Here is a 56552-nt window from a genome sequence, read left to right as displayed (position 1 = left end):
GGCCGGCACAATTTTGGGTGGTGGGTAGAGCAGCGGCATGCTGTGCAAATTTTGTTTAACGTGCCTAATGAATTTTTTGTGGTTGAGGCTAAAACCACCGGCCAGCACCAAAGCTTCGGGGTTGACTAGGGTAATGATGTTGTAAAACCCCAGGGCTAGTTCGTGGGCAATTATCTCCCAGCTGGCAGTATCGTGATCGTGGATCTCGGCTGCAATCGCGCCAAAGCGCCTTACAACCGCCTGGCCGCTGCAAAGGCTCTCAAATGTGCCGATTCGCCCTTCAACCGCCTCCAGGCTTGGCTCTATAATCATACGGCCACCTTCGCTGTTGTGTGGTGTGGGCAGTGGCTGGCCTTTTACCATAATGGCCGTACCAATACCGCTCGAAATGGTTATGTACACAAAAACCTTGAACGGTTTGCCGGCACCATATTTGGCTTCGGCCATACCGCCACAATTAGCATCATTTTCTATAGCCACTGGGCACCCGAATGCCTTACGTAGTGGCTCAACTATCCTAAGATTGTGCCACGGTATGTGTGAGGGTGTCAGAACCATGCCGCGCCTTTTGTCTATAGGGCCGGGAGAGCTAATGCCAATGGCATCGATTGGGCTACGACCACAGACCTCCCTCACGGCCTTGATTAGGGTTGGGCCAACAGTTCTTTGGTTGGTAGGCGTGGGGAATATATGTTCACGCTCGATTTTTTTACCCAAGTGCGAACTAGCTACATGAATCTTGCTGCCACCAATGTCTATGCCAACTAGCATAAGAATATTATAAAACAACTGCTTAAACTTAGGAAACCAGCTAATTAATTGGCTGCTTATGCTTGTAGGCCTGTGTTGATTAGCCGTACAATTAATGCGTAAACAACTATGCACAAACCAACTTTAATTAAACTTGCTGTCGGTGTAGTTCTGATAGTTGCCGTAGTGGCAGCGACTTTTTGGTATGGTAATATGCAGCGGGTCAAGCAAACCAAAAGTAACCAGAGCAGCAACCAAAGCCAGTCAAATACTCAAAGCAAGCAAGAACTAACAGTGCCAGAAGACCAAAAGCCTAAAGATCAGGCCAGCCAGAGCGGTTCTGCCAATAAGCCTGCCCAAACACCAACACCAGACCAACCAACACCATTGCCAGCGCCATCTACCACGCCACCGGCTCAATCAAGCAATAACCCAGCTTCTATGCCGGCTACGGGTGGCGAAACCAGCGTAATACCGCTTACAATCTTGGCGACTCTAGCCTATATGTACTGGCGCTCGCGCAAACCTGTTAAACCATAACTAGCTCTGCACCTTTGTAACATTTGGCTGGGTGTATGCAGACTTATGCCTAGGTTTAATTTTTTCGCTGGGCTAGTACTCTAGCCAATCTTCTAGTAAGTAGTTAATATCTGCTGGCTTAAAAATGGCGCCCCCAAGCATTCATCTTGAACAGTTTTGTTAAGGCGTTCTAACTGAGCACTGTCGTTTTGGGGTCTTACCCGGGTGCGATTTTGTATGTGTCGTGAGGGCTGGCCTGTTCGTTTATTGGTCATTTTACAGGGTTAACAGGCGACCATTTTGGTTGCAAAAGCCACTGGCATTACGCTAAACTTTACAAATAACCCGATACAAGGTATAGTTAGTAAGACGTTTAGGCCAAAACCTGGTGCTATGAGCCGGTTAGTGTCTAACGCTAATATATTGGCCAAAAAGCCAATAAATCTATACCTAAGGAGCAAAGTTAAATATGCAAAATCAAGACAATGCTGTAATGGCAGAGCTTTTGAGTTCAAATACGGTTCGTGCTCTCGAAGCCGAAGACGTAGTAGAGGGAGCCGTACTGAGTGTTGATAAGCACGAAATCTGGCTAGATCTAGGCGTCTTTGGTACTGGATTGGTTGTTGGCAAAGAACTAGAACACTCTAGCGGTTCACTCCAGGTTGGTGATGTTATTAGTGCCTCGGTGGTTGTGCCAGAAACCCCCGAGGGCTATGCGATTTTGAGTCTTAAGCGGGTGGCTAAAGAGAAGGGTTGGGACGTTTTAGAAAAGCGATTTGCCGACAAAGAAACCTTTGGCATAGTACCATTCGATGCCAACAAGGGTGGCCTCTTGATTGAGGTTGAGGGTGTTCGCGGCTTTTTGCCGGTCAGCCAGCTTTCGGCCGAGAATTATCCCCGGGTAACGGGTGCCGACAAAGACGAAATCCTACATCGGCTAAATGGGCTGGTAAGTAGAACGCTTATGGTGCGAATTTTAGATCTTGATCGAAAGCAGAATAAATTGATTGTGTCCGAAAAAGAAGCTCAACGTGAATTTACCGAAGGCAAGATCTCATCGTTTAAAGTCGGTAATAAGGTGAAGGGCATAGTAACCGGTGTTGTTGACTTTGGTGTATTTGTAAATGTTGATGGCATCGAAGGCTTGGTTCACATTTCCGAAATTGCCTGGGACCGCGTCGATAATCCGGCTCACTATGTAAAAGTCGGCCAAGAAATCGAGGCCGTGATTATTGCTATCGACCAAGATAAGCTGTCGCTATCGATTAAGCAGTTAAGCAAGGATCCCTGGATGTCGGAGATCTCAAAATACAAAGTTGGCGACACCGTTGCAGGGAAAGTTACCCGCATAACACCGTTTGGTGCTTTTGTGCAGGTCAACCCAATAATCGAGGCTCTGGTACACATATCAGAACTTTCAGAAGACCACGTTAGCGATCCTTCTAAACTTGTTAAGGTGGGCGAAACACGTAGTTTCAAAGTTATTGCTATCGAGGCAGAACACCACAAACTATCATTAAGCCTCAAAGCCGACAGCGTAAAACCAGCCAAAAAAGCAGTCAAGACCGAAGCTGCCCAAGAGACACAGGCGAGCGGGTAGAAGATCTGGGGCAAAGATGGAGTTTAGCCAATGAGCAATGTAGACCTAGCCAACAATGAAGCCAAACAACTAAATCTGCCCCAGGTTATTAGGGTCAGTGATTTTGCTGATCGCATGGGAGTAAGTGTGGCCAAGGTGGTGGCCGAACTCATGAACAACGGCGTTATGGCCACAGTCAACGAGCAAATCGACTTTGACACAGCTTCGATTATTGGGGCTGAATTTGGGTTTGAGATAGTAGCCGAGCCAGAAGGAGAGGAGCAGCGCCCAAACACCGGTAGGGTCAATCGTGACTCTAACTTGGCTCAGACCCGGCCACCGATTGTAGCTGTCATGGGGCATGTTGACCATGGCAAAACCTCTTTGCTCGATTCCATAAGAGAAAGCAATGTGGCGGCTGGAGAGTCGGGCGGAATAACCCAACACATTGGCGCCTATCAGGTCACAAAGAATAAGCGCACTATTACTTTTTTGGACACCCCTGGCCACGAAGCCTTTTCGGCTCTACGCGCTCATGGTGCTAAGCGAGCCGACGTTGCAATTATTGTGGTTGCCGCCGACGATGGTGTCAAGCCGCAAACCAAGGAGGCCATAGAGCATGCCAAATCTGCCGGTGTAAGTATGGTGGTGGCTATCAATAAGATCGATAAAGATGGCGCTGATCAAGATAGGGTAAAACAAGAACTGTCTGAGGCCGGTCTGACCCCAGATGATTGGGGCGGCGATACTCCTTGTGTGCCGGTCTCTGCTAAAACAAAAGCGGGTCTAGATAAGCTCTTAGATGTGGTATTGCTGGTAGCCGATATTGTTGACCCCAAGGCAGATTTCGAGACATTAAGTACGGGCGTGGTTATAGAGTCGCATTTGGACACTGGCCGCGGGCCCGTGGCCAGTCTGTTGGTTCAGAATGGTACTCTGCGGCCTGGCGACTGGATTGTGGCTGGCAATACTTATGGCAAGTTGCGGAGCATGGATAATTTTTTGGGTCAAAAAATTAAGCAGGCTACACCGGCCATGCCAGCTGTTGTGGCTGGGTTGAAAGACCTGCCAGCCTTTGGTGACTGGTTTGAACAAGTCCAATCCGAAAAGATTGCCAAAGACTGGTTTATTGCCCAGCAACGCAAAAACAGCACCAAGTCGCTAAATACTGCCAAAACAATGACTTCAACAGACATCTCTAAGGCAGTAGTGGATGGCCGAGTTAAAGAGCTAGGAGTAATAGTAAAAGCCGATACTCAAGGATCATTAGAATCTCTGCTAAACTCGCTAGAGCTAGTTGGCAACGACGAAGTTCGGGTTAAAATAGTTAGCTCAGGGCTTGGGGATATAACCGAGAGCGACATTAACGCTGCAGTCGCAGCTCACGCCATCGTGCTTGGTTTTAATATCTCGATCAACGGACCGGTTAATCAGCTGTCTAAGCGCTCGGGCGTGGACTTTAAACTCTACAAGATTATTTATGAACTACTCGATGACGTTAGGGATTGGTTGAGCAGCCTGTTAGCGCCCGAAGAAATTGAAACTGAGCTGGCTCAACTAAAAGTGCTTGGCCTGTTTAAAACCACTAAGCAAAAAGTTGTAACCGGCGGCAAAGTCATAACCGGCAAAATCACGCCGGGCTTGGAGCTCAAAATATTGCATGCTGGCAAGCAAGTGGGCGAAGGCAAGCTTTTGAGCCTTCAAAAAGATAAGCAGGCTGCTAAGGAGGTTACCGAGGGCGAAGAATGTGGCTTAGAGGTGGCAACTGCCGCACCGATTGAGCTAAATGACACAATGGTATTTGTTAAGCGTGAATCTCGCGCCCGAAGTTTATGAGTGTACGAACCGAGAAAATTGCAGCTACTATAGAGCGCCTAGCCGCCACCTACTTTCTAGAGTTACAGCCAGAACTAGGAGCTACGATTTCGGTTGTACGGATCGAGGTTAGTGGCGATTTAAAGCATGCCGGCTTGTTTATAAGTGCTCTGGGCAAAAACGAAGAACAGGCTTATAAAGGTATTTTAGAGCACCAAAACCGACTTCAAAGCATAATCGCGGCCGGTCTGACTAGTAAATTTACTCCAAAGCTCAAGATTGTGCTCGACCGTGGTCTGGCCGACTCAGCTCGGGTAAGCCAACTGCTGCAAAAAGACCAGGCTTAAATAAAATTGACAGGCTGTCCGGCAGGCTCTATAGTTAGGTTATGAGTAAAGCAGTTTTGCTTGTTGAGGACAACGACTTTATCCGCAACATGTACCAGCTTAAACTAGCCAAAGCTGGCTTAAGTGTTACCGAGGCAGTCGATGGCCGCATGGCTCTAGATAAAGTCAAACAGGCCAAGCCAGACTTAATGTTGCTAGATCTAATGATGCCCAACATGAACGGTATTGAAGTTCTAACCGAGCTAAAAAAAGAGAAGCTGTTGCCAGACCTGCCAGTGATTGTGCTAACCAATGTTATGGATGCTCAAACTATCGAACAGGCCAAAAGCCTGGGCGCCCGCGACTACGTTGTGAAGACCGACCTTACACCAAGCCAGGTCGTAGATAAACTCAGGCCATACTTGAAATAGCTTAATGACAATCATTAGGAAAGAAGCTTGGTATTAGAAGCGTAGCCGACTCTAAGAATTAATAACAATGATCTCTTCAAAGAACGGGGTCTTTTTTGTTTGTAGCAATCCCAGAATTTGATTAAAGCCAGCAACCGCTTCTTCATCACTATATTCGTTAGGGTCGCCCCAAAAGGCTTTGCCGGTTAGCTCATCAGAGAAAAGTTCACCCTTTGTTCTGGTAACGCTAAAGACATGAGCCAGCATATGGTCGATAGCTTCATTATCTTCGTTGGTTTGAATATAGACATCACCGCGATATGCAAACTCTCCCTCAAGACCAGACTTATTTTTCAATTCTTCGGCGGCTGTCTCTTCGACTGATTTGCCAAAATGAGTTTTGCTAAATGGCAGGCTAATCAAGCCATAATAGGGCTGGCGTCGCCAACCAAACAGTAGCTGCTCGCCTTTCGCATTTTTGCAATCTAGCATTACTACGATTTTCGGTTGGATTCGGCGTTCACCAGCCTGCAGGCTCATGCTGCTTACAAATGTTTTGCCTTTAGTTGTCAGCTTATATCCTGATTTAGACTTTTCAATCAGCTTTTCTTTAACCAGCTGATCTAAATGGTACATAAACATGTTGCCCTCAACATCGAGTGGCCTTAAATCCTTATATCGCCGCGTGTCGTGTGTGGCTAGATCGCGCAGTACATGTTTTTGGATCCAGTGCATCATGCCCCTAGAATACAGTAAACTAGCCCAAATGTAATTCAAATTAATTTGAATCAAAACGTTTTGCTGTTTTTGTTTGTTGTGTAAATTCAAAGTAAAGTCAGGCACATTGAAAGGATTTGCCCAATGGACCACGAAGCAAAACTCAAGCAGATCAAAAGGACGGCCAAAGCGGTAACTCAGCACGAGGATTGCGGCGGCTGGGGCACGAAAGTTCGCATGGGACTAACCGAGACTCTTGAAGATCCCTACGCTGAGGCTAGTCCTTGCAGCTGCCTCAAGAACCTTTTTAAGACAATCGGTGTTAGCTACAAAGGAAGGTAATATGTCTAGTAAGGACTGGCTTGGTAAGCCACATCAGCTGTACATTCCTCAGCCAATAGAGTGCAAGTTGGCAGACATGTTGCAGGCTGAATGCATGATCATGATTGAGCAATTGGGCGGAGAAGCCGCTGCGCCTACATTGGGGCTAGCCCCGTGCGGAGTGGATCGTCTTTGTTGGGAGCCCAAGTGGGATCTACGGGTAGCAGTGCGTGCAGCTGAGGTGCTAGAGGTGCCTTTGCTCGAAGCTGTTAAGGCGCTTCTGGACGAGCGCAGCTCGGAATAGCAATGTGCTGAGCAGACTTGGAGCTTTTAGCTACAGGTCTGTTTGGCTACAGTATTTTTCTAAACTGTTCTAAATCTTGATCTTCGGTTTCAAATTCAACGCCACTTGGGCTAACCTTTCGAAATGAAACAGGATTGGTATTGGCTATTTTATAATATCGAGTTTTGTCACCAGCATCTTTTTTAATCTTAATCTCAGCCAAAACACCATCGCTAACTTCGCCAAACGACCATACCTCGCCACTAATGCGCACTATGCTATTGTTGGCGGTGTAAACTTTTTCGCGCGGTACGCTGTCACCCCAAAAATATCTAAAAAGCATAAAAGGGTTTAGCGGAATCATGTGATTGTCCAGGCAAAATTGACTAATGTGCATTTGCCAATAAAAGTTGCGTTTGGAGTAAGCCGGGTAAACAATCGGATAGCTTTTGTAAAATCGCAAGCGAGGATGCCAGCGCGACAGATTTTTACCAGCCAGGATCCAGTCCCACATCCAGGGCGAAACATCTTCGAGCGTAACATCATCTACCTCAACCTCTTTAAACTCTCTAGGCGAACGGCTCTTGTGAAAGTAGCGTACTTTTTTGTTGGCCTTTTGGGCTAGATAAATCTCTACCAACACACCATCACTAACTTCACCAAAAACCCAAAGCTCGTCGCAGACTTTTATGAGCGAGTTGTTGGCAATCCTCATCAAGTCCTTATCTACCAGCCCGGCCAGGTTGTAGTCGAAATTCATAAATGGGCTAATAGGCGTACAGTCTTGCAATAATGCAAAGCGTGAAATGTCGGAACGCAAATAGAAGCTGTGCTTAGAAAACGAAGTGAATACAACCTTACTATTTTGGACTAGCTTTAGCGGGCTGTGCTTATAGTCTTTGCTCATTAAGACTATATTAGTACACAAACTTGGACTCAGCACTGCATACACTTTTATCGTGAGTTGGACGACCCAGATGAACACGACAGTCGTGAACGCAAACGCTCCGAACATGAGCTGCGCATAGATTCCGGCCTTGTCGCTGGCCGATTTCCCAGAACTACCAGCGCTTCGCAAGAACCAGCTTGCGCAAAGGGTCATGAGCACCATGACGCTATTCATGAGTCCGATGGATCCGACCGACCGGTAGCCGAGCACGCTGGTCACCTTGCTCTTGTCGTCAGGATTGACGCCGAACTGCCACAGCTTGATCATCAGACTGTCCTCCTGGCCGGCGATGGCGTGACTCAGCTCTCGACAGGCTTCGAGATTGCCTGGGACTGGGGCGATTTCTCGGGCTGGTTCTGGATAGTTGTGTACGGGATTGCGGCCATCGTGGCGGCAAGCTTCGGTGGTTGGTTTGGCGACGTCGTTTGCGCACATCGCATTAGGGCGCTCACCATGCCGACCCTAATGACTGCCCCGAGAGGCGTCAGTCGACGAGCAAGGATCGATGGTTCGGCTTCGGGCGAGCTGCCAGAATAGGCTCATTGCTCTACGGTTGGACGCGATCCAGCTCGATAATGATGCCTTCTTGCGAGCCAGGCTCGAAGTTGCCATCCGGTTCGTCGGTCTCCGTGATGGAGGTCACCCGCCATCGCGATTCTTCAACGCCCAGATCTGGGGAGCCTTCAATCGCTAGAATGGAGCCTTCGCGAACCTTAACTCGAATGGAACTATCATTTCCGGACTTTCCAACTCTAATCTCAGCCTCAAGTAGGCCACCATCCAGCAACTCCGCATCTCGTGGGTACAGAGTGGTGTGCCCAAGACGATTTACTCGATTCCCCTTTAGCGTCATATGATCCTTCATGCTATGTCTCCATTACGATTCAATTCTAACACCATTGCACTCGCCAAAACAAACGGCGAAAGGTGTCGAAGGACATCATCTCTGGGTGATCCGTCCCGTGCGGATTGCGCAATGTGACAGTACCGTCCGTTGCCATTCCTGTAACGACATAGGCGTGAGAGTCTTTGACAATGACATTCTTCGCCCGAGCGACGACTCGCAGCGGATCAGCCTGACTGCTCCGCTTGGGAGCGCTGGCGATGATCGGTGCACCCGAGTCGACAATCGCACGAAACTCTTCGTACCTGAGGTGAGCAGTCGGAGTCTGGAGACCATGCCGGCCCCATGATGGCGGCCTCCCGGGTCAAGCCCACCAGCGTATTGCACCTGGGCTCGCGTTTCTCCGGGAGGTGGCCGTCTCAGGAAGGAACTGCTCCGGAGATCAGGCCGGCTGGGTTTGGTAGCGTCGGGCGTCAGACGGTGCGCTCACGCGCCATCGCGCTTGTCGTGCCGCTGTAGCGGACAAAGAAGGGTGCGAAAGCAGCGATGGCTCAGACGGATCAGCCGACCTACTACGATGTGCTGGGAGTCGACCGCGAGGCCAGCGACGAAGACATTCGCCGGGCGGCGACCGGCGCCCAGCACCGCCCCCGCATCGACCGACGCCAAGAACGCGTGCAACAACATCGCCCCCGCGTACCCAAGTTTAGTCTAAAAGACTTTTGTATCCGTTAATAAAATTTTTGGCATCCATAGACTTTTTACCGGCCGGCTGGATTTCGAGAATCTCCAAACTGCCGTCTTTGCAGCCTAAGTGGAGCTTGCCATTATTAATTTCTAGCTTGCCCGGATCTACACCGACTTCGGAAGCAGCTGATTTGGTGACAATAAGATTCTGTCCCTGCCACTCAAAATAGCTTTTGGGCCATGGCTGGTAAGACCTAACCTCTCGTTCTAGTTGCTCGGCTGATTTGGCGGGATCAAGCTTGCCGTCGGCTTTGGTTAGCAGGCGAGAGTAAGACACATTACTTTCTTTTTGAGCGGTTGGCTTAACGTCTCCGCTCAGGTATTTTGGAAGAACTCCAGCAAGCATTTTATTACTTAGCTTTACAAGCTTATGTGTTAAAGTTTCTGTTGTATCTTCTGGGCTTATTACCAACTTTTCTTGAGCCAAAAGCGGACCTTCGTCGAGCTTTTCAACTATCAACATTAAGCTCACGCCGGTTTGTTTTTGGCCAGAGAGGATTGCAAAAGTTATTGGGTCGGCACCACGCCACTGCGGCAAAAGCGAAAAGTGACTGTTTACGATTCCTTTGTCGAACTTATCGATTACGCTTTGGGGAATAATTATGCCATAGTCTACAACCACACCAACTGAGCTTTGGAACGATTGGGTGTCCAAAAGTTGAGCTAGTTCAGCTTTATTGGCGAACGCGTGAAGTGGAAGCTTTTGTGCTTGCGCGTAATCTAAAATCTCTGCCTTATGACTGCCAATGCGCGGCTTGGTAATAACCGCTTCAACATGAAAGCTGTCTTGCAAGGACTTAAGTGATGCTAGCGCGACAGGGCCAGCGCCAAAAAAAACAATCGAAGGCTTGCTCATGGCAGTTTTGGCTTGTCGCCTTTGAGTGGCCGCAGGTGACCGGCCTTGTCGATATGGAAAAGGTCTTTTGCATCAGTCACATGATCGAGAAAAATAACACCATCCATGTGGTCGATCTCATGCTGAATAACCCGGGCGGCAAAACCCTCGGCGCTTAAGCGGATTGGTTGATTGTTGGCATCCAAAGCCTTGACCTTGATTTTTAGGGCTCGTCGAACCCGGCCATAAACTCCTGGCACGCTCAAGCAGCCCTCTATGTCGACCACTGTTTCACGGCTGATTTTTATAACTTCAGGATTAATAAGGGTTGTAAATGTTTTGTCCTCACCAGTTTCAAAGCTGTTGCGCACTACCGTCAGCTTTAGGGGCTCGGCAATCTGAATGGCTGCCAAGGCGGCGCCAAACTCGCTGTCGTGGTCCCAGTTTAGAATTGTCTCTACCATGTCGTCGGCCAGCTTTTTAATTGAATCATCAACAAAGCCAATTCGCTTAGACTTGGAACGGAGTATGTGATTTGGAATTGTAACTATTTTTCGTACCATCTAGAGAAGATTTATGGGGTCTAAGTCGGCTGTCCAGCCAGACGGCAGATTGTGAGCTATCGCCACAAGCTTAGACCGGTTGCGAGCCTTTACCACCAGCTGCCAGCGGGACTTGCCAGCCAGACTTTTTTGGTAAGCTGGAGTGGGGCCGAGCACCACCAGCCCCGGAGAACTTATTTGATTCTTAAATATTGTGGCAGCCTGTTGAGCCGCAGCATCACCCTTACGGGTACAAGTTAATTTTAACAGATATACAAAGGGAGGGTAATTAAACTGTCTGCGTTTTTCAATTTCAGCGTTATAAAAGCCAGCATAGTCATGTTTGGCTGCAGCCGCTATAGCCGGGTTATCTGGTGAGAATGTTTGTATAACCACCTCGCCAATCTGTTTACGGCGGCCAGCTCTGCCGGCCGCTTGAGCGGTAAGCTGAAAAGTGCGCTCGCTGGCCGAAAAGTCGGCAATGCTTAAGCTAGTGTTGGCATTTATGATTCCCACCAGGTGTAAAAAGGGGATATCTAGCCCGCGACTAATCATCTGGGTGCCTATTAAGATATCAATTCTGCCATCGCGAAAATTGCGATAGGTTGTTTGTAAAAACTCAGGGTTGGCGCTATCTCGGTCAACCCTAACGATCTTGGCCAGTGGAAACATTGTGGCCAGATTTGTCTCTAACTGTTTGGTCCCAGCCCCTACAAAGCTTAGCTCGTGATGGCCACAGCTCGGGCACTTTGCTGGAGGGGTAACCGAATAACCGCAATAGTGACAAAGTAATTTAGCTTTGTCGGCATGAAAACTCAAGCTAATCTCGCAGCGCGGACACTTTATCGACTGGCCACAATCGGTACAGATTAGCGATCTTGCACTGCCGCGCAGATTCAGAAACAGCAGAGCCTGCTTTTTTTCGCCAAGTGTTTTTTGCAGGCCAGCCTTAAGCTCCGAGGTAATCAGTTGCTTAGAGCTATCAAGCTTAACCACAGCTGTCTGGGGCAAACCTGAGTGTCGCTGGTAGCGATCATTAAGTGTTAGCAATTTGAGCTTGCCAACCCGGGCTAAAAAATAACTACTAACCGAAGGGGTGGCACTGGCCAAAATAAGTTTGGCGCCAGTATCGTTAGCTATTTTCGCGGCCACTGCAGCTGTGTTGTAGCGCGGACTGGAATCCTGCTTATAGCTCGGCTCGTGCTCTTCGTCAATAATTATGAGCCCCAAATTGAACAGAGGGGCAAAAATTGCCGAGCGGGTGCCCAAAACAACTAATGGTTTATTGGGGGAGTTATCTAGCAAATATCGCCAGTTGGCTCGGCGCTGAGCAGGGCTTAAACCAGAATGGAGCACAACAACGCCCGAAAAATGCTGGCTCACGCGATCTATCATCTGGGTAGTCAACATAATTTCTGGCACCAGTAAAATGGCAGATTGACCGGCTCTGAGGCAATCATCTATTAAATGTAGAAAGACTTCGGTTTTGCCCGACCCCGTTACACCGTGAAGTAAGAACTTATGCTGCTTTGAGTTTGCAATGCAGCCCAAGACCTCATTTTGAGCAAGGCTTAAACGGTTGGGTTTGAAGTTACTAGTTTTTGTAGCTACAAACGGCTTGAGTCGGCTGTTTCGGTCAAGCTTACTTGGCAGCACTGTCTGCCAAGTGCTCTGCGCGCTAGCAGCGTAGTAAGCTTGCAGCCAATCAGCTACCTTTAACAGATGACTAGGCAGTGAGGGCAGATCTAGCACCTCTGACAGAGGCGAAACTTTAAAGCTTTGATTACGGCTGGCATCGGCACCATACACCACCCCCAAACTCACAGACCTTCCAAAGCCAACTTTTACAATCTTGCCAATGCCGAGGTCACAGATATCAGACGAATATGTGAACTTCTGGCCATCAGCTAATGGGTATTTGCAAACACTAATCTGCCAATATCTGGGGTCTGGTTTTAGCCTGGATATTTTGTCTCCCATACCAACATTATACGGCATCCGTTCGGTTTAGTACGCACTGGCACTATTGCCTTTTTCAGGTGTAAGATGTACTATCGTATGGTAACTAAGTGGAATTGAGCCAAGGTTAGAAAATGAAATTACGGACTCGCTTGCTGTTAATATTGGCCGTTATCCTGGTTGTAATAGTTATTGATATACCTCGCGAAGACAAAGTCTTTAGCGCTATTGGCTTAAAAGATACTAGTCTGAAGGTGCGTCAAGGATTAGACCTCCAAGGCGGTGCTAACTTACTTTATCAGACTGATCTGTCTAAAACATCGGCCGAAGACAAACAAAAAGCTGTTGGCGGCGTAATTAATGTCATCCAAAAACGCGTGAATCCGACCGGCACCTCAGAGGTAGTTGTTCAGACTAGTGGTAGCGATAAAGTGGCCATTTCGTTGCCCGGCATTAAAGATGTCAACCAGGCTATTGCTTTAATCGGCAAGACCGCCCAACTTAGCTTTTATGAGGTAGAGCAGAATGGCTTTCCGCAAGCCACCGACATCTCTGGTAAGGATCTAGACACGGCTACAACTGATATCGATCAGCAGTCGGGTAAACCAATTATTACTTTCACAATGAAGTCTGAATCAGTCCAGAAGTTTGCCAGCCTTACCACCAAGATAAATCAAAGTGGCGGCCGGCTTCTGATTTTGCTCGATGATCAGCCGCTCTTTAACGGCAGTGTTAGCTCGGCAATTACCGACGGCAAGGGACAAATGCAGGGCTTCAAAGATATTAAGGATGCTCAAGATACCACAGTGCTGTTAAATGCCGGTGCGCTACCAGTGCCAATTAATCTGGTTGAGCAACGAACGGTTGGAGCTAGCTTGGGGTCGGAGTCGATTCAAAAAAGTATTATTGCTGGTGCTATAGGCTTGTTGGCAGTGGTGTTCTTTATGATTGCTTACTACCGGTTGGCTGGCGTTGTGGCCAGTGTGGCGCTGGTTATCTATACGCTTATTAACTTGGCGATATTTAAGCTGAGCGGTTTAACACCCTTCCCAATCGTATTAACCCTGGCTGGCATAGCTGGTTTTATTTTGAGCATAGGCATGGCGGTCGATGCCAATATTTTGATATTTGAGCGCATGAAAGAAGAGGTGCGGGCTGGGTCAAGTTTACAAACTGGTTTGGAAGACGGTTTTAAGAGAGCCTGGACCAGTATTCGTGACTCCAACATATCTACGCTTATCACATGTTTTATTCTCTATGAATTCAGCTTTGGCAACTCGATTGTCAAAGGCTTCGCAGTTACCCTAGCGATTGGTGTTCTAGTAAGTATGTTTACCGCTATCACGGTATCCAAGACATTCATGATGCTGTTGTTACAGACCGAGTGGGCCAGTGACCCCAAAATGTATCGGTTCAACTCCAAGTCAAATAAAGCCAAGGTGGCCAAAGCATGAATATTGTTGGTCGCAGAAAACTCTGGTTTATTATTTCGTTAATTGTGATTATCCCAGGGACTATCTCGCTGATTTTGTGGGGGCTAAAGCCGGGCATCGATTTTACTGGTGGCCAAGAGATTGAAGTTAGTGGCAACACCAATCAGTCCGAAGTTAGAGCAATTGTGGCTAAATCAGAGGTGGCCGATATCACCGTTACCACAAGTGGCAACAACAGGCTACTAATTCGCTACAGCAATCAGGGTCGGGGCGATAGCGAGGCTATCCACCAGGCCATCAAGGCTAATCTAGCTGCCCAGAATATTCAGGAAACAGCCTTTAGCTCGGTTGGCCCGACCGTTAGCCGTGACATTACCCGTAACGCACTTTTGAGTGTGTTCATAGCGAGCTTAGCTATAATTTGCTATATTGCTTTTGCCTTTCGCAAAACCCCACCACCCTTGAGCTCCTGGAGCTTTGGGGTAACAGCCATAATCGCGGTGTTGCACGATGTATTGTTGGTGCTTGGCGTATTTTCGTTGCTTGGCCACTTTTTTGGTATTCAGGTCGATAGCTTGTTTGTAACTGCTATCTTGACAGTCATTGGCTTCTCGGTGCACGACACGATTGTGGTGTACGATAGGATACGTGAAAACCTACGGCGCTACAATAAACCATTTGAAGAGCTGGTTAATGATAGCATTTTGGAGACATTTGCTCGCTCCATCAATACCAGCCTGACCGTGATTATGGTCTTGTTGGCTTTCTTCTTGTTCGGCGGCGAGTCGATTAAATTCTTTATTTTGGCCTTGTTGATCGGAATTTTCTCGGGCACCTATTCATCTATATTTAACGCTGCTCCTCTTCTGGTTGTTTACAACAACTGGAAAATCAAGCGCTCCAAAAAGGGTGGTGCTAAGAATCTAAAGCCAACCAAAGCTTAGCGAGCTACTAAGTACACCAAAACCCCGGCTGCTATCAGTAAAACTGAGGCCAAAATAATCACTACTACATGAATTGCGGTTGTGGTAGGTGTGTCTTCTAGTTCAGCTTGAATCATCTGGCCGTGCTCAAGCTCAGCTTGGTCGAGAGTGCTGGTTGGGGCCAGGCTGTTTGTAGTAGCGGCGACAGTACTTGCAGTGATGGCTGTGTCCATTGAGTTAATATGTGGCGCGGGGCTAGGTTCGCTAACTTTCGATGGCGAGTCAGCTACCATGGCAATGCTGCTGCTATGTGCCTCGGTCGGTACGGCACTAAAGTGCGGCGCCGGCAGTTCTGGCACCAACAATCTTTTCATAATGGTTCTAACCGATTTTGGTTCGGCCTTGCTTGGGGTCTCAACTGTCTTAGTGGAGATTTCGTGTTTTTGCTCTGTCGGTATTGTTTCTGGTGGGGCAGTAAGATCAACAAATTCTTTCTCAGATCCGGCTGTATTAACAGGTTTTGGTGTCAGATCTGACAGAGTTGTTTTTTTAGCCTTAGATTTTGTTTTGGTCTGCTTAGCATGCTTAGAAGCGACAGACTTAGGTTTTTTGGCTTTTTTAGGTTTACTATCGATGTCGGTACCCAAGAATTCGTCCATTTTTATGGCCGACGGAACAGTGGTACTGGCCGTGCGTTCGAAGTGATTTAGTTGGCCGCAATTCGGACACAAATGACCAACCGCCGATGGCACGACGATTGCATTACAATTTGAGCAATAACGATCCATGTTTGGTTTTGCATTAATCCTTATGTTTATTATAGCAAATACAAAAAACTTGTAAATTAGGGTGTTGTAATGGCTACAGTTGTACGATATACTACATGTAATAATCTGAAAACAAGCAATAATCTAAAAACAAAGTTGAGAAAAATACAATGTTACAATATTTCATAACCTCCAAAACTAGGCGTAAGGTCATTACGCTTTTCAGTAAGTACCCCGATTATAAAGTCCACATTCGGGGATTAGCCAAGATTACCCACGAAGACCCTGGTAATATAGCCCGCGAATTGGCGCGATTAGAGAAGATTGGCTATGTTCGCTCGGCCAAAGATGGCAATACCAAGGTTTATTGGGCCAACCAAACGTTTTTATTGTTCAAAGAGCTGCAGGGCATGGTATTAAAGACCAGCAACAAAAAGTCCAAAAAAGTATAAAAAGCTAAAAAACAAAAGGAGTTGCGAGAGTGGTAAAAAAAATAAAAAGTCTATTGTTTGCGCATACTAAAGGCAGGGCCGGCATTGGTTCGGTTAAGAAAGCCAAACTACTCGAGACCGAGATATATCTAACGCGTCATCGCAATCTACAACCAAGCGAGCCGGCCGGGTTTAGATCGCGCTCAGGTGCCAGCTATTATAGCGCTGATCGATTCTAAGTGGTAACAGATTCGATAAGCTCAAATTCATAGTCTATACTAATAGCCATGGACAATTCTTCGATTTGGCAAAAGCCCAATGCCATTATTGCTAATCGCGACGACCTACTCCCAACCATCCTGCAAAAGCGGGGGCTGAAAGGCGACGAGCAAAAGCGCTTTTTATCGCCTGATTACCAGGCCGATTTAGGCGACCCTTTTTTAATGAAGGATATGCAGAAGGCTGTGGATAGAATTATTGCGGCCACAGCAGATAAGCAAAAGATCGTCATATATGGCGACTACGACATCGATGGGTTGACCGCCTCAACTTTGCTGTACGATGTTTTACACAAGCTTAATCCGCGAGTGGAAGTTTATATTCCGGATCGATTCGAAGAGGGATATGGGTTAAATAGCGCCGCACTAAAGAAGTTACACGCCGACAAGACAGACCTAGTGATCACGGTTGATTGTGGCATAACTTCGGCCGTCGAGGTATCAGAGGCAGCCAAGCTTGGCTTAGACATTATTATTACCGATCACCACACTTTGCCTGAAGAGCTTCCCGACAAAGCTATTGGTGTTATAAATCCCAAACAGCCAGACGACAAATATCCATATAAAGAATTGGCGGGTGTGGGTGTGGCTTTTAACTTAACTAGAGCCTTGCAGCGGCAACGGCCGGACTGGTTGCCTGTAGGGTACGAAAAATGGCTGCTCGATCTGGTGGCTCTCGGTACAGTCTGTGATGTTGTTGATCTAACGGGCGAAAATAGAGTGCTAGTGCATTATGGACTGATGGTGTTGCGCAAAAGCAAACGGGCTGGTATTAAGGCGCTATCTGAAGCCGCAGGTGTCGAACTATCACAAATCAAAACCGATGACCTTGGTTTCCGCTTAGGTCCCCGCCTGAATGCGGCCGGACGGCTAGAACATGCCAAAAAGTCTCTCAAACTGCTATTGTGCACAGACATTGTGCAGGCAAACCAGATTGCTCAATCACTCAATCAACTTAATTCAGAGCGCCAAACCCAAACGGCCCAAGCTTTTGAGCAGGCTAGTGAAGTGGCTAAAGAATATGTTGAGGATCAAGTATTAGTTTTAGCCAATCCCGACTGGTCGCACGGCATTGCTGGCCTGGTGGCCTCGCGAATTTCAGAAAGGTATCACAGGCCGACAATAATCTTGCAAATCCTGGGTGAGGAGGCCAAGGGCTCGGCGCGCAGTTTTGGCAAATGCAATATTATTGAGGCGATTGCGGCCTGCGGCAAAGATTTAATCAAATTTGGTGGCCACGCTTTTGCGGCCGGGCTCACGCTGCCAACCAGTAAAATAGATGAATTTAGGCAGCAAATTAACGATTTTGTACAAAAGCAGTACTCAAAAGACGACTTTTTGCACCAACTCGACATCGACTGTGTATTGAGCGGAGATTTATTGGTTTTGGAAAGCTTGAGCGAGCTAAAAAAACTTGAGCCACACGGCAATGCCAACCCCCCGCCGATGTTTGTAAGCCAGCTATATTTGGAGGAGGCTAAATTTATTGGTCAGGATAGAAATCACACCAAATTTCGGTTTCGCACAAACTCAAGAAGATTCTTAGATGGCATTAGTTTTAATAGCGCGCACCGCTGGCCTGATGGTATAAAACCTAGTCCAATAGAGGTTGTTTACAGATTGAGTGAGAATGTTTGGCAGAATGTTGCCCAATTGCAGCTAGAGGTTGTGGATATCTGCTCGCTTGACAGAAAATCATAAACGTAATACACTGTGTTGCAAATGAATATCCAAGCTACAATTTTGCGTTGGCATCGAGTCGGTTCACCCCGTTTGTGAAAGGCTTGGATTTTTAGCATTTGAACTCAACCCCTTCCCAAACGGGAAGGGCTTTTTGATTCCAAAGAGTCAAGTCGAGAGAAGGGAAGGTAACTGTGGTCACGATCACCCCGGTTCCCTGGGACACCCGCAACTGGTCGCATCGTTGAGCCCCGGCTCGCTCCGATCGCCTTTAGCCGCAAGGCCACATCGAGAGAAAGGAGAACCAGCCATGCGAACCCATCAGACCTGGAACACCTGGTCGCACCGCTGAGTCACTGACTCACACTCACGACAAATAGGTTGGGGGCCTAAAAAGCCCCCAACCTCATACCAAGACAACTATGCTTAAATTATGCTAATCTTCTCTCCCACGTTATCCCTTCCGCCAGCTGACGGATCGATCGGAGATCCAGACAGTAAGTTTTGATGAAATAGTTATTTACAAACAACTATGATAACCTAAAAAGGAAGGAATTATATGGCCAAAAATCAATTTCAAAAGGTACGTGGCATGCAAGATATTTTGCCTGCCGATCAGATAGCCTGGCAGCACATAGTGCAAACCTTTACCGAAATCTGCGAAGCTGCCGGTCTAAGCCGTATTTCGACTCCAATTCTCGAAGATGCTCAGCTATTCATTAGAGGAGTTGGTGAGGCCACCGAGGTGGTGCATAAAGAAATGTACACCTTAACTGATCGTGGTAAAGGTGTCTTGGCGCTTAAGCCCGAGGGCACTGCGGGCGTGGTAAGAACCTACCTAGAAAACGGCATGCCAAGCTGGCCCAAGCCCGTAGGTCTGTTCTATATAGAGCCGCTTTTCCGCTATGATCGTCCTCAAGAGGGTAGATATCGCCAGCACCACCAGTTGGGAGTGGAGATTTTTGGTGTTGATAGCCCTACTGCCGACGTGCACACCATTGCGCTGGCCAATAGGTTTTATACCCGTTTAGGACTGGCAACCTCATTGCAGGTGAATAGTATTGGTTCTCTCGAAGCTCGCAAGCGCTACCAAGAGGCTTTGCGCGACTACTTTAAGCCGCATGAGCCTAAGCTTACAGACTTGGCCAAAAAACAGCTGGGGAGCAATCCGTTGCGTCTTTTGGATAGCAAAGAGGCTAATATGCAAGAGCTGATCGAAAAAGCTCCGCAGATCTTAGATTATCTTGATAAATCTAGCAAAGAACACTTTGCAGCCGTTTTGGAGGCCTTAGATGATCTGGGAATTGGTTACGATGTAAATCCACGCTTAGTGCGAGGCTTGGATTACTATAATCAAACGGTGTTTGAATTCAAGGGTACGCGCCAGGGATCGCAAGATTCACTTGGCGGCGGCGGCCGCTATGATGGTTTGGTGGAGCTACTAGGCGGGCAGCCAACCCCAGCAGTTGGCTTTGGTTTGGGCCTGGAGCGTATCAAGCTAGAGCTCGAGGCAACCGGCCACAAGCTGGAGGCCCAAAAGCCCGATGTTTATGTGGTTTACTTGGGCAGCGAGGCTCAAAAGGCTGCACTAACCCTATCTGAAAAACTGCTCGATGACGGCCTGAGTGTCAGGATCGATCTAACGACCAAGACTATGAAAGATCAGCTGGCCCGGGCCAGCAAGTTCGAGGCCAAATACGCGCTGATTATTGGCGAAACCGAGCTTAAGGCCAAAAAAGCTATCTTAAAGGATCTCAAAACTGGCAATCAAGAGCCAGTAGATGTAGCCAAAGCTTCGGAAAAACTAGCAGTCCTGTTGTCATCCTGAATCTCTACATTTTGTCATCCTCGAGTCGACGCGAAGCATTCGACGTCGGGAATCCAGTCTAGATTCCCGCCTACGCGGGAATGACATAGAGGATGTGTCACTTCGAGCGTAGTCGAGAGATCTGTTTGTAAACAAAAAAGACACCTTTGTGTCTACAAAAAGAAGAGAGGCTGGGCGGGCGCTGTTGTGCGCCCACCCGAACCTCTTTGTGGAGGTCGCTCAGACCGAGTGGAGGCCGCCGAAGAGCTCGGCTGCTTGGTTGGCGTCCTCGAGCTGCAGGAGCAGCTGCTCGACCCAGATTTCAGCACGCCGAACGTCTTGTTCGAAGCTTGGATACCGGACATAGCTCTGTCGTGCCGACGACAGCGCCTTCTGGGCAACCTCGAGATCTGCACCGAGCGTGTTGACTCGGTTCAGCAGAGCTGTCGCGACCGTCTGACGGCTGTACTCGGCCAGGTTGGCCATGAGCTCGGGGTGCTCCACGAACTGGTCCATCAGAGCCAGCACCGCCTGAACCTGAACGTGGTGCCTGGTCGCGGCGTTGAGCTGCTCGATGGCCTCTTGGATCTCGAAGGCGATCCTTGGGCGCCGGACTCGACCCGCGTACACCTCGAACACGATGAACACGACGAGGCCGACGATGGCCAGAGCGATGATGACATAGGCCTGTGATCCGGTCACCAGCCTACCTCCTTGTTGTTTGGTGCGGACGTGAATTACGACCTAGCCAAAGGCTACCATAATTGCATCTTATAGTCAAGTATTAAATTGCTTCACAACCTTAAATCTCAATCCGTTGAGAGCTAAGGGCATGCCAGCTCCGGTGGTCCGGAGCTGGTGAATATGCCCGAGGAAGTGATCGGCTTCAGGCGACCTTCGTGGATCCCCAGCAGTTGAGAGGCTGAGGGTCGAAGGTCCACGAGACATGCTTGTCGCCGATGGGCAGGACTCGCCTGGTCTCGATGGCGATGGCCTTCATGCGCTCATCGATGTTGCGCATGCGATCTTCGAAGTCGAAGGCGCCCACCTCAAGAAGTGCGCCTGTGTCTCCCCAGTCGAGGTTCTCTTGGGGTACCTCGACGATGGTCACGTCGACCATCTCTGGCTCGATGATCATCACCTCGCCATCAGGCTTCTTGCAGGTCATCTCGGCGGCGGTGATGTAGCGGACTGCCGCTTTCAGTTCCTCCTTCTGGATTACGGAGAGGAGGTCCGCCGGGATCCACACTTTGTAATCGGGCATATTGAAAACTCCAGGTTCGTCCATGGGTCGTTGCTGCCATGGCAGATCGAGACGGAAACCCGAAACGATTTGCACATGTTACCACAAAAGCTCTCGTAAGTCAATATAGCCATAAGCTAAATAGCTTGTGTTTTTAGCTAAATTCAGATATAATTACACCAATCAATAAGATAACCACACCTTAGGAGGTGATTTGATTTGCTTCAAGTAAGCCGTAAAGATGACGAATCTGTAGAAAGCCTAATTCGGCGATTTAATAAAAAAGTCGCTCAATCTGGTGTTCTTACCGAAGCCCGTCGCAAAAAATACTTCGAAAAACCGCTGAGCAAAAAAGAACAGCGCGAGATTGCCATCCGCAAACGAGCCCGTAAAGAGGCTAAAACTCGCGAACTACTCGGTATTCGTTAACAATGAACTTACTCTCGACATTCTCACGTCTAAAATCTAACACTTTGGCCATCTGCGCATTTTTTGCTCCTCAGCATAGCTACGGCTATGCCTCGTTACAAGAAAATGACCATATGGCTCAAATTGATAGGATTTCGAATTTCGCAAGAAGTCAAAAGTAAGTCCATAGGAGATAAATTTGAACAATCTGCAGCAACTAGAATCAGATCTGGCCGAAGCGCTCAAAGAGCGTGACCAGGTTAGGCTAACCACGCTTCGTTTGCTTAAAACTGCCCTCAAAAACTACCAGATAGAGGTCGGTCACGACCTAAGCCCACAAGAGATGATCCAGGTGTTGCAAAAAGAGGCCAAAAAACACCGCGACTCAATCGAACAATACCAGAATGCCAACCGAGATGATCTAGTTAAAGAAGAGCAGGCCGAGCTTGATGTAATTGATGGCTATTTACCAGAAGCGATGGACGATTCTGAACTCGAAAAGATTGTCGATGAGGTTATCGCCCAACAGGGTGCAACCGATAAGGCTCAAATGGGTGCTGTAATTGGTGCCGTTATGGCTAAAACCGGCGGGGCAGCCGATGGTAAACGTGTAAGTGGCTTAGTAGCTAAAAAACTTAACTAACAATCTTGGCTAAATCTGTAAAATTGGAGATTTTAGGCGACTTGCCCAAAGTGGTGAGCGAGACAGATCTACAAAAAGCTCTTAAAGCCGTGGTTTTGGTGCTGAAAGTCGAGGTCCAAGGTGTAATTAACTGCATTTTTGTGTCGCCCAAAGCCATCCAGGTGCTCAATGAACAGTTTGCTGGTAATGACTATCCAACCGACGTACTAAGCTTTAACTATTTTGAAGATCAAGGTCTAGTGCACGAGCCAGATACAACACTGGCCGAGATTGCCATTTGTAGTGAGATCGCCGCTAGTCAAGCCAAAGAATACAAGAATTCTTATGCCGATGAGCTGGTTTTGTTGTTGGTGCACGGGCTTTTACATGTTTTTGGTCTCGATCACGCTAATGCCACAGATCGGTCTAGCTTTGAGGCCGCCCAAGGTGCTATCATGAAGAGACTAAAGCGGAATACACGAGAATTTAAATGGTTAGCTTAGATAGTTTTAAATACGCATTAAGAGGCGTTAAGGTTGTTTTAAGCAGTGAACGCAACGCCCGTATACACCTTGTTTTTGCGATTTTAGCCATAGCAGCCGGGATCGTACTACAAATAAGTCTTTATCAGGCTAGCTTGGTGGTTTTGGCAATTGTGCTGGTATTTTTTGCTGAGATTGTTAATAGCGCAATCGAAAAGACATTAGACATTACCAATACCGAATCAAACCAAATGGTTAAACTCGTAAAAGACATGACCGCGGCGGGTGTATTGGTAACTGCTGTTGGTGCAGTATTGGTGGGCATTTTAGTTTTTGGCCCACGTGTTTGGCAATTGATTTTTAAATAATAAGTTATGCCTTCGTTTAAAAGTTTTGACATATTCCTAGGCGGGCCGGGCAGCGGCAAAGACACCCAGGCTCAATTATTGGTGTCGCGCCATGGCTTCGAACTAATGCCAATTGGCGAACTTTTGCGCACCTATGCCAAAACGAATACAAAAGTTGAACAACAACTAGATAGTGGCATGCTGGTTGATGACGCTATTGTGAACGAAGCTGTGATGTTGCAATTACAGCAATACAATTCTACAGATAGAATAATTGCTGATGGCTTTCCACGCAACGTATCACAAGCCAAGTGGCTGAGTGAAGTTTTGATTGCAAATAATCAAACTATCTCGCACGTTTTTTGGCTTAAGATTGACCGCGATGAAGCCCAAAGACGCTTGGCTAAGCGCGGTCGCGACGACGATTTGAGTCATTTAGTTGATCGGCGCTTTAGCGTTTACGAAACCCAGACTTTGCCAGTTGTCGAATACTTTCGACAAAAAGAATTTGTTGTGGAGGTCGATGGACAGCAGTCGGTTGAGGACGTATACAAAGTCATTGAGCGAGAAATAAACCGATGATGCGGAATCAAATTAAGACCGAGGTCGAGATTGCCAATATTCGCCAAAGTGGCGAGATCTTGGCAACTATTTTAAAGAAAGCAGCCGCAGCCACAAAACCTGGTGTATCTGCTCTTGAAATAGACCAACTGTGTCGCAAAGAGCTCAAAAAACATGGCGCTACAGCTGCCTTTTTAAACTATGCGCCCGATTCGGCACCTTTCCCGGCCACCATCTGTATTTCAATTAACGATGAGATTGTGCACGGTATTCCAACGGCCGATAAAGTTATACAAAGTGGCGACCTGGTGGGTTTGGACTTCGGCGTAAACTACAGCGGCATGATAACTGATAGTGCTGTAACCATAGCAGTTGGCAAAGTACCAGATAATGCCAAGCGATTACTTAAGTACACTCAGCGGGCTCTCGACGCCGCTATAGACGTTATTAAGCCAGGGGTTCAGGTGGGTGACATTGGCTCAACTGTAGAAAAGGTCTTTGAGGCCGGTAACATCGCCGCTATTTATGCCATGTGCGGCCACGGCGTGGGGCACGAAGTGCACGAGGATCCAGTAATACCTAACTATGGCACTGCCGGCACCGGTGTGCACTTGCAAGAGGGTATGACTGTGGCCATAGAGCCCATAGCTAGCCTGGGCACTCACGACGGCTATGTGGCCGACGATGGCTGGACATTTGTAACCCAAGATGGCAGTTTGAGCGCTCAGTTTGAGCACACCATACTTATTACCAAAGGTGGTGCCGAAGTCTTGACTGCTTGGTAGCGACAGATTTAGCTTGGCCTGATTTTTTGTGTATAATAGCTAAATATGGCAAAACCCAAAGAAATTCCATACGTCGGGCTTGATATTGGCACTAGTAAAGTTGTGTGTGTGGTTGGCCTACAGCAAGAAGACTCGTCGACGCCGAGCATAATTGGCTTGGGTGTAAGCCCCACGGTTGGCCTGCGTCGCGGGGTGGTTATAGATATCGAGGAGACTGTCAGCTCGATTACAGCGGCTCTCGAAGAGGCTGAGCGTATGAGCGGCATAGCTATTGAGCGGGCGACTGTGAGTATCGACGGTGCGCACATTCAAAGCCTAAACTCGCGTGGGGTGATTGCTGTAGCCAGAGCCGATCACCAGATTACCCGCGAGGATCTGGGCCGAGCCGAAGAGGCCGCTACAGCCATTAACTTAGATGCCAATCGCCAGATCTTGCAAGTCATGCCCCGTAGTTACACGGTCGATGGCCAAGCTGGTATTGCTGACCCGGTGGGCATGAATGGGGTGCGATTGGAGGTTGACACCCATATAATTACTGGTACCACGCCGGCTATTAAAAATGTGGCCAATGCGGTGTTTCGCTCGGGCATTACCATAGACGATCAAGTAATTGCACCTATGGCGGCAGCCCGCGCGGTGCTCACCAAACGCCAGAAAGAGCTGGGCGTAATTGTAATCAATTTTGGGGCCGAAACCACTGGTGTAGTGATGTACGAAGAGGGCCATGTGGTGTTTACCACCATCTTGCCGGTCGGCAGCAACCATATTACCAAGGACCTCGTGTATGGCCTGCGCACCAACATAGATATTGCCGAAAAGGTGAAGATAGCAGCTGCCAGAGCCGAAAAAGGCAAGTCTGGTGCCAATACCAAGATCAACTTAGAAGAATTTGGTGGCAAAGGCGTAGTGCGCAGAAGTGAAATCGACAAGATTGTGCTTAGCCGACTTGACGAGATATTTGGCATGATTGCTGGCGAGATCAAAAAGGCCAGCAAGGGCTCTCTGCTGACCGCCGGAGTGGTTATAACTGGGGGCGGTGCCCATATGACAGGTTTAACAGATTATGCTAAGCGGGTACTTAAGCTACCGGCTACAGTTGGCAAACTATCTGGATTTAGTGGTATTTACGACAAGATTAACGACCCCATGTACTCAGCCGCAGTTGGCTTGATGCTAATTGATACCGATCAACCGACAGCTCACCACAAGATCCAGCTCGGCGGTTTTATGGGCGGTGTAACCAGCAAACTCAAGTCGATATTCAAAAGTTTGGCTCCGTAATCGACCCTCGTCATCCTCGAGTCGACGCGTAGCATTCGACATCGGGGATCCATGCTCTCTGGATTCCCGCCTGCGCGGGAATGACAACAAAAAAGACCCTTCGCTGGACAGCGAATTAAGGTTCTTTTTTAGATAATTTCTGGTGCTCTCCTGGGCAGAAGAGCTTAATTGTCGGCGAAGATGGGTTCCCACTTCTTAGACCCTCTTGCTAGGAGAGCCTCGATTCTGGTTCCGAATGTCTTCAGAATCATGTAGATGTCTGATTCGCGATCTACATAGTCACGACGCTCCATAAGCCTCCCGCTCAGGGTGGCTATATGGATGAGTACAGTTGGGTGCCACAACTGCTGCTCAATGCCGTTCACGAGGCAGACAATTTCGGCAGAAGTCTGCCATTCTGGCCTCCACTCATGCGTTGCTCTGTCAAGGTCGTACTCTTTGCTCAAAAGCTGCACCCCACCTCTGTCGACTCTGACACCGAGCGACTGAACCTCAGCCACGAGTGTTTTCCCACCAATCACACACTCGGTGTAAAGCCTGATGCTGACCACCCCCGCCCACTTCTGGAATCTAACCAGGACACGCCCCCTTCGGAGCGGCAGAGACAAGTTCTCTAACTGTACTTCATTCATGTTTCCTCCATATGCCTCGACCCGCAAGGGCCACTGGCGTCGGATTTTCGGATACTTTTGGTTGTCATTGGCCTCGAGCGTCGTTGCTCACTGGCACTGACTGTTCATGTGCTATCCTGCCCAGGATTGGCCCTAGCATATAACTTTTACCAAACTTAGTCAAAAATATGAACACAAAAATAGAACACTGCCATTTTGGCACGAACACATTAATTACTTCTTAAGCTTTTTCAAAAAAGTCGAGCAAAATTCTTGTATTAACAATCCAGCGACTGTATACTAATCTTAACTCTTGGCCAGTGTTTACCAGGAGTTGTGGCAAGGCAAAACACACCTGGTAGAGATTGCTCTACCACAGGAATTATCAAAGAGGGGGTGAAACATAAAACTATGGCCGAAATTTTACCAGAAATTGAAACATTCGCACGCATCAAAGTAGTCGGCATTGGCGGGGGCGGCAACAACGCGCTTAATAGAATGGTTCAATCCAAATTACACGGCATTGATTTTATTGCCATCAACACCGATGCCCAGGCCTTGCACTATTCACAGGCCAACAAAAAGGTTCATATTGGCAAAGAGGCCACCAAAGGCCTTGGGGCCGGTGCCAACCCAGACATAGGCAAGCAGGCCGCCGAAGAAAGCGAAGAAGAAATCTATAGCGCGCTCAAGCACTCCGAGATGGTGTTTTTGACCATCTGCGAAGGTGGCGGCACAGGTAGCGGTGCCGCTCCGGTAATTGCCCGCATTGCCAAAGAGGTCGGTGCGCTTACTGTAGCGATTGTAACCAAGCCCTTCACCTTCGAGGGTGATCGCCGACGCAAGATTGCCGATGCTGGCGTTGAGGAGCTGCGTGACAAGGTAGACACCCTAATAGTTATCCCAAACGATCGGATTTTGCAGATAATTGATCGCAAAACCAGCTTACTCGACGCTTTTGGCACGGTCGATGACGTGTTGCGTCAGGGTGTACAAGGCATAGCTGATCTGATAACTGTTAATGGCTTGGTGAATCTGGACTTTGCCGATGTTAAATCGATTATGCACGATGCCGGCTCAGCCCTAATGGGTATTGGCCAGGGTTCGGGCGATACTCGCGCGGTTGATGCTGTTAAGCAGGCTATGGAGTCGCCACTGCTCGAAGTTTCAATTCAAGGTGCCAAGGGTGTGCTAATTAACTTTACCGGCGGGCGCGACATGGGTATGCACGAGATAGAAGAAGCCGCCAAGCTGGTACACGACTCGGTCGACCAAGAGGCCAACATTATCTTCGGTACAGTAATCGATGAAAACATGGCTGGCGAAATCCGTGTAACCCTGGTGGCCACTGGTTTTGATGGCGAGCGCCGTAAAAAACAAAGCTACACCGATTTTAGCGGCTTGCAAGAAGAAACCGTGATCGAAGAAGTTGATATTGTTGAGGAGACACCATCTACGCCGTTTATAGAAGAAGAAAAAGAGCAGCCAATCTTTGATACTCGTGAACACGAGCCAATGGTAAAGGCTGAGCCCGATGTGCCGGCCCCAGAGGTACCAGATGAAGATCTAGCTAATTCTAAGGCCAAATCGCCTCAAGAAGAAGAGCTAATCGGCTTTGATATGGAAAAGGATCTGCTCGATGAAGAAAGCAAACGTGAACCAGTGCGCGAAAAACCAATTGTCGAGACAGTAGGCTCGCGCTTCGATGACAAAGAAGAGGACGACCTAGATAAACCAGCCTTCTTGCGCCAGAACGTGAAGGTTGAAGAGCCTTCGTTTGATGATGACGATGACATTCCAAGCTTTGTGAAGCGAAAGATGTAGGCATACATGCGTTGTCCAAATTGTGGCAGCAGCGATAGCAAGGTACTAGAGTCGCGTGAGCATGACCCCTCGGGCATTCGGCGTAGGCGGGAGTGCAACAAGTGCGGGCGCCGATTTACCACCTACGAGCGAATTGAAACGCCCCACTTAATGATTATTAAGAAAAATGGCGATCGGGAATCGTATGATCGCGACAAGCTAGCCAAAGGGCTTTATAAGGCCTGCGAAAAGCGCCCGATTCCGGTAGAAAAGATTGAGGCCATAATCTCGCGCATTGAGCAGGCGCTCTATGGCAAAGGTGAGCGCGAGCTTAAGAGCACGGTAATTGGTGGCTTGGTTATGAAAGAACTACTGGTGACCGACGAAGTAGCCTACGTGCGTTTTGCTAGTGTGTATCGCAGCTTTACGGGGATTGCCTCGTTTGAGCGGGAGCTTAACCAGCTCAAGAAGCGTAAGCCTGGAGATACAAAAAAATAACTCGGTCTGATACAATTAAGCTATGAAAGCGCTTATATTTACCGACAAACACTCAAGCTTCAATACTGAGCTGCAATCGCTGCTGCGTGAGCTTAGCCGCCGCCACATGGCACTGAATCAGGTCGATGTGAACAGCCGTGATGGTTCGAGCAAAGCCCAGTTATACGATATATTTAGCGCACCAGCGGTAGTGCTAACCCGCGACGATGGTGCGCCAGTGGCTAGCTGGCGGCATAATATTCCCCGAGCAGACGATGTTAGCTATCAGATGGGCATAATTTAAGCTTGTCAAAAGCTTGAATCAATCTTATAATATTAGTTAATAAATGCGCTTCGCTCTTAAGTGGCGAATGAGCGGCTATCCCCCGCGAAGCAGCGAGCAGAAATCTAAGCAAGAGAGTAGAACTCGCCGTATGATCACGTAAGTATCAAATTAAGTGCCCTAAATAATTTAGGGAAGTCAGATGGTACCGTTCGCAACTAGGCGAACTCTGACACCGCAAAAGCGGTGCTTTTTGTTTTTTAGGAAGAGATTTTATGAAAAAACTATCCCCATACAATACCAGAGAGGTTGAAGAAAAAATGTTAGAATTTTGGCAGCAGGAAGATATCTTTGCCAAAACTCTAAAGAAAACTGAATCGGGCAAGCGGTTTAGTTTTTATGATGGGCCGCCGTTTGCCAACGGCCTGCCGCACTTTGGGCATAGCTTGGTGACAAGTATAAAAGACTCTATCGGCCGCTACCAAACCATGCGCGGCCGATACGTGGAGCGTCGCAACGGTTGGGATTGCCATGGTTTGCCGGTCGAGTTTGAGATTGAAAAGAAATTTGGCGTATCAGGTAAAAAACAGATCATGGAGCTGGGCTTGGAGAAGTTCAATCAGGCCTGTCGCGACTCAGTTTTTACCTATAAAAAAGATTGGGAAGACTTTTTTGATCGGATTGGTCGCTGGACCGATAAGGAGAACGCTTACGCTACGATCGACAATAGTTATACAGAGTCGGTTTGGTGGGTGTTTTCAGAAATTTACAAAAAAGACCTCATTTATAAGGGTTACAAAAGTATGCCTTACTGCCCGCGTTGCGCTACACCTTTGAGCAACTTTGAGGTCAATGAGGGCTATAAAGACGGTGTAACCGACCCTAGTTTATTTGTTAAGTTTAAGCTTGTCGACGATAGCGCTTACTTTTTGGCTTGGACCACCACACCCTGGAGTTTACCTGGTAACGTTGCACTGGCGGTCGAGCCGAATGCCAAATATGTAAAGGTTAAGCTCTACGACGACGAAGGCAATAATGAAGAGTTAATCCTAGCCGAGAAGCGCTTGGAAGCACTTAATAGCGAAACTTACGAGGTCTTAGATCGTTACATGGGTAAAGACCTGGTCGGCAAGGGCTACGAGCCGGTATTTAACCTTGAGGAGCTTCCCAAGAACGATAACCTGTACAAAGTCTGGGCGGCGGAGTTTGTAAGCGTTGAAGACGGTACAGGCGTTTTGCATGTAGCGCCAGCTTTTGGTGAAGATGATCTTAACTTGGGTTTGGAGCACGGTCTACCCGTACTAACTACTGTTGATTCGGCAGGCCTGGTGAGCGAGTCTGTGGGTGACAAGGAGATTGGGGGCCTGTTCTTTAAAAAGGCCGACCCCGTTATTATTGAGCATTTAACAAAAAAAGGAATGGTGTATGCGGCCGAGGAGCAAGCTCACACTTATCCGTTTTGCTATCGTTGCGAAACCCCACTACTTTATTATGCAATTGACACTTGGTTTATTGCTGTGTCAAAGCTCAAAGAAGAGCTGCTAAAATCTTCTGAGTCGATAGAATGGGTGCCTGGCCACATTAAAGAAGGTCGCTTTGGCAAATGGCTGGAAGGCGCTCGTGATTGGGCGATATCGCGCAACCGCTACTGGGGCGCTCCTATGCCTGTATGGGTAAACGATGACGACAAAGAAGATTTTTTGGTGATTTCTAGCATCGATGAGCTTAAAAAGTTAGCCCTAGGAAATCCTGAATTTACGGATCTGCACCGTCCACATATTGATGATGTGGTGATACAAAAAGACGGCAAAACCTATCACCGGGTTGAAGAGGTGATTGACTGTTGGTTTGAGTCGGGCAGCATGCCGTATGCTCAGGTTCACTATCCATTTGAAAACAAAGACGAGTTTAAAGAGTCGTTCCCAGCAGATTATATCGGCGAGGGCTTAGATCAAACCAGGCTTTGGTTCTATGTGTTGCATGTGATAGCGACGATCTTGTTCAACAAGCCTGCCTACAAAAACGTGCTGGTGAACGGCATGGTAATGGCGGCTGATGGCCAAAAGCTTTCTAAACGGCTCAAAAACTACCCCCCACTCGACGAGGTGTTCTCAACTGAAGGTGCGGACAGTTTAAGATTTTATTTACTTTCGAGTACTCCGGCAGTAACCGGCGACTACATGCGCTTTGACCGCTCAGCTTTGAAGGATATCCACAGGAACTTGGTTATGACACTAGCTAACAGCGCTTCATTCTTCAGTATGTATGCCGAAATTGACGGTTGGAAGCCATCGAATTTAGATAGGCCAAGCAAATTAGATAACCCATTAGATAAATGGCTGGTGGCAAGAGTTCAACAAACTGTAGAATTGAGCACCAAAGCTGCCGATAACTTTGAACTAGCCAAAGCCAGCTGGCCAGTATATGGGCTAGTAGAAGATATGTCGAATTGGTATGTGCGCCGCAGCCGCAGACGTTTTTGGAAAAGCCAAAACGATGCCGATAAAAACCAGGCCTACCAGACGCTTTATTGGTCGCTGGTTAAGATTTGCCAGCTGCTGGCTCCATGGACACCTTTTGCTAGCGATTACTTTTACAGACATCTGGTGAGTGATTTGAGTGACGCTCCAGAGTCGGTTCATTTATGTGACTGGCCAGAGTCTGGAACTGTGGACAATAAAATGCTGGAAGAAATGAAGCTAGTTCGGCAGACCGTGAATGATGGCTTGAGCGTGCGGGCCGAAGCCGGCATAAAAGTTCGCCAGCCCCTCTCAAATGCCACAATCAATAGCCCACAAGATATTTCCGCTCAACTGCAAGCGCTAATTGGTGAGGAGCTTAATGTTAAAGACGTGATAGTTAAGAAGGCCACTGAGCTTAAAGTTGAATTGGATACAAATATTACTCGAGAACTCAAAAACGAAGGTCTTGCGCGCGACATAATTCGTAACATTCAACAAGCTCGTAAAGAGGCTGGACTGGATGTCGATAACCGAATAAAGCTCAACTTAGCTACTCAATCGGAGCCATTGCTAGCGGCAATTAAACAATGTGCTCAGTTGATTTCGGCTGAGACCCTTGCCAACGAGCTTACGACCGATCCGGCAATTGATCTAGAATTCTCAAAAACTGCTACAATAGACTCTGGCGAAATTCAGATTCGCCTGAGTCAAGATGAAAAAATCCAGTAAATTATCGTTTTTTGCCCATTACGACCTGGTGTTACTGGTTTGCACTTTGTTGCTAACCGCACTAGGGCTAACAGTATTGTATTCCTCGGGTCTACGCAGCGAGGTTACACCAACTCAGCTCGATACTAGTCGCCAGATTATATATGTATTGGTGGGCCTGGGGTTGCTTTTTGGTGTGAGCCGGCTTGATTACAGGGTATTGCGAGATTATGCACCTATGCTGTATGGGTTGATGCTTGTTACGCTACTTTTTGTGGCTGTATTTGGGGCTAATAGGCTCGGGGCAACTCGTTGGATCAACCTTGGTTTCTTTCAGTTCCAGCCATCTGAATTTGCTAAGCTTTTTTTGATTATTTTCTTTGCCTGGTTTTTTTCGAAGTACTATGTCAGTTTGCGGCAGGTGCGCTATCTAATGTTTTCGGTGGCGCTACTTTTGATTCCGCTGGCTCTGGTTTTAGCGCAGCCGGATTTGGGCACAGCACTGGTGTTTGTAGCAATTTGGCTAAGTATGGTTCTAGCCAGTAAAGTGCCCAAGCGCTATGTCATTGCCTTAGTTGCAGCGGCCTTAATTGTACTGCCCTTTGCTTATCAGTATCTAGCTCCGTATCAGAAGCAACGGCTCGAGACATTCATTAACCCGACTGCTAACCCCGCTACAACTGGTTATAATGTGAATCAAGCTATAATTGCGGTTGGCTCAGGCGGTGTGTGGGGGCAGGGCTTAACGGCTGGGTCACAAAGTGAGGGTAACTTTTTACCCAGCCAACAAACTGATTTTATATTTGCTGTTCTGAGTGAAAAGCTTGGTTTTGTGGGGGCAGGCCTGGCGATTCTGATTTTTGTAGTTTTGATTTTTCGAGCCCTTATGATTGCTAGGGCTGCACCAGATTATTTTGGCAGCTTCTTTGCAGTTGGGGTGGCTGCCATGCTGCTGTTCCATGTGCTTATAAATATTGGCATGAACATGGGTATAATGCCGGTTACTGGCATTCCGTTGCCATTCATATCGGCTGGTGGTAGCAGCATGTTGGTGATGTTGGTTAGTATTGGTGTTTTAGAAAGCATCTATTTGCGCCGCCGTCCCAATCTGCTATATTCAGATCCAGAACGTGTTAGCTTTAGTAAGGTTTAGGAGAAGATTTGAAAAAGATAGTAAAAGCTTTGGGTCTTGTGGTGGTGGGTACTTTATTGATATATGGAGCTTATGTTCAGTTTCGGGTCAATACCAGCAAAACATCAGGACAGGCCAACACCTACCAAGTAAAAAAAGTAGTCGATGGCGACACCATTGAGGTGGTAATAAATGGCAAAACCGAGACCGTTCGTTTGATTGGCATGGACACACCAGAGGTGGTTGACCCGCGCAAGCCTGTGCAGTGCTTTGGCCGCGAGGCCAGCGCCAAAGGCCATGAACTCATGGATGGCAAAAGTGTGCGTCTTGAGTCTGACACCTTGGCTGGTGAAGTCGACAAATACAATCGGCGCCTAGCTTATGTCTGGTTGCCAGATGGTAGCCTGTATAATCAATATATGATAGCCGAAGGCTTTGCCCACGAATATACCTACCAGAGCCAACCCTACAAATATCAGGCTCAGTTTAAAGCTGCTCAAGCGCTGGCTAAATCTGAACAAAAAGGCTTTTGGAGTCCCAACACCTGCGACGGCGATACCAAAAAGGCTGCTAGCTAGCCATGTAGCTACTAACCTTGCGGGTAAACATGAGTAGCCAGGCGAAGGTAATACCAAAAGCTAGCATTTCGAAAGCTGTTAGGTTGAGATAACCAACTCTACTAAATAATATGTAGCTGATCAAGATGGCTCCAAGTGCAAAATAAGAGTTGGTTAGAAAAGCCGCGTCTATAAAAGGCAGTATCTTCTTTAAGCCAAGCACAATCACGCCAAAGCCAAGCACCATCGAGTAGGCCGAAAGGTTATGCAGGAGGGGCGCACGATCGTAGGGAAAGAACCCCACGCCGGCCATGCAAAGGCCCACAAATATAAACAAAATCTTTAATAGCTTAATATTCGGCTTGTTTTTAGGCCCGTGCTTTATTAGCTTAACATCTTCGAGCATATGCGAGCTGAGGGTGATCAAAATAAAGCCTGATAGAATGAGCGTAAAGTTGAAGGCAAGAGCGCTCAGGCCACTTTGAGTGCCGAGTGAGCTGAAGTTCTCTTGCCACCAGAGTGGGTTACCAGCCGTGATCATGCTTAGCATTACGCCAGAGATCATTACCACCGAGAACATACTAACTATCCGCTTGGTATTCATGGCAATTGCGGCTGGCACCAGCACATACACCAGGCCGGCCGAATAAGTGCCGACAATTATCGAAGAGGTGTATTTGTCGAGCCCTAGGTCTTGAAAGGCGGCGTTAAACAGCCACACGCCAATGGCAGTTACCATGGCGATCATGATGGCTGAGGCAATGGTAAGGGTGATCACATTAAATATCAGCTGTTTATTGCTGAGTCGCTCTTGGCCGTGGTTTACGCCATATATATAAACCGGCGGAAAAACTAACAAACAGATTACAATTCCAGCTACCAGCATTGCCAAGCCAATCGAATCCGGGCCAACTATTTTGATGGTAGATTTGTGCCAGAATGCCAACAGGCTAAGCAGTGAGGCAAGTACAATTGTGGGGACAAAGATTGTTTCGGCAATTTTTTCGTTGCTGCGGCGCGAGCGATCGAAGATCTTTAGCATGATTTTATTTTACAACCAAGACGCTACAAACGGCAATTTGTTATACTAATATGTATGAGCAAAGCCCTATTAGCAGAGAATGATAAGCAAACCTTTTCGACCCGACGACTTGAGGCCCTAACCGACGGCGTGTTTGCCATTGCTATGACCCTTTTGGTGCTCGACTTGAAAGTGCCAGAGATTGTTGGGCAAGTCACAAATACAGGATTAATGCAGGCATTAAGAGGCATGCAAAGTAATGTTGTTAGCTTTGTGGTTAGTTTTTTGCTGCTTGGCAGCATGTGGGCGGTGCACGTACGGCAATTTGAGCACTTTCATGTTGCCGATCGCCACTTTACTATGATCAACACCCTGCGTTTGCTGGCCGTGGTGTTTATACCTTTTACCACCAGCCTGGCTGGAGCCTATCCAAATCTACTAATAGCTCGCGTGTTGTTCCCACTAAACTTTTTCTTTCTTGCCCTCATTAGCTGGTGGCAGTGGAGCTACGCCACCAAACTTGATAAGCAGCTTAAGGCAAACCTCGACAAGCCAGAGATAGTGAATGGTGAGCAGCGCAACGTAGTTTTTCTACTTATATCGGCTGCAACCGTGGTGCTTTCGATCTTTGTGGGCACCTGGGCATTTTTGCTATTTGCCCTGGCGCCAGTTTTTATGCGACTGTTTACCGCTCCCGTGAAAGTGGACTAATCAAAAAACACAGCCTTGTAATAAAAGCTGTGTTTTTTGATTGTTTTGCCTAAGAGTTGTGATGGTGCGCGATGGCCATGCCAATAATGATTGGACCAGAAATTAACGCGTACAAGCCCAAGACCCAGGTAAAAGCTACGCCGGCAGCGACCGGCTGGCGTAAGATTACAAAACCAGCCAATACGCTGATTATACCCACGATTGCGAGCAGAGCTCGAGTGGAACCTTCGATTGCGCGGTTAAAAGCGAACACGACCTCGAGCACGCCGCGAAAGATCAACACAAAACCAACCACAAACAGGAAGGTTGAGAGTTGCACCACACTATCAGCTCGCAGCAAGTATACGCCCACGCCAATGCTTAGCGCACCCATTAGGAGCTTGAGCCACCAAAAGTCTTGTTTGCCGGCATAGATTATGCCGCTTACTAGCTCAACTACCCCGATTACTAATATATATAGGGCAAACACCCAGGCCAAGTTCACCAGCGTAATTGCCGGCCAAGCCAGAGCGGTTAGCCCAAACAGTACAAACACCACGCCTTTGACTACCGAAACCCAAGTTGGTTCTTGGAGGCCTGGTGTCATGTCGACAGCGACTGCTTTTGCCATTGTTAGTTACTCCTCATTATTTTATACACCCATGCTATACCTGTTGGTCTGGCGGAGTCAATCATGATCAGTAATGTCACAGACCAGCGGTTAGCTAGTTATTATGACCACACAGCTTAACGGGGAGCTTAATTATGAAGTCTAAACTCAAAAAATCAGCCAAAGTCACTGCCGTGGCTATAGCTGCTAGTGTAATGTTGCTAGCCGGAGCAGTGCCGGCCATGGCGGCCAACAGCTCTGAGCACAAGCCCAACCTAGTAGATAAAATTGCTTCGGCTTTTCACCTCAATCACGACGACGTGCAAAGCCGGGTTCAAGACTTTCGGGCCGAAAAGCAACAAGACCGCCGGGCCAAGCTCGAAGCGCGCCTAACTCAAGCCGTTAAAGATGGCAATCTTAGCGAGGCTCAAAAATCGGCTATTTTGCAAAAGGTCGATGAGCTCAAAAGCTTTGCCGATAGCCTTAAAGACAAGTCATCTCAAGACCGGCAAGCAGCTATTAAAGCTCAACACCTGGCGCTGGTGCAGTAAGCCCGCGACAACAACATTCCGGCGCCATTCGATCGCATGCTCATTATGGGGCCAAAGCCAATGCATAGACATACTAATCGATAAGCCTAATCTAGTTTAAATCAAGAAGCGACCCGCCAGAAAGCAAGGGTCGCTTCTTGGTAGATCGCATGTTGTGAGCTCAGGCAGGGCGCTCGTGTGGGCTCTGAGGCTTGATGGGTTGGGTGTCGGACTCGTCTGAGATGGTGATGAACCAGCAGATGGTTACGGCCGCAACGACTTCGTTGCACTTCTTGGCGAAGAAGTCGTTGGCATTCAGCCAATCACGCAGGCCGTCGATGCCCTCGACGGTGTCGAAGTGACTGGGTCGGAACCTGGGGGCACTGGGCGTGTAGTAGTCCAGGTAGTGCTCGCCGAACTCTCTCAATCGAGGGTCGCCAATACCTCTGAGCCGTACAGGCCGAACAAACCAAACGTCTAGCACCGGCTTGCCCTCTTCGCGCCAGTGGTAGATGTGCATTGTCCCCGGCAGGGGACCTAGCGGAGCTTCGTCCATGTGGCCTCCTTAGAGCCTCGGGTTGTTAAGGACAGCCTAAGCATACGCCTGCACAGCTTTTTGCGTCAACCCGATCTGGAATTTACCGATCAAAAAGCGTAGAATTAGACTAGCATGCCAGAAAATCAAATAGAAAGATACATTCAAGAAGTTAAGTCTGCATATCAGACTGGCCATGCTCGCGAGCATGCCTATAGACCAGCTCTAGAGCGGCTTATGTCGAGCTTCCCAGGTACGATTGGTGTTAATGACCCTAAACGCTCTGAATTTGGAAACCCGGACTTTATTTTCTTGAAAAGATCAAATAATAGTGTGGTCTTGGGTTATGCAGAAGCCAAAGATATCGACACAGACCTAGATAGGGTCGAGAAAACAAACCAACTACATCGCTACGCTGGTTACGACAACTTATTTCTTACAAACTCGCTTGAATTTAGGTTTTATAAAAACGGCGAAAAATATCAGACAATAGGAATTGGTGCTATTGATGATGGCCAAATTGAGCTCGATTCTTCGAACTTTTCTTATTTGGAAAACGAACTTAAGGCATTCTTGGAACAAGCACCAGAAAAAATAAAAAGTGGCAAGCGGTTAGCACTGATAATGGGTGCAAAGGCACGTCGTATTAGAGATAATGTCTCAGCCTATCTAGATAGTGAAGATGAAAAGAGTGCAGAGCTAGAAAAAATTTATAACATGATCAAGTCACTCTTGGTGCATGACTTAAGCCACGAAAAATTTGCCGACATGTACGCCCAGACATTAGTATATGGCTTGTTTGTGGCTCGTTATAATGATGACACACCAGCCAGCTTTACTCGACAGGAAGCTCGTGATTTGGTGCCAGACACCAATCCGTTTTTACGTGAGTTTTTTGACCATATTGTTGGGCCGCACTTTGACAAACGATTGGCCTATATCGTCGACGAGCTGTGTGAGGTTTTTTCTGTTAGTGACGTAAAAGATATTGTCCATAAGCATCTTAAGTTGACCGACCTTAATCATGACGGTAAAGACCCAATAATTCACTTCTACGAGGACTTCTTGAAGGAATATGATCCTGAAGAACGGAAAAAAATGGGAGCATATTATACTCCGATTCCAGTTGTGAGATTTATTGTTCGGCAAGTTGATAAAATTTTGAAAGAGGAGTTTGGCCTTGCTGGGGGGTTGGCCGACACGACTAAAAAGCGATTTTTGCTAAATACTAAGCCGAAGAGAACTTATAAAGATCTACATAGAGTCCAAATACTTGACCCCGCCGTTGGAACAGCAACTTTTTTGAATGAAATTATCAAATACATTTACGCAGGGCTTAAGGGCCAAGAGGGCCGATGGCTCAGCTATGCAGAACAAGAGCTTGTTCCTCGCCTTTATGGATTTGAACTAATGATGGCACCTTATACAATTGCACACCTTAAGCTAGGCATGACCTTGCAAGAAACTGGTGTAGAAAATTTGAATGAACGACTAGGCCTATACTTAACCAACACACTTGAAGAAGGCATTAAAAACCAGCTCGATATGTTTTCAAATTTTGGGTTAGCTGGTGAAGTCACCAAAGAAGCAGCATTGGCTGCAGAGGTCAAAGATGAGAAGCCAATTATGGTAATTGTGGGCAACCCTCCATATAGTGGTGAGAGTTCAAATAAAACAGACTTTGCATTAGATTTGGTAAATAAATACAAAGTAGAACCTGGTGGAAAATCTAAGCTACAAGAGCGCAATCCTAAATGGATTAATGATGATTATGTTAAGTTTATTGCGTTCGCAGAGGAAATGATCGAAAAAAATGGCGAGGGTATAGTTGCAATGATTACAAACCACGCATATCTAGATAACCCGACATTTCGGGGTATGAGATGGCACTTCTCAGAAACGTTTGACAAAATTTATATCTTAGATTTACATGGCAATGCAAAGAAGAAGGAAGTTTCGCCAGATGGCGGAATAGATGAAAATGTTTTTGACATAATGCAGGGAGTAGCAATATTGCTCGCAGTAAAGAGGGGCAGAAGCAAAGCGTCCGCACAGATTTATCTTTCTGACTTGTATGGCCCTAGAACTGATAAATTTGCTGAGATGAATGTCAACAAGATACCGTGGCAGCAAATTAAGCCCGATAATGAGATGTTTTATTTCAAAAAAGAAAAGGATTCAGAGATCGGACAATCATACCGCGAAGGCATACGGCTAAGCGATTTGTTTAGCATAAATAGTGTTGGGGTTGTAACGGGTGCCGATAAAGTATTAATAGCGTTTACAGAGCAGGAGCTTGTAAAAAACTTGGAGGCAGCAAAGTCTAACCAAGATAAACGTGGAGAATATCTAGCTACCAACGAGATTGTAGATTCAAATATTCTCCCGATTGATTATAGGCTATTCGACAGTAGACTTATTTACTTTGAATCCAATCTAATTGAGCGCACAAGACTAAAAGTTATGAAAAGCATGATCGGCAAGGACAACTATTGTTTAGTTACAATAAGGCGCTCTAGAGATAAAAATGCTGATTGGTCTTTTGTTTTTATTTCTGCATTAATGACCTCAGGCTCAACCTTTATAAGTTCTTTGGATATAAATTATGTTATGCCCCTCTACACTTATGACGATTCTGGAAATCGATATGATAACTTTAACAGGGACGAGTTAAAAAGACTCATGGTTAACATTGATTCAAAGACAGATGTTAGATTGGTGTTTGACTATATTTACGCAACACTTCACTCGACAAGTTATCGCGAAAAATATAAAGAATTTCTGAAGATGGACTTCCCAAGGGTACCCATTCCCAATAATGATCAGCAATTTAGGGCACTAGCTGAACTTGGCGGGCAACTTCGTGAGCTTCATTTAATGAATTCATCACTACTTGAAACGCTTGAAATCACCTATCCTGAGCAAGGATCAAACATAGTAGAAGATGTAAAATATTGGCCCGCCGACACCAGCACTTTTTGGAAAGGGCAAGAAAAAGAAGCAACCGTTTACAAGGCAAATACGGTAACAATTAATAAAGATCAATATTTTGGAAGTGTGCCAGAAGCTGCCTGGAACTTCTACATTGGCGGTTATCAACCAGCCCAAAAGTGGCTCAAGGATCGGAAAGGCAGAACTCTAACAAACGACGATATTGTACACTATCAAAAAATCATTAAAGCTCTAATAGAAACAGATAGAATTATGAAAGAAATTGATAAGGTCTGGAAGATTTAACCTATCTATCCCCACAGGGCGGGTCAAAGTAGGCTCGCAACTCCTTTTCTAGAGCCATCCGTTTGTTTTCATCGCAATAGCAAGCTGAATAATATAATCCGTTGTTAATGCATGCCCGCCAATCGTCGGCCCTATCATGCATTGATGCTCTATCCTGAACTGTGGATGATTCACCAATATCAATTACATCATGCCCCCCGGCATTGTTTAGTGTGCTGATTAGGTAGACGCCAGAATCATTTTTCAACGGCCGTATTTCATCGTACGGCCCTTCAAATTTATATTGATGTGTATTTGTGATCACAGTTAACATTTTTTATTATTTCCTTCTTGATAAATTGTTTGTTAAAATACAAAAAGAGCATTTGGTTAGACCCAAACTGACTCTTTGGCCGTCGCATTGCACTGCGACGGCTATTTAGTTGGAATTTTCTTTTTCACTCACGCCTCCAATTTAATATTTCTACTAATCTACCACACTAGTTGCTAAAATACAAACCACAAGGCTTGCATATTATATAGACTATATGCTATATATAGTTTATGAAAGCTAACCAGATTAAGACAAGTTCGTATAGAAAAGAGCTTTACACAGAAGAGGCAAAGCGGGACAGGTTCGAGAGAATGGCGCAGAGTAGAACTAACAAAATTTTGAATGATCTTAGACTACTTGGAAATACTAGCAATAAAGGTTTATACAAATATACTGAATCAGATGTAGAGAAAATTTTTTCAACCATTGAGGGGCGAATGGCCGAAATAAAGTGGAAATTTAAGCCCAGTAAGCGAGATGACCAGTTTAGGTTGTGAACATCTATCTCGACATCGACGGAGTGTTGTTGGCGAATGATAGGTTTGCGGCGCATGGGGCCGATGAGTTTTTACTCTACGTATTACAAAACTATCCAGATACAACCTATTGGCTAAGCACACATTGCCACGGCAACGAAAACCGAACCATCGAGGCGATTGGTAGCTTTCTTAAACCCGAAACAATGGAGCTGGTTAAAACAATAAAACCAACCAATTGGGGCTTAGCTAAAACTGAGGCCATCGACTTTAACCAACCATTCTTGTGGTTCGACGACGATCTGTATAAGGAAGAACAACAAGCGCTCGAGCAACACGACTGCATGCCTAATTTTGTAGAGGTTGACTTGCGTAAAGATGAGAATGCACTGCAGAAGCTAATTAAGAATTTTTCAAAACCGGTCCAGCCAAAAGTCTAGCCAGTTAAAAAGCTAACGCTTTTAACTTATGCTTAAATAGGCTATGATTATAGTCGATATGCTCAAAAAACTGTTAGCTTACATAAAAAGCAAACTAGGTGGCAACCATGTCTCACAAGAACAAGTAGCCGCCCGGCTTATAGTTCAGGAATACGGGGAGACCCTCCGATTGCTCGCCAAAGAGTAGAATATTTAACTCTTGCAGAAGTAGAGCGCTTTGCTCACTTTTTGGCAAAAGAGATGATGGCTCACGACGAGCCAATGCCTGATTTTGCATCTCACGATCGCAACAAGCTAGAATCTAGTTTAGACACGATTAAGCAGGGCTTTAATGGCGAAGAGCTTTATCCTAGCTTAACCCACAAAGCTGCCATGGTGTTTTATTTGATTACCAAAAACCATGCATTCGAAAACGGCAACAAACGTATGGCAGTGTGTATATTGCTGTTCTTCTTGCTTAAAAACCACAAATGGCTTCACGTTGATCCACGTAAACTTTATGATATTGCGGTATTGGTAGCGAGCAGTAAGGCTGCGGAAAAAGATATCGTATTTAAAACCGTAGAACGATTTATTACTACCAATATGGTTGATTCGCCAGACGAACTAAAGCATATATCTTTTTAGTGATAAGACTCAAGGTTGGTGATGGGGGCTATAATAGCGATTTGAACAAAACCGAAGTTTTTGTGGCTCTACTGCGCGGGATCAATGTGGGCGGGAATAATAAAGTTGAGATGGCAAAGCTCAAGGCTGTTTTTGAATCTCTAGGTTTTACAGAAGTTAAAACCTACATAAACTCTGGCAATGTGGTTTTTGCTGATTCTAAAGACAAACCCAACAAAGAGCAGCTGATCGAAAAAGCTATTAAGCAAGAATTTGGATATAGTGTGCCGGTGGTTATTCGTACTCAAGCGGCTATAGAAATGTTACTTAATAAGGTGCCAAACGAGTGGGCAAACGATGCTAACCAAAAAACCGATGTAATGTTTTTGTGGGACGAGGTCGATGACCCGGAGGTAGTTAAGGTTATAGATTATAATCCCGAGTTTGAGCATATACTGTATGTTCCTGGGTCTGTGGTTTGGAATGTCGACCGCGAGCACATTAAACAAGGCAGTGGCATTAAGCTAATTGGCACTAAGCCTTACCGTAAAATGACCGCCCGCAACATTAATACCGTGCGCAAACTCGCCGAGTTAATGAAATTCTAATTGAATATTGTCGCACCCGTATGTTACTGTGAAATTACTAGGCGGGCCAACAGGGCTCGCCCGTTCTTGAACAAGGGGGATAGCGATGCAAGCAAGCATGAGGGGTGCAGGCAAGAAAGACGAACTCGACGAACTGCAGGAGGATATCTTGGTCAGTCTGGCCGAAGAGGGGCCGATCGAAGGTGAGCTAAACGCAGCCGAAGCCCTGGCCAAAAGGATGGGTGTTCCAGTCTCGAGGCTTTCGGCCAAGATCCGACAGTTGGAACATGCTGGCCAAGTAGCAACTATCCACAATGGTGGCAACTTGGTTGCCAACGTCTATGTGACAGCCGATGGCTGTCGAGCTTGCGGGCTGAGCGCCAAAAAGGCCAATGTGCCTACCAACTTCGACGAACTGAAGGATGAGCTGGCGGCTCTCGAGCTGCCCAAAAGAAGGTCGGGCACATCGGTGAGCACATCGCTGCGCTCGGGGACTCTCGGGTGCGAGCCGAGCGGCCGTAACGGAAAGCCACCCAACAAGCGGCGCGCAAAAAAGCCGGTGCCAACACTGTCGCCGCCAGCTACTGCATCTGCCCCAGGGGTTAAGTTGCCCAGCAAGCGCGTGGTGCAGTTTGGTCTTGGTGATCTCACCGAAATGGATCGCAGGATCTTGTGCGAACTCGACAACAATGGCCAGGTTGAGTCGAACAATGCCCGGCTCGATTTGATTGGCCGCGCCGACAGAATAGCCTACGCCGAAAACGAAGAGGTGAGGCTACGACTCAAACGCTTAGCAGCCGCTGGCTACATTGAGCAGGTGCAGGTGATTCGAATCACCCCGATCGGACAGCTAGCTTTGGAGGCCGATGGCTGAGCCTTTGTAAGCGAGAAAAAGCCTTCGGGCAGAGAATAAAGAGCCTCTGCACGGAGGCTCTTATTCTTGCAGTCATGTTTTTATGCGCATAACGTTATAATAAGTGTATTAAGTAGCAGCCCATGAATTTGATCGACGTATTAATAATACTGGCAGTTATATACAGTATTTACCGCTGGAGCCAAATTGGCTTGGTGGCTGGTTTGAGTACTCTAGCCGGCACCCTGGGTGGCTTGGTGGCTGGGGTGCTGATTGCGCCATGGGCAATGAACCAGTTTACTGATCCCAACCTGCGATTTGTGGCGGCTATGGCTACGATTGGGCTTATGATGCTGGGCTTTGGCTACTGCTTTGCGTGGCTGGCCAATAAGCTAAACCAAAAGATTGAGCAAGCTAAACTCGATAAGGCCAACTCTATTTTGGGCGGGGTATTTAGCATTTTTGCGGTCTTAATTGGTGTTTGGCTGCTAGCCTCGGTTTTGGCTACCAGCCCATTTGATTGGCTAAACCGGCAAATTGGCCGCTCGGCCGTAGTTCAAACTCTTAATAAAAACCTGCCGCCAGCGCCGCCAGTGGTGGCTCGTGTGAGCAGCCTATTTAATAATCTTGAATTTCCGCAAGTCTTTGTGGGGCCAGCGCCAGCTCCGGCTACACCGGTCGATGCAGCTGGCCCAGCCGAAGTTAAGTCGGCCGTGGCTGCAGCTGGGCTTTCAACTGTTCGTATTGAGGGCAATGGCTGCGGTGGCCGCTTAGATGGCTCGGGCTTTGTAGTGGCTGAAGGCCTAGTTATGACCAATGCTCATGTGGTGGCCGGGATAAACGAGCCGTTTGTACAAGACTCAAACGGCAGTCATCGCTCGGCAGTGGTTTACTTTAATCCAGATCTCGACGTGGCAGTGTTACGAACAAGCAATCTGGCGGGCTCACCACTGGCGGTTAGTAACGTAGCAGTGACGCGTGGTACCAAAGCCGCGGTGCTGGGTTTTCCGGGCGGCGGCGGCTTCGACGCTAAGGCGGCAGGCGTAAATCGGCAAATTACAGCTCGGGGGCTAAACATTTATGGCAACTCCAGCTCTACTCGAAACATCTATGAACTCCAAACCCAGGTTGTGCCGGGCAATTCGGGCGGTCCCGTAGTGTTGCCCAACGGCACGGTTATTGGCATGGTATTTGCCCGGGCCGAAGACGGCTCAGGAGTGGGCTACGCCATAATCTCGCCCGATCTTGTTGGTATAATTAACCAAACCCAAGGGTTGTCTAGCCCGGTTAGCACCCAGACTTGTGTCGATCGAGTATAATAGCAATATGAAAACCATTACGCCAAAAGACGGTCGCAAGCTTGCCTACGAAGATGTCGGCAATAAAAACGGCCAACAAGCTAGTAGACAGTATAGCCGAAAGTGCATTGAGTGATGAGCCGACGCTGAATGATCCAAAATTGCGACCAATGTTATAAGTTTAAATGGCCGAAGCATTGGCCCAAAATGGCGAGAGCGCGCTCGAAGACATGAGGACTTTTCTGAATTGGATCTTTAAGCCCGAGCAAGTTGAATAACCGGCCGAAATATTTTTTTGGCGAAAGCGATAAGATTATAAACCCTAAGATAGGCCAGGTTTTACACTCTCGATTGCCAAACTCCAAGTTGCACATTTGGAAGAATAACGGGCACTAGGCAGTGTTTTCGCACTGGCCAGGTTTTTTAAAAGCCTAGGCTAACTGTTACAATAAACTGATGGCAATTCAGCTCACCAAATCAGATTATTTGCTTTACTTAAAGCACCCGGCTTGGCTATGGCTTAAAAAAAATAGGCCTAAATTCTTGCCGCCGATTACAGCCAACCAACAGGCCATATTTGATGATGGCAATCTTTTTGAAACCATAGTCGAGCAAAAGTTTACTGGACTTACACGACTAGGCTTTGAAAATTATGATGAATACAAGAGCTTAACAGCCCGAACCAAAAAACTGCTCGACGCAGGCGATAAGTTGATCTCTCAGGCTCGCTTTGAAGCCAACCAGCTAACCTGCATATGCGACATTGTGGAACAAGTTGGCGAACGCGAGCTAGAACTTTATGAGATCAAGGGCAGCACCCGGGTTAAGCCCGAGCACATCGATGATCTGGCCTTTCAAACAACAGTATTGATGGGCGCAGGCTACAAGGTTAGTAAAATTTCGGTAATTTTTTGTAACAATCGCTACGTGCGCAATGGCGAGGTTGATCCAAATAAGATCTGTGTAACCCAAGATGTTACGGCCTTGGTAGCGGCGCGAATCTCGCAAACTAGAAGAGAGATAAAAAAAGCGCTGCAAGTAGCAGCTCAAGCCGAAATGCCCAATCCCAGCCCGGCTCGAGCCCGACTCGGCAGCTTTAAGGAGTGGCGAGATATTTATTTGAAACTACGACCCCAAGCCGAGCCTTATAACATCTACACCTTGTGTCGTAGCAACGAGCATGTAATTGCCGAACTTGAGCATCGCGGCATAAGTCGACTGGTCGATATTCCAGAAGATGTTGAGCTCAAGCCGGCTCAGCGTTGGCAGGTCGATGCCACAAAAAGTGATGAGCCGATTGTGGACGGCGAAAAAATCGATAAGTTTTTGGGCGGGCTGGCATATCCTTTGTACTTCTTAGATTACGAAACGCTGGGCTCGGTAGTGCCGCCGTTCGATGGGCTAAGACCGTACCAGCAAATGCCTTTTCAATACAGCCTGCACGTTATCGATAATCCAGGCGGCGAGTTGCGCCATCGTGAATACCTGCATAGCTCGGGCGACAACCCGAGCCGACCGCTCCTGGAGCAATTAAAAGAAGACATCGGCGAACAGGGCACAGTATTAACTTGGAACGAAGGTTTTGAAAAGTCTTGTAATACTCTACTCGGCCAACAGTGTCCTGAATTTGCTAGCTTTACCAACCAATTGAACGATCGAATTAAAGACTTAATGCTGCCGTTTTTTAAGGGCTGGTACATCGATGCTGGCTTTTATGGCTCGGCTAGCATAAAGAATGTATTGCCAGTTCTGGTGCCCGAGCTCAATCACAAAGATATGGAAATTTCCGAGGGCATGACCGCTCAAAGACTGTGGATGCAAACGATCTTAGGAGGTGCCGAAGATGGCAAAGAAGAACTGCTAAAAAATCTTCGGGCCTATTGCGAACTCGATACCCTAGCCATGGTAAAGATCTATGAGTTTTTGCAGCAACGGCAAAGGCCAGCACCATTAGAGGCGACCCAACCAACTCTTTTTTAGAATTATTGACGTTTCTGCCAGGGCCAACGGCCGTTGATTTCCATTTCAAATGTAATGCTCAGGAACGAGCGAATAAGCACAATGACTGCAAGCACGATAACTGATTGAATGTTAAAACCCGTGGCAACAGATCGAATAATGTCACCAGCAACTAAAAATTCTAGACCTAGCAGAATACTGCGGGCCAGGTCCTTACGGTAATTTAGGTAGATCTCCTCGCCCGCCATGCGAGCGCTATAGTGGTTGATTAGCCAATAGGTTGAAATGATAATTCCAAAAACAATTACAGCAACACCTACAACATCAAGAATCTTGCCGACTGTTGAAAGATAGCTGTTAAGATCTGCCATAATTTTTATTATGGCCTTGGCGTTTCCTGTCGTCAATATGGCGTATAATTTTAACATAACACAGGAGTCACATATGCATATTCAAAATCTAAAGCAAAAAACACTCGACAACACAACCTTTCGCACAGTTTTGGCCAACGGCAAGAACACTCAGGTTGTAGTAATGGATGTTAAGCCTGGCGAGGACATCGGCAAAGAGGTTCACCCAGATAACGATCAAGTTTTGTATTTGGTTTCGGGTAAGGGCACGGTCTATTTAAGCGGCCAAGAGAGCGAATTTAATCCCGGTGACTGCGTGCTGGTGCCAGCAGGGACTGAACATAATTTCACAACTGTGGGCAACCAGCCAATGAAGATTATTACCACCTACAGTCCGCCACATCACCCCGAAGGAACAGTCCATACGACCAAGGCCGATGCCGAAGCCGCTGAGGCAGGCAAGCATTAGCTAAAAAAGCGAAACAACTCACCATCCGAGCCGATTTGTTGCTTGATAGAACTCTGTCAGAAGCCGACCGAAAGGGGTAGGGTAAGCCTCGAGCACAAGGTGCAATTTGTCTTCGTTCAAGGCTTATCCTTCCTGCGGGATGCGAATTGTGTGCCTATTGTAAACTGGTATGGGTGCAAAATCAACAAATCCTTGATAATCGACTTGAGAACTCCTATTATTCGGCTTAAGATAAAAACATAAACGAGGAATGTGTGTTGGCTGAAACTAAGGAAGCAAAAAAAGTAACCGGTGCAAGTTCGGATCTTACGGTCGGCAAAATTGTTGTATATGTAACCTATGGTGTTGTGGTCTTTGCTGAGATTGTACTGGGGTTTAGGATCTTCTTCCTACTCTTTAATGCCAACGCCAACACGCCGTTTGTTAGGTTTATTTATAACACCAGCAACGACTTCTTGGCACCGTTTCGCGGTATTTTTCTACCCCACGATAGTGTAACCGGGGGCTACCTAGATGTTAGTGCGCTATTCGCACTAATTGTATACGCAATAATTGCGGTTCTAATTCAATCGCTCATGCGCAAGTTAGATTCGAGAAGCTAGTGAGCCAAAACCATAAGCGCTAAATCCACCAAAGCTCGGCAGGTATTGAACATTATAGATCAGATTGTGGTGCTGAAGAAATTCAAGACGGGTTAGTAGACAACCAAACGAATCGTACGCTAAATGCCAACTTCCGCGGTCACATATATAAGCACGAGTGGATTGTGATATTTATCTTGTACACTGTGGCCATGTTCTTTGTGTTGCAGATAGACTTTGGCAAGACCCTACTACTGCGGCTAATTGCGGCTGTATTAGCAGCCGGGCTCACGCTGGTACTGTTCATACTTGGCAAGTTAAGCACACTAACTCACAAAAAAGCCAAGTACATTTACGAATCATATCAAAGGCTACTCGATAGCGACTTTCGTAGGGTCGATTAGCACTCCCGCTCTGTTAGTGCCAGAAGACTGTTTACTCTAAGGTGTGCAAGTTGTTACAATAAGGGTCTTATGAGTAAAGTTTACGACGTTATTATTATTGGTTCTGGCCCAGCCGGCTACACTGCGGCTATCTATGCTAGCCGTGCTAATTTGAGCACTCTCATGATTGCTGGTGATGCTCCTGGTGGGCAGTTGCTGTTGACTTCTGAGGTCGAGAACTTTCCTGGATTCCAAGAGGGTATTTTGGGCCCAGAGCTAATGGAAGAAATGAAAAAGCAGGCTCTGCGCTTTGGCACGGAGTTTAAGTCCGATCTAGTTACCAAGGTTGATTTAAGGTCAAATCCAAAAAAAGTTTGGGTAGGTAGCAAAGAATACGCCGCCAAAACCGTAATTGTTAGTACCGGGGCGAGTGCTAACTGGCTCGGGCTGGAAAATGAAACCAGACTTATGGGCAAGGGCATAAGTGCCTGTGCTACCTGCGATGGGTTCTTTTTTTCGGGCAAACATGTGGTTGTGGTGGGTGGTGGTGATAGCGCCATGGAGGAGGCCTTAACTTTAGCCAAATTTGCTAGTAAAGTCACAATTGTGCACCGGCGCGATGGCTTTCGGGCCAGTAAGATTATGCAGAGCCGGGTGTTCGATAATCCTAAGATCAAAGTAATTTGGAATAGCGAGGTTGTGGATGTTTTGGGTCGAGACTTTGTTGAAGGTGTAAGGCTTAGAGATACTATAACTAATAAAGAAAAAGACTTTGCCTGCGAAGGGCTGTTTGTGGCCATTGGCCACACGCCGGCTACCGAGCTATTCGAAGGCCAGCTCAAGCGTGACGCCAAGGGTTACCTGCAACCAAAAGCCAATACCAGTACCGAAATTCAAGGCGTATTCGCAGCTGGCGATGTAGCCGACGCACGGTATCGCCAGGCGGTGACGGCGGCAGGCGAAGGCTGCAAAGCGGCGCTAGAGGCGGAACATTACTTGCAAAGTCTTGCCAAAGGATAGCCCAGGCGCTATGGATCAAACAGTTCGAATTCGCACCATCCGGCCACATGAAAGTCAGAAAATGCGAGGAGTCTTTGAACAAGCTCTGATTACCGATTTTGGTTACTTTTCTAAAGACCGAGTAGATTCGGTGCTGCGCCAAAATTCTCTGCTACGACTGATCCGCAGCAGTCTTGATCCTCGGCGCATCTTGCTAGGGGCGTTTGTGCAACGCCAGCTGATTGGTTACTGTCTAGCCGCCATCGAAGCCGACCGCAGTGGCTTTGTTTTTTGGTTGTTTGTGGCGCCGGCTTATCGCGGTCAACATATTGGTCAATCCTTGCTCGAAGACACCGAGACTCGTCTGCGCCGCAAAGCCGTGACTGCGATCCGGCTGGTTACCCATAATCAGCAGGCTTTCTATGCTAATCATGGCTACCAATTAGGCGACACCATGCAGCTGACTGGCGAAACTACCTCGGTGTATCTAATGCAGAAAGAGTTGGCATGAAGGCCAAAAAAGTTCAGCGCCAAGTTAAGTTATCCTCGCCAAACGATCCGGCAACTCCTGAAGCATTGGGTCAACCCGATGAGTCGGAGTCAGAAGCGAGCAGTATGGCCAACCATAAATCAAGAAGATCAAGGTGGCACCGCTGGCTCAAAGTCTTATTGATTGTGCTACTTATCGGCTTGGTAGCAGCGGCCGCAGCTTGGAACTTGCTCAAAAAGGCTCCAGCCGATGGTATTGTGCAGCCGAGCCAGCCCAACCCAAGCTCGCCTTTTGTGCCGGCTACGGGCAAGGTTTTGCAGGCCGAAGCCCCCGCTCAATTTACGCCTGAGCAGGTTCGTGCTATGGTGCTACAAACCAATCCTCGGTTTGATTTACCAGTGCAGGGTGCAGTGACCAAGCAGGTATTTTCCTACACTAGCTCTGACGGCCAGAGCGATAAGGTTCCGGTTTATGCCCGAGTGTATGTGCCCAGCCCGACCAGTGCCAGTAATCAGTTGCCGGTCTTAGCTTTTGGTCCGGGTACTACCGGCCTGGGTGATCAATGTGCCGCCAGTTTAGAAAACCCTGCTAAACGCAACTGGGCAAACTATGATTCACTGATGATGAGCTATGCCTCCCAGGGCTATGTGGTGGTAATAACTGACTACGAGGGTATGCGCGATCCAGCCCGAATTCAACGCTACATGGTTGGAGATCTGGAAGGCCGAGCGGTCTTAGATAGTGTACGGGCGCTGCGTAACCTCGAACTGAGTCGAGACAAACTCGACAACTCTCGAATTTTTGCTGGCGGCTACTCCCAGGGCGGCCACGCTGCCTATTGGGCCGACAAAATCCAAGCTACCTATGCCCCCGACATCTCGCTGCGCGGAGCCATTGGCTTTGGCCCGGTTACCAGCGTTGAGCAAACCTGGGCCGACACCGCCGGCACAGCCAACATTAACTGGTTTGGGCCGTTTATCTTGGTGGCCTATGGTGATTGGTATCGTCAGATTTACCCAATAAGCGACATCTTGCAGGCTCGTTGGGTGGGTGCGCTCAAAAACGATGCCTTGCGAGAATGCATTGATACGGTCAACAATTATTGGCCTAGCAATGTGGGTTTAAACCGCTCCAATACGCTCTATACCCCGCAATTTTTGCAGTCTTTGCGCAGCGGAGATCTCAAGAGTAACCCCAAGTATCGTTCCTTGGCTTGGGATTTGTATCAAAATATTGTTGGCAACAGCAAGTCTGCTACTCCCAAACTGATCAATCAAGGTCGGTACGACAATGTGATTCTGCCATCACAATCCACCACCGCGCTGCGCCGTTACTGCACCAGCGGCAACAATACCTACTATCGTAGTTACGATCAGAGTCCGGCTGCCGTCAATGCCTTCAACCCAAAGGGCTTAGTTGATCACTATACAATCATGGCGGCTAGCTTTCGAGACACTCTAGCTTGGATGGAACTTGCAGCTAAAGATCAATTGGGTAAGAATAGTTGTTAGTAAGCTAATCGTGTTAAACGGAGAAACCCATGTCACAGGTAATAAATGATACGAATTCCAAAGCGCTACAAGTACACTTTCTGGCAGAACAAGCTGTCAAGAATCATGCCAACAAAGCTTTATTCAGACAGCTTAAGTTTGCTGGTCAATATAAACAAGCAGCTTTGGTGCTCGAGCAGAACAGCCTATTTATTGGCCTAAGCTTTAAGCCAGTGGCTAAGAATGCCGACCCGTTTTGCAAAGTTCAGTGGTACGAGGTTGGCGCTAAAATAGCCAATACCCTGGAAGGCACTAAGATCAAAACTATTGAATTAACCAAACCAGCTGGCAGCTTTGGTGCCGAGGATCTACAGCGCTTAGCATTAGGCATAATGCAGGCGGGCTGGCACTACGATAAGTATTTAGACAACAAAAAGGCCAAAACCAAACACTACACAATCTACTTAGACTCTTTTATGCAAAAACTTGCGAAAGATAGTCTAATTAAAGAGATCGAAGCCCTTGATGATGCAATGCGGTTAACTCGCACAATTGTAAATGAACCGCCCGAGGATCTTAACCCGCACACCGTAGCTAAACTAGTCGAGGCCGAGTTTAAGCCGTTCAAAAACGTCATCGTTAAAATATTGGGCGAGCAACAGCTAGAATCTTTAGGCATGCAGGGCGTTATGTTTGTTGGCCGAGCAAGTCGTTATCAGCCGCGCTTGGTGCACGTTACGCTTAAGCCCAGCGGCAAAGTTAAAAACCGGATTTGCTTAATTGGTAAGGGCATCACCTACGACTCCGGTGGGCTAGATATTAAAACTGATCAGCACATGAAGACCATGAAGATGGATATGGCCGGTGGGGCTACCATGTTTGGTGTCGCCAAGGCTTTGGCGCAACTAGGTCTCAAAAATACCGAGCTACACTGGCTGAGTGCATTCGCCGAAAATATGATTGGCCCCGACAGCTACAAGGCCGACGACGTTATTACTACCTACTCTGGTCAAACGGTGGAGGTTTACAATACCGATGCCGAGGGTAGACTTACTCTGGCTGACGTATTGAGCTACGCGACCACTTTTAAACCGGACTATATAGTTGATGCAGCCACACTTACGGGTGCCGCAATTGGCGCGGTTAGTGAGCGGTTCACCGCCCTAATGGGTAATGACGCTAAGTTGATTGATAGTTTGCTCGATACATTTAGAGCCGAGGGCGAGTACACACTATACACACCCATGCCAGAGTCCTTGCGCGAAGAGGTAGCTGGCGACATAAGCGACCTAATTAACACTAGCAAACTAGACCGTATGGCTGGGCACATTACGGCCGGACTATTTTTGAGCCATTTTGTAAATCAAAACAATTTTCGCAATCCCGATATTAGGCTTGGCAAACCGCAGGATTACCCGTGGGTACACCTAGATATTGCCGGCAGCGCCTTTAACAATAGCAAGAATGGCCTAGAGACCAACGGCGCAACTGGGCAGAGTGTGCGCTCATTGGCGGCCTGGGTTCAACAGATAGATCAAGACTAGTCAGTTTTGTGCTAATATAGGGTATGCAGCCCGAAAACACCGAAACAGTTGTTATTCTTGATTTTGGCTCTCAATATACCCAGCTAATTGCTCGCAAAGTTCGCGAGCTGAAGTGCTTTTGTGTAGTATTGCCTTTTAGCGCAAATTTGGACGAAGTTAAAACTCATAATCCCAGGGCGCTGATTTTTTCGGGCGGCCCAAATTCAGTTTACGATCGCAAAGCACCCAAGTTGAATCCAGCATTTTTAGAGCTTGGTGTGCCCGTGTTGGCGATTTGTTATGGCATGCAAGCGATTGCCCAGGTCTTGGCTGGCAAGGTGGAACGCGGCGATACCCGCGAGTATGGTCAGGCAGAGATTAAGTGCTTAATAACTTCACCACTGTTCAAGGGCTTACCCAAAAAATCAACTGTCTGGATGAGTCATGGCGATTATGTCGCCAAACTACCCCGCGGCTTTAAGCTGCTGGCTACTAGCCAAGGCTTGCGCGCTGCTATTGCCGACCATAAACGTCGGTTTTTTGGTTTGCAGTTTCACCCTGAGGTTACTCACACTGAGTTTGGCAAGCAAATCTTACATAACTTTTTGTTTGGAGTGGTGGGCTTGCGCGGTGATTGGACACCGGTCCAGTTTATTAAGACCGAGCTTACCAAAATTCGTGAACTGGTAGGTGATCGTAGGGTTATCTGTGCTCTCTCGGGCGGCGTTGATAGCTCTGTGGCTGCCACCTTGGTGAGTAGGGCGGTTGGTGATCAGCTAACCTGCGTGTTTGTAGACAATGGCCTATTGCGCGAAGGTGAGTATCGGCAAGTGTTGGCAGCTTACAAGAAGATAGGCTTGAAGGTTAAACCGGTAAATGCCAGCCAGCAATTCTTAGGCAAACTCAAGGGTGTAACCGACCCTGAGCGCAAACGTAAAATTATTGGTGCTGAATTTATTAATGTTTTCGACGCGGCCGCTCACACGATTAAAAATGTAGATTTCTTGGTGCAGGGCACACTTTACCCCGATGTCATCGAATCGGTTTCGGTACATGGCCCATCAGCCGTGATTAAATCACACCACAATGTTGGTGGCTTACCCAAGAAAATGAAGCTCAAGCTGATTGAGCCATTACGCGAGCTATTTAAAGACGAGGTGCGGGTAATTGGCAAAAAGCTGGGCTTACCGAGCTACATTACGCAGCGCCAGCCGTTTCCAGGTCCAGGCCTAGCCATCCGCATATTGGGCGATGTGACAGCCGACAAACTCAAGCTACTGCGTGCGGCCGACACGATCGTGACTAGCGAGATCGAGGCTGCTAGGGGTGTGCCCAGGCCCTGGCAATACTTCGCGGTGCTGTTGCCAATCAATTCAGTTGGCGTAATGGGTGACGCTCGTACTTATGAGCAAGCAATTGCTATTCGAGCCATTAGCTCGGTCGACGTTATGACAGCCGACTGGAGCGAACTGCCACCACATCTACTTAAAAAAATCTCCTCGCGCATTGTCGGCGAAATCCCAGGCATTAACCGCGTGGTTTACGATATTACTAGCAAACCACCTGGTACAGTGGAGTGGGAATAGTCTAGCTTTCGCTCTTGCGACTCCGACATGTCGTCAGAGTGAGCTCATCAGAACAAATACACATTTGTTTAGCTAGCTGCTACCGACAGGGGCGAGTTCCCCCGTCGGCGCATGAACTTAGGCTTTGCCTCCATATTGTTCGCGCAGGCCTTTGGCAATTGCTTTGGCTGTCGCTTCCATCTTTGGCCCAAACACTGTGCGCTTATGGCGAACCTTGTGCACGTAGTCGAGATTGGGCTTCGATTCGACTAGTCGTAAGAAGTCAGACGCACAGATTGAGGCACGATCTGGAGCTAGGCCTTTTATTTTTAGCCTGGCTTGCTTGAAGTCTTCGGGGCAGTCCTGGTAGTGCTTGCCAGCAGGTTGCTGGCCGTAGAAGGCGATGTGCACGAAGTTGGCAACGGCTTTGCCGGCCAAGCGTGGCTGAATGCCGAGCTCACGGGCGATTTCGCTGGTGAGCTGGCGACTCAGCCAGACATCGTCGAGCGGGTCACTTTGTGCTGGCATTAGAACTCCCGATAGTGCTCAAGTAGGTACTGGGCAGCGCGATAGCCCACCCACCTCCTTGTGCTACCCATGTTCTTTGGCCCAAGCACTAGTTTGCCATCGACTTCGCCGCTTTCCCTGTATTTGTGGGTGCCCATGATTAGGACGAAAGTGTCGGCTCGGATTGTCGAGAGGTTGCCGACCCCGTCCTTCATATGTGCCAAGTCGGGGTGGTACCGGTTAGTTGGCGAGCTATCGCTTTCTCGAACGGCAATCCACACCGCAGAAAAGACTCGACTCAATTGCCCTCGTTTTACATCGAGCCTGTCGGCTAGCTTCTGCCACGCTTCTCTGTCTAGCCAAATCTCCCCGAGACGCTTGAGGGCTTTTTGATTGATTCTTAAATCGGGCATAGATCTTGCTTGTGAGAGTGGCTCGGCTGTGGCACGCTCAATGCTGATTGCTTCTGGTTCAGCGGCTCTAATCAGACTTTCAAGAGCCTTCAGGGTTGAGGGGGGAACCGAGTCGAAGGGGATGGTGATGTGCAGGTGGAGGCTGAAAGGTTCGTTCATGGTTCGGCTCCTTTGTAGGTCGATGGATTGGGTGGGCGAACTAGAACGTTGAGATTATATAATAAATACACACCCTAAGCAAGCAACAAAGTCTTATCGTTCGAGACTTTAGTCGAGAACTATGGCCGAAAAGTTCTCGTCGATGACTTCTCGAACTGTAAAATAGATCCCGGATCGGAGTCCGGGATGACGGCCTTGGGGCACCAAAAAACCAGGCTTTTGCCTGGTTTTACCCTGTTTTGACTCGCTTTAGGACTATTTAAGCTTTAATGTCGGTGATTGTGATTTTACTTACGCGCTGACGGTGGCCAGTCTTGGTTTTTTGGCGCTTTTTGGGCTTGTACTTCAGAACGGTAATTTTTTCGCCCTTTACGTCGGCAGCGTCTACCTTAGCTTTAACGATGGCGCTTTCTAGAGTTGGCTTACCAACCTGAACCTTGTCACCATCTATCACTAGGAGTGGCTTGAATTCTACAACGTCTTTGTCGGCATGCAGCAGCTCGGTCTCGATGGTCTGACCTTTCTCTACCATGTACTGCTTAGAACCGCTTTCGATTACTGCGATCATCTGAGTTTTCTGTTCCTTTCTGAAAAATTGACAATAGAGCATTGTATCAAACCTGGAGCCATATGTCAAGAACCGCTTTTTGGGTTCTGTCCACTAAACCGGAACAGCTATACTTTTAAGTAGTGTAAATGGGTCACGAAACAGTTCTGGATGGCTTCTTCTGGCCTGAAACTCTGCTAAGATCCCGCCTAAGAAACATTTAATGAAATGATCTCTAGTGCGA

At 47.5% G+C, this 56552-nt stretch carries 63 protein-coding genes (1 of these 63 running past the window's edge); 44 read left to right on the top strand and 19 right to left on the bottom strand.

Annotation, left to right across the window (positions count from 1 at the left end; translation table 11 throughout):
- Nucleotides 1-771 carry the 5' portion of an ROK family protein gene (locus HYX70_01655; GenBank protein ID MBI2797991.1) on the bottom strand. It extends 63 nt beyond the left edge of the window, so 771 of the gene's 834 nt are visible here — the first part of the coding sequence; its start codon is at nt 769-771; the stop codon falls past the left edge of the window.
- Between the two features lie 108 nt (nt 772-879).
- Here HYX70_01655 and HYX70_01650 point away from each other — a divergent pair, with 108 nt between their 5' ends.
- The gene (locus tag HYX70_01650) at nt 880-1290 is read left to right on the top strand and encodes a hypothetical protein (GenBank protein ID MBI2797990.1); all 411 of its coding nucleotides are present in this window, start codon (nt 880-882) and stop codon (nt 1288-1290) included.
- A 92-nt stretch (nt 1291-1382) separates the two neighbouring features.
- Here the strand turns inward: HYX70_01650 and HYX70_01645 are convergent, their stop codons facing one another.
- Entirely contained in the window at nt 1383-1544 is a 162-nt protein-coding gene (locus HYX70_01645; GenBank protein MBI2797989.1) for a hypothetical protein, read from the bottom strand.
- Nucleotides 1545-1762: 218 nt separating this feature from the next.
- Here HYX70_01645 and HYX70_01640 point away from each other — a divergent pair, with 218 nt between their 5' ends.
- From HYX70_01640 to HYX70_01625, 4 genes are read left to right on the top strand one after another with little or no spacing between them, the layout of a single operon-like run.
- Nucleotides 1763-2869, top strand: coding sequence for a S1 RNA-binding domain-containing protein (locus tag HYX70_01640; protein ID MBI2797988.1), 1107 nt, complete (start codon nt 1763-1765; stop codon nt 2867-2869).
- A gap of 30 nt (nt 2870-2899) precedes the next feature.
- Nucleotides 2900-4684, top strand: coding sequence for a translation initiation factor IF-2 (gene infB / locus HYX70_01635; protein MBI2797987.1), 1785 nt, complete (start codon nt 2900-2902; stop codon nt 4682-4684).
- A complete protein-coding gene (locus tag HYX70_01630; protein MBI2797986.1) occupies nt 4681-5010 on the top strand; it encodes a ribosome-binding factor A in 330 nt (109 codons plus the stop codon). Before infB ends, HYX70_01630 begins: the two co-directional genes overlap by 4 nt.
- A gap of 41 nt (nt 5011-5051) precedes the next feature.
- The gene (locus tag HYX70_01625) at nt 5052-5420 is read left to right on the top strand and encodes a response regulator (GenBank protein ID MBI2797985.1); all 369 of its coding nucleotides are present in this window, start codon (nt 5052-5054) and stop codon (nt 5418-5420) included.
- A gap of 51 nt (nt 5421-5471) precedes the next feature.
- Here the strand turns inward: HYX70_01625 and HYX70_01620 are convergent, their stop codons facing one another.
- Complete coding sequence (locus HYX70_01620; protein MBI2797984.1) at nt 5472-6242, bottom strand: hypothetical protein; 771 nt, start codon at nt 6240-6242, stop codon at nt 5472-5474.
- A gap of 18 nt (nt 6243-6260) precedes the next feature.
- Between HYX70_01620 and HYX70_01615 the strand changes: the two genes are divergently transcribed.
- Both HYX70_01615 and HYX70_01610 read left to right on the top strand, forming a co-directional pair.
- Nucleotides 6261-6458: a hypothetical protein gene (locus tag HYX70_01615; GenBank protein ID MBI2797983.1), complete on the top strand. Its 198-nt coding sequence runs from the start codon at nt 6261-6263 to the stop codon at nt 6456-6458.
- Nucleotide 6459: 1 nt separating this feature from the next.
- Complete coding sequence (locus tag HYX70_01610) at nt 6460-6741, top strand: hypothetical protein (GenBank protein ID MBI2797982.1); 282 nt, start codon at nt 6460-6462, stop codon at nt 6739-6741.
- Nucleotides 6742-6787: 46 nt separating this feature from the next.
- Here the strand turns inward: HYX70_01610 and HYX70_01605 are convergent, their stop codons facing one another.
- The 5 genes from HYX70_01605 to priA all read right to left on the bottom strand — a co-directional run bounded on the left by HYX70_01605 (nt 6788) and on the right by priA (nt 12617).
- Nucleotides 6788-8104: a hypothetical protein gene (locus HYX70_01605; protein MBI2797981.1), complete on the bottom strand. Its 1317-nt coding sequence runs from the start codon at nt 8102-8104 to the stop codon at nt 6788-6790.
- 112 nt (nt 8105-8216) lie between these two features.
- Nucleotides 8217-8522: a hypothetical protein gene (locus HYX70_01600; protein MBI2797980.1), complete on the bottom strand. Its 306-nt coding sequence runs from the start codon at nt 8520-8522 to the stop codon at nt 8217-8219.
- 697 nt (nt 8523-9219) lie between these two features.
- The gene (gene fmt / locus HYX70_01595) at nt 9220-10116 is read right to left on the bottom strand and encodes a methionyl-tRNA formyltransferase (GenBank protein MBI2797979.1); all 897 of its coding nucleotides are present in this window, start codon (nt 10114-10116) and stop codon (nt 9220-9222) included.
- On the bottom strand, nt 10113-10658 hold the full coding sequence (def, locus tag HYX70_01590) for a peptide deformylase (protein ID MBI2797978.1): 546 nt from the start codon (nt 10656-10658) through the stop codon (nt 10113-10115). The genes fmt and def overlap by 4 nt, the downstream gene beginning before the upstream one ends.
- Nucleotides 10659-12617, bottom strand: a complete 1959-nt coding sequence (gene priA, locus HYX70_01585) for a primosomal protein N' (protein MBI2797977.1) — start codon at nt 12615-12617, stop codon at nt 10659-10661. It abuts the gene before it with no gap.
- 113 nt (nt 12618-12730) lie between these two features.
- Between priA and secD the strand changes: the two genes are divergently transcribed.
- Nucleotides 12731-14050, top strand: a complete 1320-nt coding sequence (secD, locus tag HYX70_01580) for a protein translocase subunit SecD (protein MBI2797976.1) — start codon at nt 12731-12733, stop codon at nt 14048-14050.
- Nucleotides 14047-14973, top strand: a complete 927-nt coding sequence (secF, locus tag HYX70_01575) for a protein translocase subunit SecF (protein ID MBI2797975.1) — start codon at nt 14047-14049, stop codon at nt 14971-14973. The genes secD and secF overlap by 4 nt, the downstream gene beginning before the upstream one ends.
- Here the strand turns inward: secF and HYX70_01570 are convergent.
- Nucleotides 14970-15704: a hypothetical protein gene (locus HYX70_01570; protein MBI2797974.1), complete on the bottom strand. Its 735-nt coding sequence runs from the start codon at nt 15702-15704 to the stop codon at nt 14970-14972. The two genes, secF and HYX70_01570, sit on opposite strands and share 4 nt — an antisense overlap.
- Before the next feature lie 185 nt (nt 15705-15889).
- Here HYX70_01570 and HYX70_01565 point away from each other — a divergent pair, with 185 nt between their 5' ends.
- The 4 genes from HYX70_01565 to HYX70_01550 all read left to right on the top strand — a co-directional run bounded on the left by HYX70_01565 (nt 15890) and on the right by HYX70_01550 (nt 19936).
- Nucleotides 15890-16171 carry a winged helix-turn-helix transcriptional regulator gene (locus tag HYX70_01565; GenBank protein ID MBI2797973.1) on the top strand — a complete coding sequence of 94 codons (282 nt, stop codon included), beginning with the start codon at nt 15890-15892 and terminating at the stop codon, nt 16169-16171.
- 29 nt (nt 16172-16200) lie between these two features.
- A complete protein-coding gene (locus tag HYX70_01560) occupies nt 16201-16389 on the top strand; it encodes a hypothetical protein (GenBank protein ID MBI2797972.1) in 189 nt (62 codons plus the stop codon).
- A gap of 48 nt (nt 16390-16437) precedes the next feature.
- Entirely contained in the window at nt 16438-18129 is a 1692-nt protein-coding gene (recJ, locus tag HYX70_01555; protein ID MBI2797971.1) for a single-stranded-DNA-specific exonuclease RecJ, read from the top strand.
- Between the two features lie 538 nt (nt 18130-18667).
- Nucleotides 18668-19936, top strand: a complete 1269-nt coding sequence (locus tag HYX70_01550; protein MBI2797970.1) for a histidine--tRNA ligase — start codon at nt 18668-18670, stop codon at nt 19934-19936.
- A gap of 219 nt (nt 19937-20155) precedes the next feature.
- Here HYX70_01550 and HYX70_01545 read toward each other — a convergent pair whose 3' ends face one another.
- Both HYX70_01545 and HYX70_01540 read right to left on the bottom strand, forming a co-directional pair.
- Complete coding sequence (locus HYX70_01545) at nt 20156-20617, bottom strand: hypothetical protein (protein ID MBI2797969.1); 462 nt, start codon at nt 20615-20617, stop codon at nt 20156-20158.
- A 184-nt stretch (nt 20618-20801) separates the two neighbouring features.
- Nucleotides 20802-21203, bottom strand: a complete 402-nt coding sequence (locus tag HYX70_01540; protein MBI2797968.1) for a hypothetical protein — start codon at nt 21201-21203, stop codon at nt 20802-20804.
- A 174-nt stretch (nt 21204-21377) separates the two neighbouring features.
- Between HYX70_01540 and rpsU the strand changes: the two genes are divergently transcribed.
- The 7 genes from rpsU (at nt 21378) to ftsA (ending at nt 25644) form a co-directional block, all read left to right on the top strand.
- A complete protein-coding gene (gene rpsU / locus HYX70_01535; GenBank protein MBI2797967.1) occupies nt 21378-21587 on the top strand; it encodes a 30S ribosomal protein S21 in 210 nt (69 codons plus the stop codon).
- Nucleotides 21588-21765: 178 nt separating this feature from the next.
- Entirely contained in the window at nt 21766-22209 is a 444-nt protein-coding gene (locus tag HYX70_01530) for a GatB/YqeY domain-containing protein (GenBank protein MBI2797966.1), read from the top strand.
- A 5-nt stretch (nt 22210-22214) separates the two neighbouring features.
- Nucleotides 22215-22691, top strand: a complete 477-nt coding sequence (gene ybeY / locus HYX70_01525) for an rRNA maturation RNase YbeY (protein ID MBI2797965.1) — start codon at nt 22215-22217, stop codon at nt 22689-22691.
- Nucleotides 22679-23038, top strand: a complete 360-nt coding sequence (locus HYX70_01520; protein ID MBI2797964.1) for a diacylglycerol kinase family protein — start codon at nt 22679-22681, stop codon at nt 23036-23038. The genes ybeY and HYX70_01520 overlap by 13 nt, the downstream gene beginning before the upstream one ends.
- A 6-nt stretch (nt 23039-23044) precedes the next feature.
- Nucleotides 23045-23599 carry a nucleoside monophosphate kinase gene (locus tag HYX70_01515; GenBank protein ID MBI2797963.1) on the top strand — a complete coding sequence of 185 codons (555 nt, stop codon included), beginning with the start codon at nt 23045-23047 and terminating at the stop codon, nt 23597-23599.
- Nucleotides 23596-24363 (top strand): type I methionyl aminopeptidase, encoded by a 768-nt coding sequence (gene map / locus HYX70_01510; protein MBI2797962.1) that lies wholly within the window; start codon nt 23596-23598, stop codon nt 24361-24363. Before HYX70_01515 ends, map begins: the two co-directional genes overlap by 4 nt.
- 45 nt (nt 24364-24408) lie before the next feature.
- A complete protein-coding gene (gene ftsA, locus HYX70_01505; GenBank protein ID MBI2797961.1) occupies nt 24409-25644 on the top strand; it encodes a cell division protein FtsA in 1236 nt (411 codons plus the stop codon).
- A 164-nt stretch (nt 25645-25808) separates the two neighbouring features.
- On the opposite strand, the gene HYX70_01500 is transcribed toward ftsA, so the two are convergent.
- On the bottom strand, nt 25809-26276 hold the full coding sequence (locus HYX70_01500; GenBank protein MBI2797960.1) for a hypothetical protein: 468 nt from the start codon (nt 26274-26276) through the stop codon (nt 25809-25811).
- A gap of 390 nt (nt 26277-26666) precedes the next feature.
- Here HYX70_01500 and ftsZ point away from each other — a divergent pair, with 390 nt between their 5' ends.
- The 6 genes from ftsZ to HYX70_01470 all read left to right on the top strand — a co-directional run bounded on the left by ftsZ (nt 26667) and on the right by HYX70_01470 (nt 33698).
- Nucleotides 26667-28079: a cell division protein FtsZ gene (ftsZ, locus tag HYX70_01495; protein ID MBI2797959.1), complete on the top strand. Its 1413-nt coding sequence runs from the start codon at nt 26667-26669 to the stop codon at nt 28077-28079.
- Nucleotides 28080-28085: 6 nt separating this feature from the next.
- Entirely contained in the window at nt 28086-28556 is a 471-nt protein-coding gene (gene nrdR, locus HYX70_01490; protein ID MBI2797958.1) for a transcriptional repressor NrdR, read from the top strand.
- A 22-nt stretch (nt 28557-28578) separates the two neighbouring features.
- Complete coding sequence (locus HYX70_01485) at nt 28579-28839, top strand: hypothetical protein (protein MBI2797957.1); 261 nt, start codon at nt 28579-28581, stop codon at nt 28837-28839.
- 254 nt (nt 28840-29093) lie between these two features.
- Nucleotides 29094-32009 carry an isoleucine--tRNA ligase gene (locus HYX70_01480; protein ID MBI2797956.1) on the top strand — a complete coding sequence of 972 codons (2916 nt, stop codon included), beginning with the start codon at nt 29094-29096 and terminating at the stop codon, nt 32007-32009.
- The gene (gene rodA / locus HYX70_01475; protein ID MBI2797955.1) at nt 31993-33141 is read left to right on the top strand and encodes a rod shape-determining protein RodA; all 1149 of its coding nucleotides are present in this window, start codon (nt 31993-31995) and stop codon (nt 33139-33141) included. The genes HYX70_01480 and rodA overlap by 17 nt, the downstream gene beginning before the upstream one ends.
- 8 nt (nt 33142-33149) lie before the next feature.
- A complete protein-coding gene (locus HYX70_01470) occupies nt 33150-33698 on the top strand; it encodes a thermonuclease family protein (GenBank protein ID MBI2797954.1) in 549 nt (182 codons plus the stop codon).
- Here the strand turns inward: HYX70_01470 and HYX70_01465 are convergent.
- Nucleotides 33691-34719, bottom strand: coding sequence for a hypothetical protein (locus tag HYX70_01465; protein MBI2797953.1), 1029 nt, complete (start codon nt 34717-34719; stop codon nt 33691-33693). The genes HYX70_01470 and HYX70_01465 overlap by 8 nt on opposite strands.
- Before the next feature lie 54 nt (nt 34720-34773).
- Here HYX70_01465 and HYX70_01460 point away from each other — a divergent pair, with 54 nt between their 5' ends.
- On the top strand, nt 34774-35409 hold the full coding sequence (locus tag HYX70_01460; GenBank protein ID MBI2797952.1) for a DUF1211 domain-containing protein: 636 nt from the start codon (nt 34774-34776) through the stop codon (nt 35407-35409).
- 49 nt (nt 35410-35458) lie between these two features.
- On the opposite strand, the gene HYX70_01455 is transcribed toward HYX70_01460, so the two are convergent.
- Nucleotides 35459-36019 (bottom strand): DUF308 domain-containing protein, encoded by a 561-nt coding sequence (locus HYX70_01455; GenBank protein ID MBI2797951.1) that lies wholly within the window; start codon nt 36017-36019, stop codon nt 35459-35461.
- Between the two features lie 134 nt (nt 36020-36153).
- Between HYX70_01455 and HYX70_01450 the strand changes: the two genes are divergently transcribed.
- A complete protein-coding gene (locus tag HYX70_01450; GenBank protein MBI2797950.1) occupies nt 36154-36549 on the top strand; it encodes a hypothetical protein in 396 nt (131 codons plus the stop codon).
- Between the two features lie 160 nt (nt 36550-36709).
- On the opposite strand, the gene HYX70_01445 is transcribed toward HYX70_01450, so the two are convergent.
- Complete coding sequence (locus tag HYX70_01445) at nt 36710-37012, bottom strand: hypothetical protein (GenBank protein MBI2797949.1); 303 nt, start codon at nt 37010-37012, stop codon at nt 36710-36712.
- Between the two features lie 186 nt (nt 37013-37198).
- Here HYX70_01445 and HYX70_01440 point away from each other — a divergent pair, with 186 nt between their 5' ends.
- The 8 genes from HYX70_01440 to HYX70_01405 all read left to right on the top strand — a co-directional run bounded on the left by HYX70_01440 (nt 37199) and on the right by HYX70_01405 (nt 46853).
- Complete coding sequence (locus tag HYX70_01440; protein ID MBI2797948.1) at nt 37199-40300, top strand: N-6 DNA methylase; 3102 nt, start codon at nt 37199-37201, stop codon at nt 40298-40300.
- An 806-nt stretch (nt 40301-41106) separates the two neighbouring features.
- On the top strand, nt 41107-41529 hold the full coding sequence (locus HYX70_01435) for a hypothetical protein (protein ID MBI2797947.1): 423 nt from the start codon (nt 41107-41109) through the stop codon (nt 41527-41529).
- Between the two features lie 43 nt (nt 41530-41572).
- Entirely contained in the window at nt 41573-41716 is a 144-nt protein-coding gene (locus tag HYX70_01430) for a hypothetical protein (GenBank protein ID MBI2797946.1), read from the top strand.
- Nucleotides 41717-41757: 41 nt separating this feature from the next.
- Nucleotides 41758-42156 carry a type II toxin-antitoxin system death-on-curing family toxin gene (locus tag HYX70_01425; protein ID MBI2797945.1) on the top strand — a complete coding sequence of 133 codons (399 nt, stop codon included), beginning with the start codon at nt 41758-41760 and terminating at the stop codon, nt 42154-42156.
- Nucleotides 42157-42197: 41 nt separating this feature from the next.
- Entirely contained in the window at nt 42198-42743 is a 546-nt protein-coding gene (locus tag HYX70_01420) for a DUF1697 domain-containing protein (protein ID MBI2797944.1), read from the top strand.
- 85 nt (nt 42744-42828) lie between these two features.
- Complete coding sequence (locus HYX70_01415) at nt 42829-43596, top strand: hypothetical protein (protein MBI2797943.1); 768 nt, start codon at nt 42829-42831, stop codon at nt 43594-43596.
- A gap of 122 nt (nt 43597-43718) precedes the next feature.
- A complete protein-coding gene (locus HYX70_01410; protein MBI2797942.1) occupies nt 43719-44894 on the top strand; it encodes a MarP family serine protease in 1176 nt (391 codons plus the stop codon).
- A 435-nt stretch (nt 44895-45329) separates the two neighbouring features.
- Nucleotides 45330-46853, top strand: a complete 1524-nt coding sequence (locus tag HYX70_01405; GenBank protein ID MBI2797941.1) for a DUF2779 domain-containing protein — start codon at nt 45330-45332, stop codon at nt 46851-46853.
- A 2-nt stretch (nt 46854-46855) separates the two neighbouring features.
- Here HYX70_01405 and HYX70_01400 read toward each other — a convergent pair whose 3' ends face one another.
- Nucleotides 46856-47203, bottom strand: a complete 348-nt coding sequence (locus HYX70_01400) for a DUF1622 domain-containing protein (protein MBI2797940.1) — start codon at nt 47201-47203, stop codon at nt 46856-46858.
- A 73-nt stretch (nt 47204-47276) separates the two neighbouring features.
- Between HYX70_01400 and HYX70_01395 the strand changes: the two genes are divergently transcribed.
- The 8 genes from HYX70_01395 to guaA all read left to right on the top strand — a co-directional run bounded on the left by HYX70_01395 (nt 47277) and on the right by guaA (nt 54703).
- On the top strand, nt 47277-47651 hold the full coding sequence (locus HYX70_01395; protein ID MBI2797939.1) for a cupin domain-containing protein: 375 nt from the start codon (nt 47277-47279) through the stop codon (nt 47649-47651).
- A gap of 257 nt (nt 47652-47908) precedes the next feature.
- Nucleotides 47909-48253, top strand: coding sequence for a YggT family protein (locus HYX70_01390; GenBank protein MBI2797938.1), 345 nt, complete (start codon nt 47909-47911; stop codon nt 48251-48253).
- A 164-nt stretch (nt 48254-48417) separates the two neighbouring features.
- A complete protein-coding gene (locus HYX70_01385; protein ID MBI2797937.1) occupies nt 48418-48636 on the top strand; it encodes a hypothetical protein in 219 nt (72 codons plus the stop codon).
- Nucleotides 48637-48705: 69 nt separating this feature from the next.
- Nucleotides 48706-49635 (top strand): thioredoxin-disulfide reductase, encoded by a 930-nt coding sequence (gene trxB / locus HYX70_01380; protein MBI2797936.1) that lies wholly within the window; start codon nt 48706-48708, stop codon nt 49633-49635.
- 10 nt (nt 49636-49645) lie between these two features.
- Nucleotides 49646-50125 (top strand): GNAT family N-acetyltransferase, encoded by a 480-nt coding sequence (locus HYX70_01375; GenBank protein ID MBI2797935.1) that lies wholly within the window; start codon nt 49646-49648, stop codon nt 50123-50125.
- On the top strand, nt 50122-51615 hold the full coding sequence (locus tag HYX70_01370; GenBank protein MBI2797934.1) for a hypothetical protein: 1494 nt from the start codon (nt 50122-50124) through the stop codon (nt 51613-51615). The genes HYX70_01375 and HYX70_01370 overlap by 4 nt, the downstream gene beginning before the upstream one ends.
- Before the next feature lie 29 nt (nt 51616-51644).
- Nucleotides 51645-53138 (top strand): leucyl aminopeptidase family protein, encoded by a 1494-nt coding sequence (locus tag HYX70_01365; GenBank protein ID MBI2797933.1) that lies wholly within the window; start codon nt 51645-51647, stop codon nt 53136-53138.
- Nucleotides 53139-53161: 23 nt separating this feature from the next.
- Nucleotides 53162-54703 (top strand): glutamine-hydrolyzing GMP synthase, encoded by a 1542-nt coding sequence (gene guaA, locus HYX70_01360; protein MBI2797932.1) that lies wholly within the window; start codon nt 53162-53164, stop codon nt 54701-54703.
- A 117-nt stretch (nt 54704-54820) separates the two neighbouring features.
- Here the strand turns inward: guaA and HYX70_01355 are convergent, their stop codons facing one another.
- From HYX70_01355 to rplU, 3 genes are all read right to left on the bottom strand, one after another.
- Nucleotides 54821-55210 (bottom strand): hypothetical protein, encoded by a 390-nt coding sequence (locus HYX70_01355; GenBank protein ID MBI2797931.1) that lies wholly within the window; start codon nt 55208-55210, stop codon nt 54821-54823.
- Nucleotides 55210-55761 carry a hypothetical protein gene (locus HYX70_01350; GenBank protein MBI2797930.1) on the bottom strand — a complete coding sequence of 184 codons (552 nt, stop codon included), beginning with the start codon at nt 55759-55761 and terminating at the stop codon, nt 55210-55212. Before HYX70_01350 ends, HYX70_01355 begins: the two co-directional genes overlap by 1 nt.
- A 259-nt stretch (nt 55762-56020) precedes the next feature.
- Nucleotides 56021-56329: a 50S ribosomal protein L21 gene (gene rplU / locus HYX70_01345; GenBank protein ID MBI2797929.1), complete on the bottom strand. Its 309-nt coding sequence runs from the start codon at nt 56327-56329 to the stop codon at nt 56021-56023.
- Nucleotides 56330-56552: the final 223 nt, after the last annotated feature.

The sequence above is a fragment of the Candidatus Saccharibacteria bacterium genome (assembly GCA_016191105.1).
GTDB lineage: Bacteria > Patescibacteriota > Saccharimonadia > CAILAD01 > BJGX01 > JACPPH01.
The sequence above is the reverse complement of the archived record's forward strand: the minus strand, read 5'-3'. Positions and strand labels throughout refer to the sequence as shown.

Bases quoted from the DNA above. Each gene is read 5' to 3' on its own strand.
- HYX70_01650 (MBI2797990.1), top strand. From the start codon at position 880: ATGCACAAACCAACTTTAATTAAACTTGCTGTCGGTGTAGTTCTGATA.
- HYX70_01645 (MBI2797989.1), bottom strand. From the start codon at position 1,544: ATGACCAATAAACGAACAGGCCAGCCCTCACGACACATACAAAATCGC.
- HYX70_01640 (MBI2797988.1), top strand. From the start codon at position 1,763: ATGGCAGAGCTTTTGAGTTCAAATACGGTTCGTGCTCTCGAAGCCGAA.
- infB (MBI2797987.1), top strand. From the start codon at position 2,900: ATGAGCAATGTAGACCTAGCCAACAATGAAGCCAAACAACTAAATCTG.
- HYX70_01630 (MBI2797986.1), top strand. From the start codon at position 4,681: ATGAGTGTACGAACCGAGAAAATTGCAGCTACTATAGAGCGCCTAGCC.
- HYX70_01625 (MBI2797985.1), top strand. From the start codon at position 5,052: ATGAGTAAAGCAGTTTTGCTTGTTGAGGACAACGACTTTATCCGCAAC.
- HYX70_01615 (MBI2797983.1), top strand. From the start codon at position 6,261: ATGGACCACGAAGCAAAACTCAAGCAGATCAAAAGGACGGCCAAAGCG.
- HYX70_01610 (MBI2797982.1), top strand. From the start codon at position 6,460: ATGTCTAGTAAGGACTGGCTTGGTAAGCCACATCAGCTGTACATTCCT.
- HYX70_01605 (MBI2797981.1), bottom strand. From the start codon at position 8,104: ATGTGCGCAAACGACGTCGCCAAACCAACCACCGAAGCTTGCCGCCAC.
- HYX70_01600 (MBI2797980.1), bottom strand. From the start codon at position 8,522: ATGACGCTAAAGGGGAATCGAGTAAATCGTCTTGGGCACACCACTCTG.
- fmt (MBI2797979.1), bottom strand. From the start codon at position 10,116: ATGAGCAAGCCTTCGATTGTTTTTTTTGGCGCTGGCCCTGTCGCGCTA.
- def (MBI2797978.1), bottom strand. From the start codon at position 10,658: ATGGTACGAAAAATAGTTACAATTCCAAATCACATACTCCGTTCCAAG.
- priA (MBI2797977.1), bottom strand. From the start codon at position 12,617: ATGGGAGACAAAATATCCAGGCTAAAACCAGACCCCAGATATTGGCAG.
- secD (MBI2797976.1), top strand. From the start codon at position 12,731: ATGAAATTACGGACTCGCTTGCTGTTAATATTGGCCGTTATCCTGGTT.
- secF (MBI2797975.1), top strand. From the start codon at position 14,047: ATGAATATTGTTGGTCGCAGAAAACTCTGGTTTATTATTTCGTTAATT.
- HYX70_01565 (MBI2797973.1), top strand. From the start codon at position 15,890: ATGTTACAATATTTCATAACCTCCAAAACTAGGCGTAAGGTCATTACG.
- recJ (MBI2797971.1), top strand. From the start codon at position 16,438: ATGGACAATTCTTCGATTTGGCAAAAGCCCAATGCCATTATTGCTAAT.
- HYX70_01550 (MBI2797970.1), top strand. From the start codon at position 18,668: ATGGCCAAAAATCAATTTCAAAAGGTACGTGGCATGCAAGATATTTTG.
- HYX70_01540 (MBI2797968.1), bottom strand. From the start codon at position 21,203: ATGGACGAACCTGGAGTTTTCAATATGCCCGATTACAAAGTGTGGATC.
- HYX70_01520 (MBI2797964.1), top strand. From the start codon at position 22,679: ATGGTTAGCTTAGATAGTTTTAAATACGCATTAAGAGGCGTTAAGGTT.
- HYX70_01515 (MBI2797963.1), top strand. From the start codon at position 23,045: ATGCCTTCGTTTAAAAGTTTTGACATATTCCTAGGCGGGCCGGGCAGC.
- map (MBI2797962.1), top strand. From the start codon at position 23,596: ATGATGCGGAATCAAATTAAGACCGAGGTCGAGATTGCCAATATTCGC.
- ftsA (MBI2797961.1), top strand. From the start codon at position 24,409: ATGGCAAAACCCAAAGAAATTCCATACGTCGGGCTTGATATTGGCACT.
- HYX70_01500 (MBI2797960.1), bottom strand. From the start codon at position 26,276: ATGAATGAAGTACAGTTAGAGAACTTGTCTCTGCCGCTCCGAAGGGGG.
- ftsZ (MBI2797959.1), top strand. From the start codon at position 26,667: ATGGCCGAAATTTTACCAGAAATTGAAACATTCGCACGCATCAAAGTA.
- nrdR (MBI2797958.1), top strand. From the start codon at position 28,086: ATGCGTTGTCCAAATTGTGGCAGCAGCGATAGCAAGGTACTAGAGTCG.
- HYX70_01485 (MBI2797957.1), top strand. From the start codon at position 28,579: ATGAAAGCGCTTATATTTACCGACAAACACTCAAGCTTCAATACTGAG.
- HYX70_01480 (MBI2797956.1), top strand. From the start codon at position 29,094: ATGAAAAAACTATCCCCATACAATACCAGAGAGGTTGAAGAAAAAATG.
- rodA (MBI2797955.1), top strand. From the start codon at position 31,993: ATGAAAAAATCCAGTAAATTATCGTTTTTTGCCCATTACGACCTGGTG.
- HYX70_01465 (MBI2797953.1), bottom strand. From the start codon at position 34,719: ATGCTAAAGATCTTCGATCGCTCGCGCCGCAGCAACGAAAAAATTGCC.
- HYX70_01460 (MBI2797952.1), top strand. From the start codon at position 34,774: ATGAGCAAAGCCCTATTAGCAGAGAATGATAAGCAAACCTTTTCGACC.
- HYX70_01455 (MBI2797951.1), bottom strand. From the start codon at position 36,019: ATGGCAAAAGCAGTCGCTGTCGACATGACACCAGGCCTCCAAGAACCA.
- HYX70_01450 (MBI2797950.1), top strand. From the start codon at position 36,154: ATGAAGTCTAAACTCAAAAAATCAGCCAAAGTCACTGCCGTGGCTATA.
- HYX70_01440 (MBI2797948.1), top strand. From the start codon at position 37,199: ATGCCAGAAAATCAAATAGAAAGATACATTCAAGAAGTTAAGTCTGCA.
- HYX70_01430 (MBI2797946.1), top strand. From the start codon at position 41,573: ATGATTATAGTCGATATGCTCAAAAAACTGTTAGCTTACATAAAAAGC.
- HYX70_01415 (MBI2797943.1), top strand. From the start codon at position 42,829: ATGCAAGCAAGCATGAGGGGTGCAGGCAAGAAAGACGAACTCGACGAA.
- HYX70_01410 (MBI2797942.1), top strand. From the start codon at position 43,719: ATGAATTTGATCGACGTATTAATAATACTGGCAGTTATATACAGTATT.
- HYX70_01405 (MBI2797941.1), top strand. From the start codon at position 45,330: ATGGCAATTCAGCTCACCAAATCAGATTATTTGCTTTACTTAAAGCAC.
- HYX70_01400 (MBI2797940.1), bottom strand. From the start codon at position 47,203: ATGGCAGATCTTAACAGCTATCTTTCAACAGTCGGCAAGATTCTTGAT.
- HYX70_01395 (MBI2797939.1), top strand. From the start codon at position 47,277: ATGCATATTCAAAATCTAAAGCAAAAAACACTCGACAACACAACCTTT.
- trxB (MBI2797936.1), top strand. From the start codon at position 48,706: ATGAGTAAAGTTTACGACGTTATTATTATTGGTTCTGGCCCAGCCGGC.
- HYX70_01375 (MBI2797935.1), top strand. From the start codon at position 49,646: ATGGATCAAACAGTTCGAATTCGCACCATCCGGCCACATGAAAGTCAG.
- HYX70_01370 (MBI2797934.1), top strand. From the start codon at position 50,122: ATGAAGGCCAAAAAAGTTCAGCGCCAAGTTAAGTTATCCTCGCCAAAC.
- HYX70_01365 (MBI2797933.1), top strand. From the start codon at position 51,645: ATGTCACAGGTAATAAATGATACGAATTCCAAAGCGCTACAAGTACAC.
- guaA (MBI2797932.1), top strand. From the start codon at position 53,162: ATGCAGCCCGAAAACACCGAAACAGTTGTTATTCTTGATTTTGGCTCT.
- HYX70_01355 (MBI2797931.1), bottom strand. From the start codon at position 55,210: ATGCCAGCACAAAGTGACCCGCTCGACGATGTCTGGCTGAGTCGCCAG.
- HYX70_01350 (MBI2797930.1), bottom strand. From the start codon at position 55,761: ATGAACGAACCTTTCAGCCTCCACCTGCACATCACCATCCCCTTCGAC.
- rplU (MBI2797929.1), bottom strand. From the start codon at position 56,329: ATGATCGCAGTAATCGAAAGCGGTTCTAAGCAGTACATGGTAGAGAAA.